At 72.5% G+C, this 57,479-nt stretch carries 47 protein-coding genes (2 of these 47 only partly in view); 23 read left to right on the top strand and 24 right to left on the bottom strand.

Annotated elements, in window-relative coordinates; translation table 11 throughout:
- A protein-coding gene (locus ACF06X_RS31855; RefSeq protein WP_392290779.1) for a fatty acid desaturase family protein crosses the window boundary here: on the bottom strand, positions 1-220 show its 5' portion. The gene continues 860 nt to the left of window position 1, outside the view; 220 of the gene's 1,080 nt are visible here — the first part of the coding sequence; the start codon lies at positions 218-220; the stop codon falls past the left edge of the window.
- A 274-nt stretch (positions 221-494) separates the two neighbouring features.
- Here ACF06X_RS31855 and ACF06X_RS31850 point away from each other — a divergent pair, with 274 nt between their 5' ends.
- Together ACF06X_RS31850 and ACF06X_RS31845 are read left to right on the top strand one after the other, a co-directional pair.
- Positions 495-3,509, top strand: coding sequence for a DEAD/DEAH box helicase (locus tag ACF06X_RS31850; protein WP_392290778.1), 3,015 nt, complete (start codon positions 495-497; stop codon positions 3,507-3,509).
- A complete protein-coding gene (locus ACF06X_RS31845; protein WP_392290777.1) occupies positions 3,506-4,882 on the top strand; it encodes an SWF or SNF family helicase in 1,377 nt (458 codons plus the stop codon). The genes ACF06X_RS31850 and ACF06X_RS31845 overlap by 4 nt, the downstream gene beginning before the upstream one ends.
- Here the strand turns inward: ACF06X_RS31845 and ACF06X_RS31840 are convergent.
- Complete coding sequence (locus ACF06X_RS31840; protein ID WP_392290776.1) at positions 4,863-5,615, bottom strand: hypothetical protein; 753 nt, start codon at positions 5,613-5,615, stop codon at positions 4,863-4,865. The genes ACF06X_RS31845 and ACF06X_RS31840 overlap by 20 nt on opposite strands.
- Positions 5,616-5,748: 133 nt before the next feature.
- Positions 5,749-6,603: a bifunctional 5,10-methylenetetrahydrofolate dehydrogenase/5,10-methenyltetrahydrofolate cyclohydrolase gene (locus tag ACF06X_RS31835; RefSeq protein ID WP_392290775.1), complete on the bottom strand. Its 855-nt coding sequence runs from the start codon at positions 6,601-6,603 to the stop codon at positions 5,749-5,751.
- Between the two features lie 207 nt (positions 6,604-6,810).
- On the opposite strand from ACF06X_RS31835, the gene ACF06X_RS31830 reads away from it, so the two are divergent.
- The 4 genes from ACF06X_RS31830 (at position 6,811) to xdhC (ending at position 12,103) form a co-directional block, all read left to right on the top strand.
- A complete protein-coding gene (locus tag ACF06X_RS31830; RefSeq protein ID WP_392290774.1) occupies positions 6,811-7,038 on the top strand; it encodes a helix-turn-helix domain-containing protein in 228 nt (75 codons plus the stop codon).
- 361 nt (positions 7,039-7,399) lie between these two features.
- Complete coding sequence (locus tag ACF06X_RS31825; protein WP_392290773.1) at positions 7,400-8,917, top strand: xanthine dehydrogenase small subunit; 1,518 nt, start codon at positions 7,400-7,402, stop codon at positions 8,915-8,917.
- The gene (gene xdhB, locus ACF06X_RS31820) at positions 8,914-11,292 is read left to right on the top strand and encodes a xanthine dehydrogenase molybdopterin binding subunit (RefSeq protein WP_392290772.1); all 2,379 of its coding nucleotides are present in this window, start codon (positions 8,914-8,916) and stop codon (positions 11,290-11,292) included. Before ACF06X_RS31825 ends, xdhB begins: the two co-directional genes overlap by 4 nt.
- 1 nt (position 11,293) lies before the next feature.
- Entirely contained in the window at positions 11,294-12,103 is an 810-nt protein-coding gene (gene xdhC / locus ACF06X_RS31815; RefSeq protein WP_392290801.1) for a xanthine dehydrogenase accessory protein XdhC, read from the top strand.
- Between the two features lie 72 nt (positions 12,104-12,175).
- Here xdhC and ACF06X_RS31810 read toward each other — a convergent pair whose 3' ends face one another.
- The 3 genes from ACF06X_RS31810 to ACF06X_RS31800 form a co-directional block, all read right to left on the bottom strand.
- The gene (locus ACF06X_RS31810) at positions 12,176-12,886 is read right to left on the bottom strand and encodes a DUF4232 domain-containing protein (protein ID WP_392290771.1); all 711 of its coding nucleotides are present in this window, start codon (positions 12,884-12,886) and stop codon (positions 12,176-12,178) included.
- 142 nt (positions 12,887-13,028) lie between these two features.
- Positions 13,029-13,517, bottom strand: coding sequence for a DUF3291 domain-containing protein (locus ACF06X_RS31805; protein ID WP_392290770.1), 489 nt, complete (start codon positions 13,515-13,517; stop codon positions 13,029-13,031).
- A 32-nt stretch (positions 13,518-13,549) separates the two neighbouring features.
- Positions 13,550-14,221 (bottom strand): helix-turn-helix transcriptional regulator, encoded by a 672-nt coding sequence (locus ACF06X_RS31800; protein WP_392290769.1) that lies wholly within the window; start codon positions 14,219-14,221, stop codon positions 13,550-13,552.
- A gap of 242 nt (positions 14,222-14,463) precedes the next feature.
- Between ACF06X_RS31800 and ACF06X_RS31795 the strand changes: the two genes are divergently transcribed.
- Complete coding sequence (locus ACF06X_RS31795) at positions 14,464-15,261, top strand: VOC family protein (protein WP_392290768.1); 798 nt, start codon at positions 14,464-14,466, stop codon at positions 15,259-15,261.
- A 24-nt stretch (positions 15,262-15,285) separates the two neighbouring features.
- Here the strand turns inward: ACF06X_RS31795 and ACF06X_RS31790 are convergent, their stop codons facing one another.
- Positions 15,286-15,852 (bottom strand): TetR/AcrR family transcriptional regulator, encoded by a 567-nt coding sequence (locus tag ACF06X_RS31790; RefSeq protein WP_392290767.1) that lies wholly within the window; start codon positions 15,850-15,852, stop codon positions 15,286-15,288.
- 102 nt (positions 15,853-15,954) lie between these two features.
- Here ACF06X_RS31790 and ACF06X_RS31785 point away from each other — a divergent pair, with 102 nt between their 5' ends.
- The 5 genes from ACF06X_RS31785 to ACF06X_RS31765 are packed head-to-tail and all read left to right on the top strand — an operon-like array spanning position 15,955 to position 21,250.
- Positions 15,955-17,664, top strand: coding sequence for a CocE/NonD family hydrolase (locus ACF06X_RS31785; protein ID WP_392290766.1), 1,710 nt, complete (start codon positions 15,955-15,957; stop codon positions 17,662-17,664).
- Positions 17,661-18,611 carry an ABC transporter permease gene (locus ACF06X_RS31780; protein WP_392290765.1) on the top strand — a complete coding sequence of 317 codons (951 nt, stop codon included), beginning with the start codon at positions 17,661-17,663 and terminating at the stop codon, positions 18,609-18,611. Before ACF06X_RS31785 ends, ACF06X_RS31780 begins: the two co-directional genes overlap by 4 nt.
- Entirely contained in the window at positions 18,608-19,477 is an 870-nt protein-coding gene (locus ACF06X_RS31775; protein WP_392290764.1) for an ABC transporter permease, read from the top strand. Before ACF06X_RS31780 ends, ACF06X_RS31775 begins: the two co-directional genes overlap by 4 nt.
- A complete protein-coding gene (locus ACF06X_RS31770) occupies positions 19,474-20,469 on the top strand; it encodes an ABC transporter ATP-binding protein (RefSeq protein WP_392290763.1) in 996 nt (331 codons plus the stop codon). The genes ACF06X_RS31775 and ACF06X_RS31770 overlap by 4 nt, the downstream gene beginning before the upstream one ends.
- Entirely contained in the window at positions 20,462-21,250 is a 789-nt protein-coding gene (locus ACF06X_RS31765; protein ID WP_392290762.1) for an ABC transporter ATP-binding protein, read from the top strand. Before ACF06X_RS31770 ends, ACF06X_RS31765 begins: the two co-directional genes overlap by 8 nt.
- A 160-nt stretch (positions 21,251-21,410) precedes the next feature.
- Here ACF06X_RS31765 and ACF06X_RS31760 read toward each other — a convergent pair whose 3' ends face one another.
- Both ACF06X_RS31760 and ACF06X_RS31755 read right to left on the bottom strand, forming a co-directional pair.
- Positions 21,411-22,883 (bottom strand): amidase, encoded by a 1,473-nt coding sequence (locus tag ACF06X_RS31760; RefSeq protein ID WP_392290761.1) that lies wholly within the window; start codon positions 22,881-22,883, stop codon positions 21,411-21,413.
- A 32-nt stretch (positions 22,884-22,915) separates the two neighbouring features.
- Positions 22,916-24,562 carry an ABC transporter substrate-binding protein gene (locus tag ACF06X_RS31755; RefSeq protein ID WP_392290760.1) on the bottom strand — a complete coding sequence of 549 codons (1,647 nt, stop codon included), beginning with the start codon at positions 24,560-24,562 and terminating at the stop codon, positions 22,916-22,918.
- A gap of 483 nt (positions 24,563-25,045) precedes the next feature.
- On the opposite strand from ACF06X_RS31755, the gene ACF06X_RS31750 reads away from it, so the two are divergent.
- A complete protein-coding gene (locus ACF06X_RS31750; protein ID WP_392290759.1) occupies positions 25,046-25,507 on the top strand; it encodes a DUF3237 domain-containing protein in 462 nt (153 codons plus the stop codon).
- Between the two features lie 29 nt (positions 25,508-25,536).
- Here ACF06X_RS31750 and ACF06X_RS31745 read toward each other — a convergent pair whose 3' ends face one another.
- Positions 25,537-25,950: a MarR family winged helix-turn-helix transcriptional regulator gene (locus ACF06X_RS31745; protein WP_392290758.1), complete on the bottom strand. Its 414-nt coding sequence runs from the start codon at positions 25,948-25,950 to the stop codon at positions 25,537-25,539.
- 220 nt (positions 25,951-26,170) lie between these two features.
- Between ACF06X_RS31745 and ACF06X_RS31740 the strand changes: the two genes are divergently transcribed.
- Genes ACF06X_RS31740 through ACF06X_RS31725 form a run of 4 tightly spaced genes read left to right on the top strand, consistent with a single transcriptional unit; the run spans position 26,171 to position 30,070 of the window.
- The gene (locus tag ACF06X_RS31740) at positions 26,171-27,163 is read left to right on the top strand and encodes an SDR family oxidoreductase (RefSeq protein WP_392290757.1); all 993 of its coding nucleotides are present in this window, start codon (positions 26,171-26,173) and stop codon (positions 27,161-27,163) included.
- Position 27,164: 1 nt separating this feature from the next.
- Complete coding sequence (locus ACF06X_RS31735) at positions 27,165-28,052, top strand: amidohydrolase family protein (RefSeq protein ID WP_392290756.1); 888 nt, start codon at positions 27,165-27,167, stop codon at positions 28,050-28,052.
- Between the two features lie 11 nt (positions 28,053-28,063).
- Entirely contained in the window at positions 28,064-29,599 is a 1,536-nt protein-coding gene (locus ACF06X_RS31730; protein WP_392290755.1) for a long-chain fatty acid--CoA ligase, read from the top strand.
- 12 nt (positions 29,600-29,611) lie between these two features.
- Positions 29,612-30,070: a MaoC family dehydratase gene (locus ACF06X_RS31725; protein WP_392290754.1), complete on the top strand. Its 459-nt coding sequence runs from the start codon at positions 29,612-29,614 to the stop codon at positions 30,068-30,070.
- Here ACF06X_RS31725 and ACF06X_RS31720 read toward each other — a convergent pair.
- Positions 30,061-34,746, bottom strand: a complete 4,686-nt coding sequence (locus ACF06X_RS31720; RefSeq protein ID WP_392290753.1) for a cation-translocating P-type ATPase — start codon at positions 34,744-34,746, stop codon at positions 30,061-30,063. The two genes, ACF06X_RS31725 and ACF06X_RS31720, sit on opposite strands and share 10 nt — an antisense overlap.
- Before the next feature lie 585 nt (positions 34,747-35,331).
- Here ACF06X_RS31720 and ACF06X_RS31715 point away from each other — a divergent pair.
- From ACF06X_RS31715 to ACF06X_RS31700, 4 genes are all read left to right on the top strand, one after another.
- On the top strand, positions 35,332-35,754 hold the full coding sequence (locus ACF06X_RS31715) for a CBS domain-containing protein (RefSeq protein ID WP_392290800.1): 423 nt from the start codon (positions 35,332-35,334) through the stop codon (positions 35,752-35,754).
- 247 nt (positions 35,755-36,001) lie between these two features.
- A complete protein-coding gene (locus tag ACF06X_RS31710; RefSeq protein ID WP_392290752.1) occupies positions 36,002-37,228 on the top strand; it encodes a PucR family transcriptional regulator in 1,227 nt (408 codons plus the stop codon).
- A gap of 178 nt (positions 37,229-37,406) precedes the next feature.
- On the top strand, positions 37,407-37,688 hold the full coding sequence (locus ACF06X_RS31705) for a hypothetical protein (protein WP_392290751.1): 282 nt from the start codon (positions 37,407-37,409) through the stop codon (positions 37,686-37,688).
- Positions 37,685-39,322: a cation acetate symporter gene (locus tag ACF06X_RS31700; protein ID WP_392290750.1), complete on the top strand. Its 1,638-nt coding sequence runs from the start codon at positions 37,685-37,687 to the stop codon at positions 39,320-39,322. The genes ACF06X_RS31705 and ACF06X_RS31700 overlap by 4 nt, the downstream gene beginning before the upstream one ends.
- Here ACF06X_RS31700 and ACF06X_RS31695 read toward each other — a convergent pair.
- Together ACF06X_RS31695 and ACF06X_RS31690 are read right to left on the bottom strand one after the other, a co-directional pair.
- The gene (locus ACF06X_RS31695) at positions 39,319-39,993 is read right to left on the bottom strand and encodes a lysophospholipid acyltransferase family protein (RefSeq protein ID WP_392290749.1); all 675 of its coding nucleotides are present in this window, start codon (positions 39,991-39,993) and stop codon (positions 39,319-39,321) included. The genes ACF06X_RS31700 and ACF06X_RS31695 overlap by 4 nt on opposite strands.
- 187 nt (positions 39,994-40,180) lie before the next feature.
- The gene (locus ACF06X_RS31690; protein ID WP_392290748.1) at positions 40,181-41,749 is read right to left on the bottom strand and encodes a polysaccharide lyase family 1 protein; all 1,569 of its coding nucleotides are present in this window, start codon (positions 41,747-41,749) and stop codon (positions 40,181-40,183) included.
- A 357-nt stretch (positions 41,750-42,106) separates the two neighbouring features.
- Here ACF06X_RS31690 and ACF06X_RS31685 point away from each other — a divergent pair, with 357 nt between their 5' ends.
- Positions 42,107-42,910 (top strand): endonuclease I family protein, encoded by an 804-nt coding sequence (locus ACF06X_RS31685; protein ID WP_392290747.1) that lies wholly within the window; start codon positions 42,107-42,109, stop codon positions 42,908-42,910.
- Between the two features lie 56 nt (positions 42,911-42,966).
- Here ACF06X_RS31685 and ACF06X_RS31680 read toward each other — a convergent pair whose 3' ends face one another.
- From ACF06X_RS31680 to ACF06X_RS31630, 11 genes are all read right to left on the bottom strand, one after another.
- Positions 42,967-43,416, bottom strand: a complete 450-nt coding sequence (locus ACF06X_RS31680) for an HD domain-containing protein (RefSeq protein ID WP_392290746.1) — start codon at positions 43,414-43,416, stop codon at positions 42,967-42,969.
- 63 nt (positions 43,417-43,479) lie between these two features.
- The gene (locus ACF06X_RS31675) at positions 43,480-45,093 is read right to left on the bottom strand and encodes a phospholipase D family protein (RefSeq protein WP_392290745.1); all 1,614 of its coding nucleotides are present in this window, start codon (positions 45,091-45,093) and stop codon (positions 43,480-43,482) included.
- 90 nt (positions 45,094-45,183) lie between these two features.
- Entirely contained in the window at positions 45,184-47,019 is a 1,836-nt protein-coding gene (locus ACF06X_RS31670; protein ID WP_392290744.1) for a sigma-70 family RNA polymerase sigma factor, read from the bottom strand.
- 268 nt (positions 47,020-47,287) lie between these two features.
- Positions 47,288-48,850 carry a hypothetical protein gene (locus ACF06X_RS31665; protein ID WP_392290743.1) on the bottom strand — a complete coding sequence of 521 codons (1,563 nt, stop codon included), beginning with the start codon at positions 48,848-48,850 and terminating at the stop codon, positions 47,288-47,290.
- A 209-nt stretch (positions 48,851-49,059) separates the two neighbouring features.
- Positions 49,060-49,542, bottom strand: coding sequence for a hypothetical protein (locus tag ACF06X_RS31660; protein WP_392290742.1), 483 nt, complete (start codon positions 49,540-49,542; stop codon positions 49,060-49,062).
- Between the two features lie 78 nt (positions 49,543-49,620).
- Positions 49,621-50,043, bottom strand: a complete 423-nt coding sequence (locus tag ACF06X_RS31655) for a cupin domain-containing protein (protein ID WP_392290741.1) — start codon at positions 50,041-50,043, stop codon at positions 49,621-49,623.
- Positions 50,044-50,217: 174 nt separating this feature from the next.
- The gene (locus ACF06X_RS31650; protein WP_392290740.1) at positions 50,218-52,392 is read right to left on the bottom strand and encodes a heavy metal translocating P-type ATPase; all 2,175 of its coding nucleotides are present in this window, start codon (positions 52,390-52,392) and stop codon (positions 50,218-50,220) included.
- 71 nt (positions 52,393-52,463) lie between these two features.
- Positions 52,464-52,769: a DUF1490 family protein gene (locus tag ACF06X_RS31645; protein ID WP_392290739.1), complete on the bottom strand. Its 306-nt coding sequence runs from the start codon at positions 52,767-52,769 to the stop codon at positions 52,464-52,466.
- A gap of 63 nt (positions 52,770-52,832) precedes the next feature.
- The gene (locus ACF06X_RS31640; protein WP_392290738.1) at positions 52,833-53,720 is read right to left on the bottom strand and encodes a metal ABC transporter permease; all 888 of its coding nucleotides are present in this window, start codon (positions 53,718-53,720) and stop codon (positions 52,833-52,835) included.
- A complete protein-coding gene (locus ACF06X_RS31635) occupies positions 53,717-54,556 on the bottom strand; it encodes a metal ABC transporter ATP-binding protein (protein WP_392290737.1) in 840 nt (279 codons plus the stop codon). Before ACF06X_RS31635 ends, ACF06X_RS31640 begins: the two co-directional genes overlap by 4 nt.
- Positions 54,557-54,735: 179 nt before the next feature.
- Positions 54,736-55,674, bottom strand: a complete 939-nt coding sequence (locus ACF06X_RS31630) for a metal ABC transporter solute-binding protein, Zn/Mn family (protein ID WP_392290736.1) — start codon at positions 55,672-55,674, stop codon at positions 54,736-54,738.
- 189 nt (positions 55,675-55,863) lie between these two features.
- Here ACF06X_RS31630 and ACF06X_RS31625 point away from each other — a divergent pair, with 189 nt between their 5' ends.
- Positions 55,864-57,479, top strand: partial view of a glycosyl hydrolase family 8 gene (locus ACF06X_RS31625; RefSeq protein ID WP_392290735.1) — the 5' portion only. Its footprint extends 289 nt past the window's final position; the window shows 1,616 of its 1,905 coding nt (coding positions 1-1,616); it begins with the start codon at positions 55,864-55,866; its stop codon lies beyond the right edge, outside the window.

Genomic DNA, 57,479 nt, shown 5'->3' with positions numbered 1-57,479 from the left:
GGAGCGCCCACCAGGACGGGCCGAGCAGGACCAGACCGGCGACGACGGCGGCGAGGCCGAGGAAGTTGACGGCCATCCCGCGTGCGTACCAGCCGGCCCGGCGCTCCAGGAGCCCTTGCTCCTTGACGGTGCGCAGGAGGGGGGCGAAGTCGCTGCCGCCGCCTCTCCTGGCGGGGGTGCTCCGATCGGGCGCCGTGAGCGTGGCGGTGGCCTGGGGCATGGCGGTCTCCGGTGTCCGTGGGTGGGGGTTCGGGCGCGGTCCGCCCGGCTCCCTCGAACCTACGGAGCGGTGATCGTGCGCGGCCATGGCGTCATCCCCCGGGATTCCGGGGGGTCTGCCCGGGCGCGGGGGTGGGGCTGGCTCCACCGGCTCTCCCCCCCGGAGCAGGGGCGCGGGGCGAGGTGATCCAGGTCACGTCGGTTCGATGGGAGGGCATACGGTCCGCTCGGGTACCCTCGGCCGCTCGGTCCGCTAGTCAAATTTGAGGAATGCGTTGTCGTCGTCTTCGAGGCCCGATGAACTCGCCCGCCACTCCGCCGTCTTCCTGCCCTCCGACCCACCCCGCGCCGGCCGGATCGCCTTCTGGCCGGCGGACCGGCGGACGGAGCAACGGACAGAGCAACGGACAGAGCAGTGCACTGAGCCGTGGACGGAGCAGTGGAAGGAGCAGTGGACGGACGAGGTGACCGTGGTGGGCGACGACGTCCGCCCGCACACCGTGCCCGCGCTGCTCCTTCCCGTACGGGAAGCCCTGCCCGCCCTCACCCGTGCCCGCTTCTCCGAGGACTCCTCCCCCGCGAGCGCCTTCTGGGGCGCCGCCACCCTCCTCGCCCTGCACCTGGCGGCGAAGGGCCTGCTCCTGCCCGGCCTCACCGCCACCGACCGCGACGCGTGGCGCGCCGGTCCGCTGGGCCGCGAGGAGCTGGCGGAGCTGCGGGCGCTCGCCGCTTCGATGCCCCCGTCGGCCCACGCCGTACCGCTCGCCGGGGAAGGGGAGTTGCGGCTGCCCGAGCCCGAGGGACTGCTGCGCGCCTTCGTGGACGCCGTCGTGGACGGCCTGCCGCGCACGCCGGCCGCGCCCCTCGCCGCGGGCGGGCCCGCCTTCGCCGCCGACGCACCGCAGGAGCTGCCCGGGCAGCGGGCGTGGGCGGCGGACGTGGCGGCGGGCCACGACGCGGGCGTACGGCTCTCGCTGCGCGTCGAACTCCCGGGGCTGACCGCGCGTCAGGCCCCGGCCTTCCGTGCCGTCCTTCAGATGCACAGCGTCAGCGACCCGGCCCTGGTCGCGGACGCGGCCGACGTGTGGGCCGGATCCGGCCCGGCCGGCGGGGCGTTCGGGCCCCGCGTACGGCTGGACGCACTGCTCGCGCTGCGCCGCGCCGCCCGCGCCTGGGCACCGCTGACCCCGCTCCTCACGGCGGCCGCACCCGACGCCGTCGACCTCGCCGACGACGAGATCACAGACCTGCTCGGCCCGGCGGCCAGGGCCCTGGGCGCGACGGGCATGCAGGTCCACTGGCCGCGTGATCTGGCGCACCGGCTCACGTCCCGCGTGGTGATCGGCCCGGTGGACGAGGAACGGACCCCGGTGGACGAGACCTCCACCGGTGCGCACACGGACGGCGGTCCGTACGAGGGCCCGTACCCGAGCACCGGCACCGGCACCGGCACCGATGGCTACAGCGGTGACGGCGACGGTGGCACACCACCCACCCCCGGTCACCGTTCCTCCGCTCTGCCGTCGTTCCTCTCCGCCGACGCTCTCCTCGCCTTCAACTGGCGTTTCGCCATCGGCGGCCAGGAGCTGACGAGGGCTGAGCTGGACAGGCTCGCCGAGGCCGATCGGCCGGTGGTGCGGCTGCGCGACCAGTGGGTGCTGGTCGACCCGGCCGAGGTCCGCCGCGCCCGCCGGGCCCACGACCGCAAGCTCACTCCGGTCGACGCGCTCGGCGTCGTCCTCACCGGCACCACCGAGGTCGACGGCCGCCAGGTCGAGGTGCAGGCCACGGGCGCGCTCGAACGGCTGCGCGCCCTCCTCGCCGACCCCGAGGGCGGCCCCCAGGACGTCGGCCCGCCCGCCGGACTCGCCGCGACACTCCGCGACTACCAGCTGCGCGGCCTGAACTGGCTCCACCGGATGACCTCCCTCGGCCTCGGCGGCTGCCTCGCCGACGACATGGGTCTCGGCAAGACGATCACGCTCATCGCACTCCATCTGCACCGGCAGAGCGATCCCTCCGCCGCGGGGCCCACCCTCGTCGTCTGCCCCACCTCCCTCATGGGCAACTGGCAGCGGGAGATCGAGAAGTTCGCGCCCGGCACTCCGGTACGCCGCTTCCACGGGCCGTCCCGCGCACTGGAGGACCTGGCGGAAGGAGAGTTCGTCCTCACCACGTACGGCACCATGCGGCTCGACACGGAGAAGCTCGGGCGGGTTCCCTGGGGCATGGTCGTGGCGGACGAGGCCCAGCACGTCAAGAACCCGTACTCGTCCACGGCCCGGCAGCTGCGGACCATCGGCGCCAAGGCGCGCGTGGCCCTGACCGGCACCCCCGTCGAGAACAACCTCTCCGAGCTGTGGGCGATCCTCGACTGGACCACTCCCGGCCTGCTCGGCCGGCTCGGCGCCTTCCGCTCCCGCTACGCCTCGGCCGTCGAGGGCGGCGAGGACCCGGCCGCCGCCGCGCGCCTGTCCGCCCTGGTCCGCCCCTTCCTGCTGCGCCGCCGCAAGTCGGACCCAGGGATCGCACCCGAGCTGCCCCCGAAGACCGAGACCGACCGGGCCGTCTCCCTGACGACGGAACAGACGGCGCTCTACGAAGCGGTGGTACGGGAGACCCTCGCGGCGATCGCCGAGGCCGACGGCATGGAGCGCCGCGGCCTGGTCGTGAAGCTGCTGACCGGCCTCAAGCAGATCTGCAACCACCCCGCCCAGTACCTCAAGGAGGAACGCCCGCGGATCGAGGGCCGCTCGGGGAAGCTGGAACTCCTCGACGAGCTCCTCGACACGATCCTGGCGGAGGACGGCAGCGTGCTGGTCTTCACCCAGTACGTGCGGATGGCGCGGCTGCTCGAACGGCATCTGGCGGCGCGCGGTGTACGGACCCAGTTCCTGCACGGCGGTACGCCGGTCGCCGAGCGGGAGGCGATGGTCGCCCGCTTCCAGGACGGCGACGTGCCGGTCTTCCTGCTCTCGCTCAAGGCGGCGGGCACCGGCCTCAACCTGACCCGGGCCGGGCATGTCGTGCACTACGACCGCTGGTGGAACCCGGCTGTGGAGGCCCAGGCCACCGACCGGGCGTACCGCATCGGGCAGACCCAGCCGGTCCAGGTCCACCGGCTGATCGCCGAGGGCACGATCGAGGACCGGATCGCCGCCATGCTGCTGCGCAAGCGGGAGCTGGCCGACGCCGTGCTCGGCGGGGGCGAGGCGGCACTGACCGAACTGACCGATGCCGAGCTGGCGGATCTGGTCCAGCTGCGAGGGGATGGAGGGGCCCGCCGATGAGCGCGTACGACGGGACGCACGACGACGAGCACGACGAGCGCCATGAGCACGACGACCAGGGGAAGGAGGAGCGGACGTTCGCCGCTCTGCCGCCCGCCGGTGGCGGGGCCTTCGCCCGGACCTGGTGGGGCCGCGCGTGGCTGAAGGCCCTGGAGGACACCGCTCTCGACGGCCGGCAGCTGAAGAAGGGGCGCGGGCACGCGCGCGCGGGCGCGGTGGGCGCGGTGTCGGTACGGCCGGGCCGGATCACGGCGGTCGTCAAGGACCGCGACGGCTCCGCGTACCGCAGCGATGTGCTGCTGCGGGAGCTGTCGGAGGCGGAGTGGGACCGGCTCCTGGACCTGGCGGTGGAGAGTGCGGGGCACATCGCGGCCCTGCTCGACCACGAGATGCCACCGCACCTGGTGGAGGACGCGGCGGCCGCGGGGCTCGAACTGCTGCCGGGCATCGGCGACCTGGAGCCCGAGTGCGGCTGCGAGGCCTGGGACCACTGTCCGCACACGGCGGCGCTCTGCTACCAGGTGGCGCGGCTGCTCGACGAGGACCCGTTCGTGCTGCTGCTGATGCGGGGGCGTGGCGAGCGGGCGCTGCTGGCGGCGGTGCAGGAGCGCGGCGCGGTCGGGGAGCGTGCCGCTCGGGAAGGCGCCGCTCGGGAGGGATCCGTCACCGCGGGAGCCGTCGCCGCGGGGGCCGTCGCGGAGGGGGTGAGCGCCGAGGAGGCGTTCGCCGCGCGGGACATCCTGCCGCCGCTGCCCGTCCCGCCCACGCTGCCCGCCGCCCCGGGTGAGCCGCCGTCCCTCGACACCGAGACGGCTCCGGGGCCCGGCCTCGACCCGAAGGCGCTGGAGTTCCTCGCGGCGGACGCGGCCGCCCGGGCGCACCGGATGCTGGCCGAGGCGCTCGCCCCGGGTCACGCCCCGGCCGAAGCGCCTCTGACGGCAGGTCAGGACGCGGTGCGTCTCGCCGCGGGCGCTCCCCCGCCGGGGATCGCCGACCGGCTGGCCGCCGGTTCCGGGCGGCGTCGGGCGGAGCTGGACCTCGCCACGCGCGCGTGGCGCTTGGGAGGCGCGGCCGCCCTTTCCGTACTGGAGGAGGAGGGGGCGCCCGGCGGCGAGGCGACGGCCCGGGCGAAGGCACGGCTCGCGGAGGCCTGGGAGGAGGGAGAGCGGCCGGTGCTGCGGCCGGCCGGGGCCGGGCGCTGGACGGTGGCCGGCGCGGACGCACAGCTGCGGGTGGGCGAGGACGGCCGCTGGTGGCCCTACCGCAGGGAGCGGGGCGCCTGGGTCCCGGCCGGTCCGGCGGACCAGGACCCGGCGGCCGCGCTGGCGGGTCTGTGGCCGGGTGGGGGGACCGTCACAGAAGCGGGGCCGTGAGCTTCGCCGCGGCGCCGCCCGTCGCGGAGCCGCCGGAGTACGCGGCGAGGCTGCAGGCGACGGCGTCGGAGCCGAGGAGATAGCCGCTGCGGTACGGGTACTGGACGAAGGTGGTCCAGCGCGTACCGCTCGGCTGCTCCGCGGCCTTGGCCCGCAGCGGCGCCCGGCACAGCTCCGCCGCCGCGTCCCGTACGTCCTGGTCGGTGCGGGGGGCGCCGGTGAGCCGCACGACGGCGACGAGCTGGGCGTCGTGCGCGCGGTGGCAGTCGCGGCGGACGACGGTGCCCGGAGCGTCCCGGTCGATGTCGAAGCACTCCCCCACGCGGAGTCGCTGGTAGGGAACTGCCGGTCCGGCGGTGGTCCTTGCGGGCCCGGTGGGCCCGGTGGTCCCGGCGGCGCCGGGGAGCGAGGCGGTGGGGGCGGGCGGGGCGGGAGCGGGTGACGTGGGCCGGGGCGTGGCGGAGTCGTGGACGGACGCGGTGGAGGTGGGGGCCCCGGTGGGGAGGGGCGAGGGCCGGCGCGCGTCGATCCCGCCCTGGGGCCCGGCCTGTTGGCCGCCGGTGGGCTCGGTCCCGGCGCTCGCGGCGGCTTGAGCGGGCTTGGGGCCGTCCGACGCCGGCGGCTTCTCCCCGGCCCCGTGACGGCCGACGATCACGACGGCGGCCACGAGGAGGAGCATCGGCACGACGAAGTACCGGAAGGACGACGACAGGTCGGCGGAGAGCGGGGACATGATGACCAGGGTCACCCGCCGACGGCGGCCCGGACGACCGACCCCGTTGCATTGAGAGCAAGTTGCAGCACGGCCCGTACAGAACTGTGACAATCCCTGTCCTCCCACGGGTCGCACTGGCCCCCGGTCCGTGCTAGAGGCCGAGTTGGCGCTCGGCGCCCTCGACGGTCTGCGCGAGGAGGACGGCGATCGTCATCGGGCCGACACCGCCCGGTACGGGGGTGATCAAGGAGGCCCGCTCCGCGGCCGTCTCGAAGTCGACGTCGCCGACGTTGCCGGGGTTGTAGCCCGCGTCGATCACGACGGCGCCGGGCTTGATGTCCTCGCCCTTGATGAAGCGGGGCTTGCCCACGGCCGCTACGAGGATGTCGGCCTCGCGGACGATCGAGGGGAGTTCGGTGGTGCGGGAGTGGCAGTACGTGACGGTGGCGTCGCGGCCGAGCAGCAGCAGGCCGGCGGGCTTGCCGAGGATCGCGGAGCGGCCGACGACGACGGCCCGCTTGCCGCTGAGCTCGACGCCGTACTCGTCGAGCAGGCGCATGATGCCGCCCGGCGTGCACGAGACGAAGCCGGGCAGCCCGAAGCCCATGGCGGCGAAGGAGGCCATGGTGACCCCGTCGACGTCCTTGGCCGGGGCGATCGCCTCGAAGGCGGCCCGCTCGTCGATGTGCGGCCCGACCGGGTGCTGGAGGAGGATGCCGTGGACGTCGGGGTCCTCGGAGAGCGCGGTGATCGCGGCGACGAGCTCCTCGGTCGTCGTCGAGGCGGGCAGCTCGACGTGCCGGGAGCGGATCCCGGCCTTGGCGCAGCGGTTCTGCTTCATCTTCACGTACGTGACGGAGGCCGGGTCGGCGCCGACGAGGACCGTGGCGAGACAGGGGGTGACACCGGTGCGGCGGGTGATCTCGGCCGCACGGGCGGCGGTCTCCTCGACCGTGCGGCGGGCGAGCGCGGTGCCGTCCATGAGGGAGGCGGTGCTGGTGGACATGGGCCACTCCTGGGCGTCGTGGAGGACAGGGTGATCGCCCAGGCGCACGGCAGCGACGGGTCCGCGCGGTGCGCGGGTCCCGTAGGGCCGCTCCCCGGTGGTGATCCACCTCAAGCGCCAGTCACGGCCCGGGCCCCACTCTACGTGAGGCCGGGGGGGGAGGGCCGGCGGACGGCGGGCCGTGGACGACGCCTGTGGACGACGCCTGTGGACACGGCCGGCCACCGGCTCAGGCGGGCGCTCGACGCGACCGGCGATGTCGGCGAAGCGGCGCGGAGCCTCACCGTCCACCAGAACACCCTCAAGTACCGGCTACGCCGCAGCCGCGAGACCTTCGGACTCGACCTGGACGACCCGGACACGCGGCTCGCCCTATGGCTCCAGCCGCGCGCGGGAACCGGGAGTCGGGGCCGCGGCCGGTCCTCGGCCTCTTGACCTCTGTGGCAACGAGCCACTACTTTGCGGTCGACATCGACCCATTGACGACCGAACCCATTGACGACCGAGAGGAGGCGACCGGCGGATGTACACCAGCTCTGACCTGAGTCGCCTCGCCCACAGCACGGTCTGGGTTCCGGGTCGTATCGCGCACGGCTGCTGACCGCGCCGTTCTGACGTGCCCTTCCGTGGCACGTTTTTCCGGGTTTCTCTTCACCATTTCTGATCTCCTGGCACGTCGCTGACGCGTGCCGTTCTTCGCCCGCCCCTCTCACGTGGCGCGGCTGAACACAGAAAGCTGCCCGACATTGGCGAACATGATCAATCGACCCATCGCGCACCGGAACGAAGGTCTGTCATGGTAGGGGCGCGGATCACGGTCAACGGGAAAGAAGCACCGATTTCACCGGCCGCGCCCCACACCACGACGCTGGATTTCCTGCGCGAACGTGGCCTCACCGGCACCAAGGAGGGCTGTGCCGAGGGTGAGTGCGGCGCCTGTTCGGTCCTGGTGGCCCGTCCGGGCGTGAACAAGCCCACCGACTGGGTGGCGGTCAACGCCTGCCTGGTCCCGGTCGCGGCGCTCGACGGCCAGGAGATCATCACCTCCGAAGGTCTCAGCCCCGCCGGCGAACCCGGCAGGCCGCCCGCCCTGCACCCGGTGCAGGAGGAGATGGCTGTCCGCGGCGGCTCCCAATGCGGTTACTGCACACCGGGTTTCGTCTGCAGCATGGCCGCCGAGTACTACCGCCCCGACCGCTGCGCGCACGCGGACGCGGACCCAGGTCCGGACTCGAACCCGAACCTGGACGCCGGCACCGGCACCGGCACCGGCACGGGCACCGACGCCGAGCACGGTCCGAACGGTTTCGATCTGCACGCGCTGAGCGGGAACCTGTGCCGCTGCACCGGTTACCGCCCGATTCGCGATGCCGCGTTCGCCGTCGGTACGCCCACCGACGAGGACCCGCTGGCCCGCCGGCGCGAGCAGTCCCCGCCCCCACCGGTCGCCACCGAATACACCCGGGACGGCAGCGCGTTCCTGCGGAAGAGCACCCTGGACGAAACGCTGCGGCTGTTGCGCGAGCGGCCCGACGCGGTGGTCGTCGCGGGCTCCACCGACTGGGGCGTGGAGGTGAACATCCGTGCGCGCAGGGCGGATTGCGTGGTCGCGGTCGACCGGCTGCCCGAACTGCGGGAGCTGCGCGTCGAGTCCGACCACATCGAGATCGGGGCGGCGCTGACGCTCACCGAGATCGAACGCCGCCTCGACGGCGCCGTCCCGCTCCTCGCCGAGCTGTTCCCGCAGTTCGCGTCCCGGCTCATCCGCAACGGTGCGACCCTCGGCGGCAACCTGGGCACCGGCTCGCCCATCGGCGACAGCCCACCGGTGCTGCTCGCGCTGGAGGCGTCGGTGGTACTCGCCGACGCCGACGGCGAGCGCGAGGTCCCCCTCTCCGCGTACTTCACCGGCTACCGGCAGAGCGTGCGCCGTCCCGGCGAGCTGATCCGCGCGGTGCGCGTCCCGCTGCCGCTGTCGCCGGTCACGGCCTTCCACAAGATCGCCAAGCGGCGCTTCGACGACATCTCCAGCGTCGCGGTCGCTTTCGCGCTCGACATCGAGGACGGGATCGTCCGCACGGCACGCATCGGCCTGGGCGGCGTGGCCGCCACCCCGATCCGCGCCCTCGCCACCGAGGCGGCCCTGGAGGGCAGGCCGTGGGTGGCGGAGACCGTGGAGGCCGCGGCGTCGGTGCTGCGGGCCGAGGGCACGCCGATGAGCGATCACCGCGCCAGCGCCGAGTACCGCTCCGCGATGCTCGGCCAGAGCCTGTTGAAGCTGTACGCGCAGACCAGCGAGGCGGTGTCGTCATGAGTCAGTTGTCCGAGCGTCCCGAAAAGCCCGTCGTCGGTGTCTCGATGCCGCACGAGAGCGCGGTCCTTCACGTCACCGGCGCCGCGCTCTACACCGACGACCTGGTGCACCGCACCAAGGACATCCTGCACGCCTACCCCGTCCAGGTCATGAAGGCCCACGGCAGGATCACCGCGCTGCGCACCGAGCCCGCGCTGGCCGTGCCCGGTGTGGTCCGCGTCCTGACGGGTGCCGACGTTCCCGGCGTCAACGACGCCGGGATGAAGCACGACGAACCGCTCTTCCCCGACGAGGTCATGTTCCACGGCCACGCGGTCGCCTGGGTGCTCGGTGAGACCCTGGAGGCGGCCCGGCTCGGTGCGGCGGCCGTCGAGGTGGAACTCGACGAACTGCCCTCCGTGATCACGCTGCGGGACGCGATCGCGGCGGAAAGCTTCCACGGCGCTCGGCCGGTGATGCTGACCGGCGACGTCGACGCCGGCTTCGCCGACTCCGCGCACGTGTTCACCGGCGAGTTCCACTTCTCCGACCAGGAACACTTCTACCTCGAGACGCACGCGGCGCTGGCGTATGTCGACGAGGCCGAGCAGGTCTTCGTCCAGAGCAGCACCCAGCATCCTTCGGAGACGCAGGAGATCGTCGCGCACGTGCTCGGTCTGCACAGCCACGAGGTGACCGTGCAGTGCCTGCGGATGGGCGGCGGCTTCGGCGGCAAGGAGATGCAGCCGCACGGGTTCGCGGCCGTCGCCGCGCTCGGCGCCAAGCTGACGGGCCGGCCGGTTCGGGTGCGGCTCAACCGCACCCAGGATCTGACCATGTCCGGTAAGCGGCACGGCTTCCACGCCGCGTGGCGGATCGGCTTCGACGCCGACGGCCGTATCCGGGCCCTGGACGCCACCCTGACCGCGGACGGCGGCTGGAGTCTGGACCTGTCCGAGCCGGTGGTGGCCCGCGCGCTCTGCCACATCGACAACACCTACTGGATCCCCAACGCCCGCATCGCCGGTCGCGTCGCCAAGACCAACAAGGTCTCCAACACCGCCTTCCGCGGCTTCGGCGGACCGCAGGGCATGCTGGTGATCGAGGACATCATGGGCCGGTGCGCGCCGCTGCTCGGCCTGGATCCGATGGAGCTGCGGGAGCGCAACTTCTACGGGCCGGGTCAGTCGACGCCGTACGGACAGCCGGTCGTCCAGCCCGAACGGATCTCCGCCGTCTGGGAGCAGGTCAAGGAGAACGCCGGCGTCGCCGACCGCAGGCGCGAGATCGCCGCCTTCAACGCCGCGCACCCGCACACCAAGCGGGCCCTCGCGATCACCGGTCTCAAGTTCGGCATCTCGTTCAACCTCACCGCCTTCAACCAGGGCGGCGCGCTGGTGCTGATCTACAAGGACGGCTCGGTCCTGATCAACCACGGCGGCACCGAGATGGGCCAGGGTCTGCACACCAAGATGCTGCAGGTCGCCGCGACCGCGCTGGGGATCCCGCTCCACAAGGTGCGGCTGGCCCCGACGCGTACCGACAAGGTCCCCAACACCTCCGCCACCGCCGCCAGCGCCGGGGCCGATCTCAACGGCGCCGCGGTGAAGAACGCCTGCGAGCAGTTGCGCGAGCGGCTGCTGCGGGTCGCCGCCACCCAGCTCGGTACGAACGCCTCGGACGTACGCATCGTCGACGGCGTCGCACGCGCGCTGGGCAGCGACAGGGAGCTGGGCTGGGACGACCTGGTGCGCACCGCGTACTTCCAGCGCGTTCAGCTGTCGGCGGCCGGTTTCTACCGGACCGAGGGGCTGCACTGGGACGCGAAGGCGTTCAAGGGGTCGCCGTTCAAGTACTTCGCCCATGGCGCCGCCGCGACCGAGGTGGAGGTGGACGGCTTCACCGGCGCGTACCGCATCCGGCGGGTGGACATCGTGCACGATGTCGGCGACAGCCTGTCCCCGATGATCGACATCGGCCAGGTCGAGGGTGGTTTCGTGCAGGGCGCGGGCTGGCTGACGCTCGAGGACATGCGCTGGGACGCGGGCGACGGGCCGAACCGCGGCCGACTGCTGACCCAGGCGGCGAGCACGTACAAGCTGCCGAGCTTCTCGGAGATGCCCGAGGAGTTCAACGTCACGCTGCTCGAACACGCCGCCGAGGACGGCGCGGTGTACGGCTCCAAGGCGGTGGGTGAGCCTCCGCTGATGCTGGCGTTCTCGGTGCGCGAGGCGTTGCGGCAGGCCGCGGCCGCGTTCGGGCCGGGCGGGGTGAGCGTCGAGTTGGCCTCGCCCGCGACGCCGGAGGCGGTGTACTGGGCGATCCAGGCAGCTCGCCGGGACAATGCCGCCGACGGCACGGTCCGAGCCGACGCGGAAGCGTTGAGCAGTGCCTGACATGACGTGGATCGCCGCGGTCGCGCGGTTGCGGGCACGCCGGGAGCCCGGCGTGCTCGTGACCGTCGCGACCGTGCGCGGCCACGCCCCGCGCGACGCCGGTGCGAAACTCGTCGTGGGGCGGAGCGAGACTTGGGGCTCGATCGGCGGCGGCAATGTCGAGGCCGTCGCGATCGACCGGGCCCGGGAGATGATCGGCGCCTCCGAGCCGGAGCCGGAGCTGATCGATTTCGCCCTGAACGACAAGGTGACCAACCAGCACGGCGTGCAGTGCTGCGGCGGCACCGTCTCGGTGCTGCTCGAACCGCTGCCGGTGGTACGGGCGGTGGCGGTCTTCGGCGTCGGTCACGTCGGGTTGGAGCTGGCGCGCGTCCTGGCGCGCCAGGACCTCGACCTCCACCTGATCGACAGCCGTGCCGGCATGCTCACCGAGGAACGGCTCGACGTGCTGGCGGACGCGGTGGCGCGGGTGCACGTGCATCACACGCCGCTGCTGCCCGAGGAGGTGCTGGCGGAGTTGCCGCCCGGCACCCACGTCCTGATCATGACTCATGATCACGCCGAGGACGCCGCTCTGTGCGACGCCGCCTTGCGTACCCCCCGGCTCGGATCCATCGGGTTGATCGGTTCGGCGGCGAAGTGGGCGCGGTTCCGCAAGCGTCTCGCCACCGAGGGCGGTCACGACGAGGCCACCATCGGTCGGATCAAGACTCCGATCGGGCTGGCCGACATCGCCGGCAAGGAGCCGGCGACCATCGCCGTGAGCGTCGCCGCCGATCTGCTGCGCACCTTCGAGACCGAGGGGTGCTGACTCTCCCCCGTCGGAGCGACGAGGGGTGCCCCGCGCTCGTGCGCACGCGCACGGCGGGGCACCCCTCCGGCCTCACTTGGACATGATGAAGTCCAGGGCCGCGCCCTCGGCGGTCGTCCAGTACGTGACGAGCTGACCGTCGTCCGCGTACAAGGTCGTGACGGGCATGGGGACGTCCATCGGCTTGCTCGCCCTGCTGCCGGGCTTGTGGCCCTGGAGGGTGAGGGAGATGCTCTTCGCCTCGTACTCGTCCCTGGCGCCGCCGCTGACCAGCAGGGCGGCGTAGGCCTCCTCGCCCGGAGCGATGGTGACGGGCTTCCCCGGGTCCGGGTCGCTGTCCTTGATCACGGGGACCGTGGTCCGGGCGTCGGCACCGAGCCGTACGAGCGGATAGTGGTAGAGGTCGCACTTCTCGTCGCCCACGTTCTGGACGGTGATGAGGAGGTGCCTGGCCTCCTTGCTGTCCGCCGGCTCCTTCTCGGCGGAGACCGCGAGGTCGTCGGCGGTGCAGGCGGAGACGGTGCCGCCGTTCCCGCCGGGCTTGCCCGGAGTGCCGCCGGGCTTGGGCGAAGTCGTCCCACTCGGCTTGGCCGAAGCGGTCTCGCCCGGCTTCGCGGAGGTCGTGGCGCTCGGCCGGTCCGAGGGCTTGGCCCCGTCCGCGCCATCGGACGCGGCCGGCTCGCACGCCGTGGACGCGAGCAGCGCGGCGACCACCGCGGCGCCGACGGCGTAGGGCTTCCAGCCCCTGGGACTCTTGCGGTGCTGACAGGCAGGAGTGTTCATGGTGTTCCCCCGTGGTCGGCCGCGGGCGGCCGCTCTCGACTCTCGCTTTCAGCCGGAGTCTGCACACGGTTCGGCCACAACACACGTGCCTGACAGCTCTGTTACGGAGGAGGTACAGGGAAGAGGCGATTCCGTCGGACGGTCACGACGTGGCCGGCTCGTGCGGGGCGGCCTCGGCCGCGGTGTAGGAGGAGGCGAAGGTGAACGCGCGCGGGGACGGGCCCTGTTCCCGCAGGTCCGCCAGCCGCTCCAGGGCCTCGGCGACCGTGGGCAGGTGGCCGGCGGGTACCCACCAGAGCACCAGGTGTGCCTCGACGTGCCGTTCGAACCATTCGCGGCGCCGCCGCATCGCCTCCAGGTGCCCGCTGCGGTAGGCGAAGTCCCACAGAGCCTCCTGGGTCTCCCACACCGACAGGTTGACGATGACGTCCTCACCCGCCGGGCGCAGGCCGGTGGCGTCGGCCGCGCCCTCCTCCACGAGCCGCCACACGAAGCCGGGCGCGGCGTCGGCGGCCGCGTTGACCGGATCGAGCATCTCGACGAACGGCGCCACGCGCGGGTCGTCGAGGGGGTGGCGGAGCGTGGCGACGTTGAGCTGGGCGAGGTGGGCGGCGCGCGTGGGTGAGGTCATGACCTCATCCCAGCACGCCCCGCATTTCTATGTCAATGGTCGTTGTTTTTAGAACGCTCGACCACCACACAGCACTCCCCCGGCCGGGCGTCCATGCGAGCGCGGACCGGGCCGTCGGTGCCGAGCAGCCCCTCCAGCAGCGCGAGATTCATGCCGCAGACGAGCGGCGGGAAACGCTCGGCGACGGCGTGAAAGGGGCAGTTGCGCATACGGACGACCCGCCCGGCATCGTCTTCCGCGCCCTCCACGTGCGGTTCGTAGCCGCGGGCGGCGAGCGTCTCCATGGCCTCTTCGAGCCCGCCACAGGGCGCCGCCGAGCCGCGCAGGGCCTCGCCCCGGCGGCGTGCGGCGGCGCAGAGCCCGGCGTCCAACCCCGCCTGTTCGGCGGCCTCGGCCAGCAACTCGGCGGCCGTACGGTAGTCACGGGCGGGCAGCGACACGGACCGCTCCACCGGCGCACGCGTGTACACCTTGGCGGGGCGGCCCGCACCGGGCCCCGAGCGGCCCGTCAGGCGGCGGCTGCCGCTCTCCAGCAGTCCGGCCTCGGTCAGCCTGTCCAGATGGTGCGCGGCGAGCGTGCGGGCCACGCCGGCCGCCTCGGCGGCCTCGTTGCGGCCGACCTCGCGCCCCTGTGCCGCCACGTACTCGTACAGGCGGCGCCGCACCGGGTCCTGCAACATTGCGATCGCGTCGATGTCCTCCACCTGACCATTCTAGGAACGACACAGGTTGGAGTTAGAAACGCGCCCCCGCGACGGTGTCCGCAGCCGCGGGCCGACGGGGGGACGATGCTTTGGCCGGCGCCAGGACGCTCAGACCGAACGTCAGGATGCCCAGACCGAGCCGGCCCCGGCTCGGCGAGGGGCCGGACCGGGGGCGGTCGACGGGCGGGTGTCAGAGGCCGGTGCCAGGCTGAGTCGTACAGGACCCGCGAAAGGCGACGATCATGATCACCACCGACTTCGTACCCGGCTCCCCCTGTTGGCTCGACCTCGGCGCGCCCGACGTCCGGGCCGCCGCCGCCTTCTACGGCACCGTCCTCGGGTGGGAGTACGAATCCATGGGTGAGGGGCCCGACATGGAAGGCGGGATGTTCCGGAAGGACGGAAAGATCGTCGCCGGGCTCGGCAAGCTCACCGAGGAGGGTGCGCGCTCGGCCTGGATGATCTACTACACCGTCACCGACGCGGACGCCACCACCCGCGCGGTGGAGCTCGGGGGCGGCCGGGTGCGGGTGCCGCCGAGGGACCTCGACGGGTGGGGCCGGATGGCGCAGTACAGCGACCCTCTGGGGGGAGAGTTCGCCGTCTGGCAGCCGGGAACGAACAACGGTGTCGAGTTGGTGGACGAGCCGGGTTCGCTGTCCTGGACCGAGCTGTACACGAGCGACGCCGCGGCCTCGAAGGAGTTCTACGGTTCCGTCCTGGGCTGGCGGTTCAGTGACATGGAGCTGCCCGGCGGCGGGGGCACGTACTCCCTCATCACTCCCGCCGGGCTTCCCGAGGAGCGGATGCACGGCGGTCTGATGGAGCTCCGCAAGGAGGACCTCACGCTGACGAACGGCCGGCCGTACTGGCACCCCGTCTTCGCGGTCGACGACTGCGATGCCGCGGTCGCCGCGGTCACCGGGAACGGCGGCAGCGTGCAGATGGGGCCGGAGGACGCGGAGGGCGTCGGCCGGCTCGCTGTCTGCGTCGACCCGTCGAACGCCGACTTCGTGGTCCTCAAGCCCGTCGGTATGTGACGGCCGTACGGGCGCGGGGGCGCCTCAGCGGCCGACGAGGGTGTCCACGACCGCGCGGGCCACGCGCGTGGCCCGTTCGGTCGTCCAGAAGGAGGGGTCCTCGACGGTGGAGATGAAGTAGCCGCGGGTCAGCAGGAAGAGGACGTCCGCCGCCAGTTCCGGGTCGGGGACGCCCGCCGCCGCGGCCGCGTCGAGGAACTCCTGGCGGGACTCCCGCGGTTCGCGCTGGTCGGCGCCGTTCGGGTCGGTGTGCAGCGAGGAGAGCATCTCGACCCACAGCGTCCGCAGCAGCAGGTCGTCGGGCTCGGTGCTGAGGTTCCACTCGACCGTGGCCAGGAGACGTTCCTTGCCGAGGAGTTCCCCCACGCGGGCTTCCAGGTCGGTGCGCCAGCGCGACTCGGCGGCGCGGACGGCGTTGATGATCAGGGCCATCCGCGTCGGGACGTAGTTGGTGACCATCGCCGTGGATCCGCCCAGCTCCTTGGCCACGGCGCGGATGGTGATCGCGCGCGCGCCGTCGCGGGCGGCGACGGCAAGGGTGGCCTGGGCGATTTCCTTGCGGCGCTGGACTTCGTCGACGTCGATCGGCATGGAAGCAACCTAGCTCAGAGGGGGGTTGACGCTGCTGTCATCGAGATGCAACGCTGTTATATCACATTGTTTTCTCTATGTTCTCTTCTCCGTGGAGGGCCCATGAGCCTTGCCGTCGAGCGCGTCACCCCCCAGCCCGTCCCCCCGGGGGCACGGCAGCACATGGTCCGCATGCGGGACGGCGTCCTGCTGGCGACCGACGTCTACGGCACGGGTACGGGCGCGAGTACGGGCGCGGGTACGGAACCCGCCCCGACCGTGCTGGTGCGTCTGCCGTACGACAAGAACAGCCGTTACGTCTTCTTCGAGAAGATCGCGGCGCGGTTCACGGCGCGCGGTTACGTCATGGTGGTGCAGGACGTCCGGGGCAAGTTCCGCTCCCAGGGCGAGACCCTGGGCTGGACCGGCGAGGTCGACGACGGTTACGACACCATCGAGTGGGTCACGCGCCAGCCGTGGTCCAACGGGATCGTCGGCATGTTCGGCGATTCCTACTACGGCTTCACCCAGTGGTCGGCCGTCGTCGGCCAGCACCCCGCCCTTCGGGCGATCGTCCCCCGGGTGACCTGCACCCACAACGGCCCGGGTGTGGCGAGTTACGACACCGGATCCGGCCGGCAGCCCCTCTGGCTGGAGGGCGCCGACTACCAGGCGCACGTCTGGATCGACAACGACGGCTACGAATTCACCGCCGACCTCACCAAGCGCCCGCTGATCGACGCGTACGAAGAGGCCTTCGCCGCCATCGGGAAGCGCTCGGCCGGTTTCGACCTCGTCGTGGCCGGCATCCCGCTGCCCCCGTACAACGGACCGCATCCGTACGACGCCCGGCCCGTCCCCGTCCTGCACTGCGTCGGCTGGTTCGACAACCTCGGCATCGCCCACATGCGCGACTACACCGAGCTGGCCCGGCGCCCCGGGTGGGCGGCCGTGCAGTATCTGGTCGCCGACACGATCGACCACGAGAACTACTTCCTGGAGAACGCCCCGGTCTCCCCCGGCGCCGACCACCTGGCCGACGAGGCGGCGCTCGACGCCATGCTCGACACGTACACCGGTCCGGCGCTGGAGTTCTTCGACGTCTTCCTGAAAGGCGCCGCCGGACCCGATTCCCTTCCCCGCGTACGGTGGAAGCTCGGCCACGCCGACTGGCGTACGTCGACGGCCTGGCCCCCGCCCGAGGCGAGCGCGCTCGATCTCTTCCTGACCCGGCCGGCGGCCGCGACCGGGCCGGTCCCCGGCGGTCTGCTCGCCGCCGCTCCGGCGTCCGAGCCGGAGGCCGTGGAGTGGCGGTACGACCCCGACGACCTGGTCCCCTCGGCGACGGCGGACACCTTCATGGTGCTGCGCAATCACCCCGACGAGCGGAGCACGGCGGACCGGGACGACGTCCTCGTCTTCACCGGGCCGGCCCGCGACACCCCGCTGGACCTCGCCGGTCCCGTCCACGCGGTGCTGCACGTGGAGAGCACGGCGCCCACGTTCGACGTCTTCGTCCGGCTCCTCGACCTCGCCCCCGACGGCACGGCCCGGCTGATCGTCCGCGGCTGCGCCCAGGCGGACGCCGCGGGCGAGCGGGAGATCGCGCTCGGCCACACCGGTTACCGCCTGCGCCCGGGACACCGGCTCGCGCTGATGATCGCCGGCAGCGACTTCCCCAACCATCTGCCCAACTCCGGTTCGCACGAGAACCCGTGGCTGACGGTCGCCCCCAAAGCGAGTCTCCAGAAGCTCCGGACCGGATCCGTCCACCCCTCGCGCCTGCGCCTCACCGTCCTGCCCGACACCTCTACGGGGGGCGATCCACGATGACGCTCCGGTTCGTCGCCACCCGGCTGGCGACCCTGGTGGTGACCGTCCTCGCCTCCAGTCTCGCCATCTACGGCGCCCTCTTCCTCACCCCCGGCGACCCCGCCACGCTGCTCGTCGGCGGCAGCCGGAACCCCGACCCCGCCGTGCTCGCCGCCATCCACCGCGAGTACCACCTGGACGATCCGTTCCTGGCGGGCTACTGGCACTGGCTGAGCGGCTGCCTCCAGGGGGACTTCGGAAAGTCCCTGGTCTACCGCGACACCGTCGCGAACCTCATCGGCGCCCGCGCCGGCGACACCCTCGCACTGGTCGGCTACGCCGCCGTCCTGGTCCTCGTCACCGGCACCCTCCTCGGCACCGTCGCCGCCCTGCGCGGAGGCCGGACGGAGATGCTCGCCACGACGCTCACGGCGGGCGCGATGGCGGTGCCGACGTTCATCATGTCGGTCCTGCTCATCTGGGTGTTCGGCGTCCAGCTGCCGTGGTTCCCGGTGTACGGATCCGGCGAGGGGTTCACCGGCACGCTCTCCCACCTCACCCTGCCGGCCCTCGCGCTGGCGATGACCTGGATCGGTTACGTCTCGCAGGTCACCCGGACCGCCGTGCGCGCCGAGATGCGCTCGGAGCACGTGGAGACCGCGCGCGCCCGCGGCGTACCCGAACGGACCGTGCTCAGACGGCACGTACTGCACAACGCCTCCGGTCCCGTCTTCGCGGTGTCCGGCGTCGGCCTCGCCGGTCTCATCGCCACCGCCGCCGTCGCCGAGCAGGCGTTCGGGACCGGCGGCCTGGGGGCGCTGATGATCGAGGCGGCGTCCAAGCAGGACATGGCCGTGGTCCAGGCCGTGTCGCTCCTCTTCGTGGTCGCGTTCGTCGTCATCAACACCGCCGTGGACCTCGTCAGTACCGCGCTCGATCCCCGAGCAGCGCAGAAGGGCACCTCATGAGCACCGCCCTGTCCGACCGCGCCACCCTCGCCCTGGAGGCGACGTCCCGTACCGCTCGACCGCGCGACTGGCTGACGCTCGGCGCCGGTTCGGTGGTCGCCCTGTTCGTGCTTCTGGCCGTGCTGGGTCCGGTCGTCGCCCCGTACGACCCGACCGCCGTCGACCCGCTGAACGTCAACGCCGGGTCTTCCGCCGCCCATCTCCTCGGGACCGACGACACCGGCCGCGACATCCTGTCCCGGCTCATCAGCGGGACCCGGTCGAGCCTGGCGGCGCCGGCCGTGGTCATCCTGATCTCCACCACGCTCGGCACCCTGCTCGCGCTGGCCGCCGCCTGGGCGGGCGGATGGCTGGACCGGTGCGTCTCCGGCGCTCTCGACGTCGTCTTCGGCTTCCCCGGCCTGATCATGGCGGTGCTCGCCGCCGCCGTCTTCGGACCGGGTCTCGCCGCGCCGATCGTCGCCCTGTCGATCGCGTACCTGCCTTTGATCACACGGGTCGTGCGGTCCGCCGCACTCAGGGAACGCCATCTGCCGTACGTGTCCGCGCTCCAGCTCCTCGGCGCACCGACTCCTCGCATCTGGATCCGGCACCTGCTGCCGAACCTGCTGCCCCTCGTCCTCGTCCAGGCCACCATCGGCTTCGGGTACGCCCTGCTCGACGTGGCCGCCCTCTCGTTCCTCGGTCTCGGCAGCCAGCCCCCGGAGCCCGAGTGGGGGCTGATGGTGTCCAACGGAGCGCCCTCGATCCTCGCCGGCCAGCCCCAGCAGTCGCTCTACGCGGGCCTCGTCATCCTCGTGGTGGTGGTCGCGTTCAACCTGCTGGGGACGGGGCTGTCCCGACGCCTGCTCGGAGAAGACGCATGACATCGACACAGCTGCTCCAGATCGACGGACTCAGCCTCGCGCTCCCCCTCGACGGAACCATGAGGACCGTCGTCCACCGCGCCGACGTGAGCATCGCCGAGGGCCTCGCCGTGGCCCTGGTCGGCGAGTCGGGGTCGGGCAAGTCGCTGACGGCCCGCTCCGTTCTGCGCCTGCTGCCGCGCGGGGCCCGTACGGACGGCGAGCTGCTGTTCGCGGGTGAGTCCGTGCCGGACATGACACGGGAACGGCTGCGGGAGTTCCGCGCCTCGGACGTCGCCATGGTGTTCCAGGACCCGAGGGCCCACATCAACCCGGCCCGCAGCGTGGGCGACTTCCTGGTGGAGGGCCTGACGCGCGCCCGCTCCGTCCCCACCGCCCAGGCCGTCGCCAAGGTCACGAAGATCCTCCGGGAGGTCGGCATCGGCGATGCCGACCGGCGGATGCGACAGCGGCCCCACGAACTCTCCGGCGGTCTGCTGCAACGCGTGATGATCGCCGCCGCGCTGGCCGCCGAACCGCGCCTGCTGCTCGCCGACGAGCCGACCACCGCCCTCGACGTGACCACGCAGGAGGAGGTGATGGCCATCATCGGCGAGGCCCGGGAAGCCCGCGGTCTCGCCATGCTGTTCATCACCCACGACCTGGAACTGGCCGCCGCCGTGTGCGACCGGGTCCTGGTGATGTACGCCGGCTCGACCGTCGAGGAGCTGCCCTCGGCCTCGCTGCGCGACCGTGCGGCCCACCCGTACACCCGCGCCCTGCTCGCCTCCCGCCCGGCCGTCGGCGACCCCACCGCCGAGCTGCGGGCCATCACCGGCCGTCCCCTGTCCGGCTTCGAGGCGCCGCCGGGGTGCGCCTTCAGCGACCGATGTCCCCGCGTACGGGACCTGTGCCGCCGCGAGTCCCCTCGGCCGCGCTCCACCGGGGACGGCACGGTGGCCTGTCACTTCCCGCACACGCTCTCTCCCGAGGAGGCCGCACGCCATGCTTGAGGCGAGGAATCTGCGCAAGGTCTTCGGCGGCTTCGTCGCCGTGGACGACGTCTCCTTCACCCTTCCCGAGCGGGGATCGCTCGCGGTCGTCGGCGAGTCGGGGTCCGGCAAGACGACCACCGCGCGCCTGATCGCCGGGCTCGACACACCCAGCGGCGGGCGGATCCTCGTCGCGGGCGAGGAGCGCCGGCCCGGGCGGGTCCGGTCGGCCGAGCGACGCGCCCGGGGGCGGGGGATCCAGATGGTCTTCCAGGATCCGTACTCCTCCCTCGACCGGCGCCAGCGTGTGTGCGACGCCGTCGCGGAGGCGGTCCTGCTGCACCGGCGGCTGCCGGCGGACGCGCTCCGGGCCCGGGTCGCGGAGCTGTTCGACATGGTGGGCCTCGACGAGCGGCAGGCGCGCTCGCTGCCGAAGGCGTTGTCCGGCGGGCAGCGTCAGCGCGTCGCCATCGCCCGAGCGCTCGCCGCCGAACCGCGGGTGCTGATCCTGGACGAGGCGATCGCGGCCCTCGACGTGTCGATCCAGGCCCAGGTCCTCGGCCTCCTCGCGGACATCCGGGCGAGCACCGGGACGGCGCTGCTGTTCATCACCCACGACCTCGGCGCCGTCCGGCACATCAGCGAGGAGGTCATGGTGATGCGGGCGGGGCGGGTCGTCGAGTACGGCTCCCTCACGGACGTACTGGAGCGTCCGCGGGACCCGTACACGCGGCGGCTCATCGACTCCATCCCGAAGCCCGGCTGGAAGCCCCGCAGGAGGGCCGTGCGGGAAGCAGCCTGAGCGGCTACCGCACGGAGACAGACGCACAGACAGACGCTTGTCCGGCCTCGGGGGGCCGGACGAGCGTCTTCTTCTTGCCGCCGGAGAAACGACCGCGCCCCCTCGGCGGCCGTTTCCGGCGGCGACCGAGGGGGCGGGCAAGACACCCCCTAGAGGCTGCTCAGGCGGTGGGGAGTCGGTCCAGGGGTGGGCGGGTGCGCTGGGCGCGGGACTCGATCACCGTGGCCGCCTCCAGGATCAGGTGCTCGCGGAAGCGTCCTCCGATGAGCTGGACGCCGGAGGGGAGGCCGTCGGCGAGGCCGGTCGGGACGGACATGGCCGGGAAGCCGAGCACCGGGACCGCCTGCATGGGCCACTGGGCGGCGAGCAGTTCCCGTACCCGGGCGTCGCCGGCCAGGTCCGCGTCCTGCTCGAACGGGGGCTCCGCCGACACGGGTGTCAGGAGGATCCGCTCGTCACCCAGGTACTGCTGGAGGCGGGTGATGAGCGTCCCGCGCCGTGCGTATCCCTTGATGTAGGCGTCCAGCGTGGGCTGTTCGCCCCAGGTCTCGGCGGCGGCGGCGAAGGACGAGGCGAGGGAGATCCGGACCGTGTCGTCACCGAACCGCTCGATCTCCGGCATCATCGTGCGCAGCTCCTCGTAGAGGAGCAGCGACCACAGCCGGGCCGCCTCGCCGAGGAGCGGCAGTTCGACCTCCTCCACTTCGTAGCCGGCTTCGCCCAGCCAGGCGGCGGCGTGGTCCATGGCCGCCTCGACGGCGGGGTGGGGCTTGGCGATTCCGACGTCGCGGACGACGGCGACCTTCATCGGCCGTGCGCCGGGCGCGCCGAGCGGTGGGCGGGCCGGGAGCCCGACGGGGTCGCGGAGGTCGGGTGTGACCATGGCGTCCAGGCCCCGGCGCACGTCGTCGACCGTCCAGCCCAGCGGTCCGTGGACCGCCATGGTCTGGAAGGAGAGCGGGCTGTCGAACTCCATGTCCCCGCCGGGTTCCCATCCGGAGACGAGGCCCATGGTGGGCCGCAGACCGACCGCTCCGCAGCAGTAGGCGGGGAATCTGATGGAGCCGCCGATGTCGTTGCCCTGCGCGATCGGCACCATCCCGGCCGCGACGGCGGCGGCTGCGCCGCCGGACGATCCGCCCGGAGTGTGTCCGGCGTCCCAGGGGTTGAGCGTCCTGCCGTGGAGATCGTTGCCGGTGAACCACCGAACGGCGAACGCCGGGCTGTTGCTGCGGCCCATGAGGTTGGCGCCGGACCGGCGCAGGGCCGCGATACAGGCGGCGTCACCGGCGGCGACGGCGCCGGCCCAGGCCGGGACCCCGTGCGAGCTGGCGTAACCGAGCTGCGAGGTGTTGATCTTGGTGGAGACCGGCACACCCTGCAGGGGCGCCGGTTCCCCGCCGGCGGCGGTCTTCCGGTCCGCCTCCGCCGCCTGGGCCAGGGCCTCCTCGGGGCGGACGTCCACGAGGGCGTTGAGCGCGGGGTTGGTCGCGTCGATCCGCTCGAGGAAGGCCTGGGCGACCTCGGTGGCGGAGAAGACCCTGTCTCGGATCCCGGCTGCCAGCTCAGCGGCCGAGCGGTCCCAGAGCGGTGTGTCGCCGGTGCTGTCGGTCGTCTCGGTCGTCTCGGTCATCGCTGTCTCCTGAGAGGTGAGGTGGCCGCGTGTCACTTCGCCGTACCGCCGAGGTGGGCGGCCCACGGCATGCCCATGTAGGCGAACGAGGTGGGCGCGCCGCTGATGCGCTTGTTCATGAACATCCGTTCGTGCGTGGTGGCGAGGAAGAGCGCCGGGACGGTGGGCGTGAAGAGCGCCTGGGCCTCGGCGTAGGCCTGGGCGGAGGCGGCGGGGTCCGCGGAGGTGCGTGCCGCGGTGAGCAACCGGGTGACCTCGGCGTTGTGGTAGTTCGTCCAGTTGAAGAGTCCGCGCGGGGTGACCATCTCGGCCACGTACGACGCCGGGTCGGGCATGCCGACGTAGCCGAAGGTGAGGACCAGGTCGATGTCCTGCCGCAGGGAGGGGTCGTAGAAGAGGGAGGACATCTCCGTGGGCTGGAGCTGTCTGATGCGGATGTCGACGCCCAGTTTCTCCGCCGCGGCCTGAATGAAGGTGAGCGTCTGGAGTCCCTTCTGGTCGCCGGCCGGAATGGCGGCCACGAGGGGCCGGGACACGGCCTTGACCCCCGCCATGAGCTTCTTCGCCTTCTCGAGGTCCGGCGCGGGCGCTGCGGGCAGCGCCGCGTACGCGGCGTCGAATCGGTCGGCGGCCGGGTCACCGCGCCAGGTGAGCGGTGGGACGAGCGACTTCAACGTCGTAGCGTCGCCACCGAAGACGTTCTTGATCAGCGCGGTACGGTCCACGGCGAGCGACAGGGCGTCCAGGAGCCGGCGGTCGGCGGCGGGCGACGTGGCGTTGCCGGGGATGAGCAGGACGTTCTGGGTGGACGGGCCGAGGTGGGTCGTGCCGTTCTTCGCCCGGGCGAGCGCCGTGGCGCTGGTGGTGGGCAGCTCGTAGGTGCCGTCGACCTCGCCGGAGAGGAGGGCGCTGGTGAGGGTGTTGCTGTTGGTGATGAACCGGAAGTCGATCCGGCCGACCTTGGGTTTGAGCCCGCTGTCCCAGTAGGCGTCGTTACGGGTGAGGCTGATGCTGTCGCCGGACTTCCAGGCGTCGAGCGCGAACGGCCCGGTGCACATGAGCCCGCCGCGCGAGGTGCCGTAGGCGGCGCCGGCCTTCTGGGTGTACGCCTTCTGGCTGACCGCGCCGAAGGAGGTGGCCAGCGCCTTGGGGAGGGTCTGGTCGTACGTCTTGGTGCGCAGCGTCACCTGGTGGGGGCCGGTGACCTTGATCGACGTCACGGCGGCGAGGTAATTGCCGTACAGCGCCTGAGTCTTCGGGTCTCGCTGCCGTTCCAGGCTGTACACCACGTCCTGGGGTGTCATGCGGGAGCCGTCCCAGAAGGTGACGTCGTCCCGGAGGTCGAGCACCAGGGTGCGGCCGTCGGCCCAGGTCGTCTTACGGGCGAGACCGGGGCTCAGGGAGAAGTCCGCGTTCATCCGCGTCAGGGTGTCGCAGAGGTTCGCTTCGACCGTCTGCGGCGAGTAGTCACCGACTTTCGCCGGGTCGAGAGTCGTCGGCTCCCCGTAGGGCAGGGCCCACGTGACGCGGTCGACGGCTTCGGTACCGGGCGGGGTGGTGCTGGTGAGCTGGGAGGGCCGGGGTGTGCCGGTGCCTCCGCCGGGGGCGGACGTGCAGGACGCCGTGGTCAGCAGCCCCACGCTCATGAGCACCGTCAGCACCGGTTTTCTTGCAGCCATGGCTGATGCTCCTTGCCGAGGAGGGAAGGGGAGGAGCGCGCTCACCGTCGAAGGGGATGAGCTGCGGTCGAGCCGTGATAAACGAACGTCATATAACGTTGTTGCATGTCACGTTTCCATCCGGGAGGCAAACGCGTCAAGACCCTGCGGCGTCCTGTGGACAGAGCCGGGCCCGGGGCTGGCGCCGCCACGTCGGGGGCTGTAGCTTCAGCGTCCGAGCCGTCGCACGGCGCATCGGCAGGCAGTTGCGGCACACGTCGCCACGCCCCTCGCGGCGCGCCTTGCCACGCACCTCGCCGCCGCCTCGGCACGGCCCACCGGCCTCCGGCCGGCCTTCCCGCTCACTCCGTGCGCCGCGCGAGCCGCTCGACGCGGCCATGCGGCCGCCGGGCCGCGGCCCGCCCCGCTCCGCCGACTCCCCGGACTCCCCCGTACGAATGCGCTGCGGTCCGCGCACACCCCACCACGAAACGGAGCACCACCATGCCCTTCACTCCCGCTCTCGACTTCGCGTTCGAGATCCGCGCCCACGTCACCACCACGCTCCACATCGGCCACGGCGAAGGGGAGGTCACCGAATTCACCCCCATCGTCGGCGGCACGGTGGAAGGCCCCCGGCTGCGCGGCAAGGTGCTGGCGGGCGGGGGCGACTGGAGCAGCACCCGGGGCGAGGTGTGCGAGCTCGACGCGCGCTACCTCATCCAGGCCGAGGACGGCGCCGTGATCGACATCGTCAACCGCGGCTTCTACCGCCCCTCACCCGACAGCCCCGACCAGTACGACGGCGACCTGAAGGTCTCGGAAGCCGGGCACTACTACCGGACCTCGCCGGCCTTCCGGACGGACGCGCCCGCCCATCGATGGCTCACGGGGACGGTCTTCGTCGGCCTCGCCCGGCCGGAGGGGGATGACGTCGTCGCCATTCGTATGTACGCGGTGCGGTAGGGCGCCCCAGCGCCGGGCGGGAGTCGACGTCACGACAGGGATCGCCACGCGCGGTTGAGGGCGCTGCGGAACTGGTCGACCTCCTCGGCGCCGAGATCGCCGACCATCCGCTCTTCGAGCCTCCTGGCCGGTTCGGCGTACTCGGCCAGCAGCCGGCGGCCCGCCTCGGTGAGCAGGATGAGCCTCTCGCGCCGGTTACGGGGGTTGGGCTCGCGACTGATCAGCCCGCGCTTCTCCAGGGTGCGGACCATGTCGGCCATCGACTGGGCCGTGACGAAGGAGTCGCGGGCCAGCTGCGCGGCCGACACCCCGTCGTGCCGTTCGAGCACGGTGAGGGCGGTGTACTGCAGCGCCGTGATGCCAGCGGGCTTGAGCAGCTCGTCGAGGCGGGCGCGTACCACCAGCTCGGTCCGTTTGACCAGATAGAGCAGGGAGGGGCTCATTCCTCCCCTCCCGCCGCCACGAACCGCACGGATGACGCCATGCCATTGCCTCCACCGGATGTCGCCAGGACTCGACGGCGTCAGCCTAGGCCATTGACAGGAATCCTGAGAATCCACCACACTCGCCACCGCAGGCCATCGACAGGATTCCTGTCAATGGAGAGGCGGGCGGCCCGATCGCCCACCGGCACGTCATGCCCACCCACGAGAGAGGCGCGAGATGGATCTGTACGGGAAGGTGGCCGTCGTCACCGGAAGCGGGCGCGGACTGGGGCTCGGATACGCCCGGGCGCTCGCCGCGGCCGGAGCCGCCGTCGTCGTCAACGACGTCGACGCGGAAGCGGTCGACGCCGCCGTCGCCGCGATCACCTCCACGGGCGGCAGGGCGGCCGGTCTCGTCGCCGCCGTCGGCGACACCGAGGCGGCCGAGCGGCTGGTCGACACGGCGGTCCGGGAGTTCGGACGCATCGACGTGCTGGTCACCAACGCGGGCATCCTGCGCGACCGCGTGCTGTGGAAGATGACCGACGACGACTTCGACGACGTCGTCCGGGTCCATCTGCGCGGCACCTTCACCTGCGCCCGTGCGGCAGCCGTCCGCATGCGGGAGCAGGCGACCGGGGGCCGCCTCATCCTGATCTCCTCGCCGGCCGGCCAGCGGGGAAACTTCGGCCAGACCAACTACGCCGCCGCGAAGGCCGGGATCGTCGCGATGGCGCGGACCTGGGCGATGGAGCTGGCCAGGGCCGGCATCACCGTCAACGCCGTCGTTCCCGTCGCGGCCACCGAGATGACCAGGACCATCCCCGCCTTCGCGCCGGTCATCGAGGAGGCCGAGCGCACCGGGAACCCGCTGCCCGACTGGCTGCGCAAGGACGAAGGCCTCGGGACGGTCGACGATGTCGCCGGCCTGATCACCTTCCTCGCCTCGGACTCCGCCAAGGACGTCACCGGGCAGGCCATCGGTGTCGGCGGCGACCGGCTCGCGCTGTGGGCGCACCCGCGGGAGAAGGCGGTCGCCTTCGCCGACGGCGGCTGGAGCGCCGACGCGATCGCCCAGGAGTGGTACGGAGGTGTCGGCGCCGAACCCGAGACGTACGGCATCCCGGCTCCGAAGGCTCCGGCGACACCAGAGACGCCGGAGACGCCGGAGACGCCGGAGACGCCGGAGACGCCGGAGACGCCGGAGACGCCGAAGGCTCCGGGGGCCTGAGATGAGCGACCTCGCGCTCGACCTCTCCCGGCTGACCGCCATCGACATGCACACCCATGCCGAAGTGTCCCGGGACGGCCACGGCGCGCTGAGCCCGGAGCTGTTCAGCGCCTCGGAGACGTACTTCAAGGCCCATGGGCACCGGCAGCCGACCATCGAGGAGATGGCGGCGTACTACCGGCAGCGCACCATGGCCGCCGTCGTCTTCACCGTCGACGCCGAGCACGCCACCGGGCACCCGCGCATCGCCAACGAGGAGATCGCCGAAAGCTGCGCCGCCCACCCCGACGTGCTCATCCCCTTCGCCAGCGTCGACCCGCACAAGGGCCGGGCCGGGGTCCGCGAAGCCCGCCGCCTGGTGGAGGAGTACGGCGTACGCGGCTTCAAGTTCCACCCCAGCATCCAGGCCTTCTCCCCCGACGACCGTCTCGCCTACCCGCTCTACGAAGCCATCGAGGAGCTCGGCGTACCGGCCCTCTTCCACACCGGTCAGACCGGCATCGGCGCCGGTGTCCCCGGGGGCGGCGGCATCCGGCTGAAGTACTCCAACCCCATGCTGGTCGACGACGTCGCCGTGGACTTCCCGCAGCTCCGGATCATCCTGGCCCACCCGTCGTTCCCCTGGCAGGACGAGGCGCTGGCGGTGGCCACGCACAAGCCGCACGTGTACATCGACCTGTCCGGCTGGTCGCCGAAGTACTTCCCGCCGCAGCTGGTGCGCTACGCCAACACCCTGCTCAAGGAGAAGGTCCTCTTCGGCTCCGACTACCCCGTCATCACACCCGACCGGTGGCTGGCCGACTTCGACGCGCTCGACATCAAACCCGAGGTGCGGCCGAAGATCCTCAAGGACAACGCGGCCCGCCTGCTCGGCCTGATCGAGGACTGAGAGGGATCGCCGTGTTGAACCAAGGCATCGGCTCCTGGCCGGCGCGCCGGGCCCGGAAGACCCCCGACCGGATCGCCGTCGTCCACGAGGAGCGGGAGTGGACGTACGGAGAGCTGTACGCACGCGTCCTGCGCCTGGCCCACGCGCTGCGCGCGCTGGGCGTGGAACGGGGGGACCGCGTCGCCTACCTGGGCCCCAACCACCCGGCCTTCCTGGAGACACTGTTCGCCTCCGGCGCCCTCGGCGCCGTGTTCGTCCCGCTCAACACCCGTCTGACGGCAGGGGAGCTGGCCTACAACCTCACCGACTCGGGCAGCACCGTGCTGGTCCACGCCCCGGAGCTGGACGGACCGGCGGGCGCGGCGGCCGCCGAGGCGGGGGTACGTCACCGGATCACGGTCGGCGAGGGGGACGCCGGCACCCTCGGCTACGAGGGTCTGATCGCCGGCGGCGGTACGGAGCCGCTGGACGAGGCCGTGACCGCGAGCGACCCCTGCATGATCATGTACACCTCCGGGACCACGGGCCGGCCCAAGGGCGCCGTGCTCTCCCACGCCAACATCGTCTGGAACAGCCTCAACGTCCTCGTCGACACCGACCTGGCCGGGGACGAGGTCACCCTGGTCGTGGCCCCGCTGTTCCACACCGCCGGGCTCAACATGACCTGCCTGCCCACCCTCCTCAAGGGCGGGCGCGTGGTGCTCCTGAGCGCGTTCGACCCGGACCGCGTCCTGGAGACCGTGGAACGGCGGCGGGTGACGTACATGTTCGGCGTGCCGACGATGTACGACGCCATGGCGGCCCGGCCCCGCTGGGCGGACGCGGACCTGTCCAGCCTGCGTACGCTCAACTGCGGCGGCGCGCCGGTCCCGGCCCGCACCATCGCCACCTACCTCGCCCGCGGCCTGGCCTTCAGCCAGGGGTACGGCATGACCGAGGCCTCCCCCGGCATCCTCTACCTGGATCGGGAGCAGGCCTCCGCCAAGGCGGGTTCCGCCGGCGTGCCGCACTTCTTCACCGACACGCGCGTGGTCCTTCCCGACGGCCGCGAGGCCGCGCCCGGACAGCGCGGCGAGATCCTCGTCAGCGGGCCGAACGTCATGACGGGCTACTGGCGCCGACCGGAGGACACCGCGGCCGCGTTCACCGACGACGGCTGGCTGCGCACGGGCGACGTCGTCCGGACGGACGGCGACGGGTACGCCTACGTCGTCGACCGGGTCAAGGACATGTTCGTCTCGGGCGGGGAGAACGTGTACCCGGCCGAGGTCGAGGACGCGATCCTGAGTCACCCCGCCGTCGGGGAGTGCGCGGTCATCGGCGTGCCCGACCCGGTCTGGGGCGAGGTCGGTCACGCCGTCGTCGTCCTCGCGCCGGGGGCACACGCCTCCGAGCGGGACGTCCTCGACCACCTCCGGGGCAGGCTCGCCAAGTACAAGATCCCGAAGTCGCTCGCCTTCACCGGCGCCCTCCCCCGTACCGCCTCAGGAAAGATCGTCAAACCCGCCCTACGCTCCGCGGCCACCGGCCGTCCCGCCCTCCCGTAGTAAGGAATCCCCATGCCCACGACAGCGAACGGCCTCGACGAGCTCAAGGCCCTCGGCGGCGCCGACCTCGGCCGCACGGACTGGCGCGAGATCACCCAGCAGCGGGTGAACACCTTCGCCGACGCCACGGACGACCACCAGTGGATCCACACGGACCCGGAGAAGGCCAAGGAGGGCCCCTTCGGCGGCCCCATCGCCCACGGCTACCTGACCCTGTCCCTGATCATCCCGCTCTTCGGCGAGCTGCTGGAGATCACCGGCATCTCCATGAGCGTCAACTACGGCCTGGAGAAGGTCCGTTTCCCGAGCCCCGTACCGGTCGGCGCGAAGCTCCGCCTGCACGGGGTGGTCGACTCCGTGGAGGAGGTCAAGGGCAACGGCGTCCAGATGGAGCTGACCTTCACCGTGGAGGTGGAAGGCAGCCCCAAGCCGGCCTGCGTGGCGAAGGCGGTCTACCGCCACTACGCCTGACGGGCGCCGACGTCGGCGTCCGCGTCCGCGCGGGCGTCGGCATCCGGGCGGGCCTCGGCGCCGGCATCCGGGCGGGCCTCGGCGTCGGCGTCCGGGCGGACCTCGGCGTCTGCGTCCCCCTCGGCATCGGCCTTCACGTCGGCATCCGGCTTCGCCCGGGTGAGCGACGTGATGACAGGTGCCAGGGAGGGTCCGAGGAGGAGGGCGACGGCCATCGCGCCGAGCGTGATGCCCCAGGCCACGGGGCCGAGCGGGGTGCAGCCGAAGAACTGGCTGACGCCGGGCGTCTGGATGATGGCGACGAGGACGGCCGCGGAGCCCAGTCCCGCGATCAGGACGTTGCGGTCGAGGCCGCCGGCGGTCAGCGTCTGGGCGAGCTGGGTGCCGACGACGGCGGCGAGGGCGACCGTGCCGGCCCGGCGTCCGCGACCGGTCAGCCGGGCGGCGGCCCAGGCCAGGGTGGCGCCCAGCGCGGTGATGAGGCCGCGCAGCAACATCTCGTCGGTGAGGGCGGTGCCCAGGGAGCGGTGCGGGCCTTCCTGGAGGAGGCGTTCGCCCGTCTGACTGGAGGGTTCGCGGATGGCGATGGCCAGGGACGGGGCGAGGTCGGTGAGGAGGTTGACGAGCATGATCTGGCGGGCGTTGAGGGGGGTGGTGCCGGTGATGCCGGAGGCCAGGACGCTGAAGGTGACCTCACCGAGGTTGCCGCCGATGAGGATGGCGAGCGCCGCGCGCACGGACGCCCACATGGCGCGGCCCTCCATGAGGGCGGAGACGATCGTCTCCAGCCGGTCGTCGGTGACGACGAGGTCGGCCGCGGCGGTGGCGGCGGGCGTGCCGCGGCGGCCGAGTGCGATGCCGACGTCGGCGAGCCGGATGGCGGGGGCGTCGTTGGCGCCGTCGCCGGTCATGGCGACGACCCGGCCGAGTCGCTGGTAGGCCTGGACGATACGGACCTTGTGGGCGGGGCTGCACCGGGCGATGACGTCGACGGTGGGCAGCAGCTCGTCCAGCGCGTCGTCGTCGAGCTGGTCGAGTTCCGGGCCCGTACAGACCTTGGGGTCTCTGACGTCGCTGATGGTGGAGGCGATGGCGTCGGCCGTGGCGGGGTGATCGCCGGTGAGCATGACGGTCTGCACCCCGGCCTCGTGGAGTTGGGCGGTGGCCGGGGCGGCGCTGGTACGCACCGGGTCGGCGAGCGCGATGAAGCCGAGGAACACCAGATTCTCCACGGCTTCGTCGATGAGCTCGTCGCCCGGTTCCATGCGCCGTTCGGCCACGGCCAGGATCCTCCGTCCGGCCGCCGCGAGCTCCTCGGCGGCCGTGGCGAGGGCCCGCCTGCCCGCGTCGTCGAGAGGCTCGGCGCCGTGCCGCTGCCGGCGCCGGGCGCATCGGCCGATGACGTTCTCCGGTGCCCCCTTGACGCTGAGCAGGACGCCGCCGGCGGTGTGGCCGACGGTCGCGTGGTAGGCGCGCGACGGTTCGAAGGGGAGGGCGTCCGTGCGGCGCCAGCGGGCCGCGCCGGTACGGGTGGTGACGTTCGCGTGGCGGGCGCCCTCGACGATCGCGTGGTCGGTCTGATGGGCCATCGGTTCGGCCTGGCGGGCGGGCGGCGTGGCGCGCAGCGCGGCTCCGAGGATGTCCTTGTGCCGCGCGTCGAGCCGGTCCAGGGGTACGGCGCCGTCGCCGTCGCTGACATCGGCGAGCCGCAGCGTGCCCTCGGTGAGGGTGCCGGTCTTGTCGAAACAGAGGACATCGGCGCGGCCGAGGGCCTCGATGGTGCGCGGGTTGCGGACGAGAGCGCCGATGTCCGCCAGACGGCGCGCGGCGGCCAGTTGGGCGGCGTTGACCAGGAAGGGCAGGCCCTCGGGGACGGACGCGACGGCCAGGTTGACGGCGGAGGCGAGGTTGTCGGTGAGGGGCCGGCCGTGGAGCAGGCCGGAGAGGGCCACGGCGGCGGCGGAGCCCAGGGCGATGGGCATGCTGGACCGGGTGAGCGAGGAGAGCCGGGCCTCCACGCCCGTCTCCGGCGCGGCCTGACGTGCGGTGGCCAGGCTGCGGCCGGCTTCCGTGGCCGCCCCGGTCGCCACGACGACGGCGACGGCGCGCCCGGAGGAGATCATGGTGCCCTCGTAGAGCATGGACCGGCGGCCGGGGATGTCCGGCGCGACCACGGGTGCCGGGTCCTTGCTGACGGCGAGGGATTCGCCGGTGAGGGAGGACTCGTCGACCTCGATGCCCTCGGTCTCCAGCAGACGGCAGTCCGCGGGCACGACGTCCTCGGGCCCGAGGATGACGATGTCGCCGGGAACCAGATCACCGGAGGTGACGAGCCGCTCGCGACCGTCGCGTCGCACGCGCGCCCCGATGGCCGACTGGGCGAAGAGCTCCTCCAGGGCCCGGTCGGTGCGGACCCGCTGGAAGCCGCCGACGAGGGCGGACATGCCGGTGATGGCGGCGACCAGACCCGCGTCCGTCCGGGATCCCACGGCCGCCGCCAGGGCGGCGCCGGCGGCGAGGATCGGGGTGAGCGGATTGGACAGTTCTTCGACGAAGGCGAAGGGCAGGGTGAGCTTCGTCGGCTTGCCGGCCTGCGCCTCCGCGGTGCGGTCGGCGGCTTCCTGGGCGGTGAGCCCCTCCGCCCGCGTCTCCAGTCGCCGCAGCACGCGGTCGGCCGGCATCAGGTGCCAGGGGACGCTGCTCACCGGTGGGGCGAGGGGACGGCTCAGGAGCTGCCGGGCGCGCCAGACGCCCAGGCAGAAGGCCACGGCGCCGGCGGTGTTGCTCACCGCGAGGACCCGGGCGGTCGCCCGCCAGGCCGGTGCCTGCGAGGCGGCGATGGCGCCGATGCCGCTGCCGCCGGCGGCCAGGTGGTGGCTGTCGCGGTCCACCACGGCGGCCGTACCGACCGCGTCGACGATCAGGCCCGCCGCCTCCAGGTCCGTCCCGACCAGGATGTGGGCTCCCCAGGGGGTGTACTCCTCCCGTCTGTGCACGCCGATCGCGCAGTCGGCCACGCCCAGCGCCTGGCGGTTGCCGGAGATCAGCAGGACGACGGCTCCCTCGGCCTGCAGAGCTCGTACCGAATCCGCCAGCCGGTCGCCGCCCGGCACCACCGCGTCGGCGTACGAGGGCTTCCTCACGTCCCGGTCGGCCGCCCGGTCGGACGCCCGCCCGGCCGTCCCGCCAGACGCCTTCCCCGACGCCTTCCCCGACGCCTCGCCCGACGCCTCGCCCGACGCCTCGCCTGACGTCTGATCGGACGCCTGGTCGGACGCCTGGTCGAACGCGGCCTGCTCGGACGCCACGACGACGCGCGCGCCGGCCCGTCGCGCGGCCGCGGCGACCGCTTCGGCGCCGGGGGCCGAGGGAGTGGCGAGGCCGGCCACGGCGTGGAGCCGGCGCCCGTGGGCGAGTCCCAGGATCTTCTCGCTCCCTCGCCGCCGCAGCCGTTTCGCGGCTTTGCGGCCGGCACGTTTCTCCAGATCGAGCTCGTCCAGGGGAGCCAGCGTCCACTTCTCGCCGCGCCTGACGGCCAGGGGCGCGTCGGCGTCGTAGAGCGCGAAAAGACGCTCGACCGTCTGCTCGGGATCGGCGTCCTTGAGCAGCTCCAGATCGACCGGCTCGTAGCGGTCGCCCCGCAGCGCCTTTTCCTCCAGGAGGATGGTGTCGACCTGGCCGAGGTGTCGTAGAGCGGTACGGTCCATGGTCACCGCGCCTCGCAGGGCGAGGTGGCGGCCGAGGCTGGCGGCGAAACCCTCGCGGCCCGCGGCGGGCGCCTTGGGTACGGAGGAGAGGGCGACGGCGATCGCCCGCCGGGGGCCGGCGAACGGCAGCACGGCCAGGGCCGCGGCCAGGCCTGCCGCCATGGACCTTTCCGTGTAGCGGTCGGTGTCGTCCTTGGGCGACGGGCCGGCCCGGCCGACGGTCACCGGGTCGGCGGCGGCTTCCTCCGGGCCGCGTACGAGCCGGGCCTCGCCCTCGCGCCACGCCGTACGTTCCGCGCCGGCCTCCCGCCACAGTGCGAGGCGCTGCAGCACATCGAGGGCGAGCCCTCCGCCGCCCGTGGTCACACCCTGGACCAGGGCGGCGACCACGGGAAGCACCGAGTCGTCCGGCTCGCCGCCGCTCAGGTCCTCGAGCAGATGCCGTAGCCGGGGGTGGCTGCGAAGCCCGTCGAGGACGCCGGCCAGTTCCGGCGGCAGCCCGAACCAGGGGGCCACCTTCCGAAGGGTGACGAGCGTGAGGCCGAGCGTGTCCGCCAGCAGCGCCGGCACCGCGGGGAACGGCGGGCCTTCGGCAGGGTGATGCGGTTCCGGATGCCATTCGTCGAACGCCTCGTCCTCCGCGGCGTGGTCGCCCTCGGCCTGCTCCACGAGCGCCACGAGCTCGCTCTCGGGTGGAGGGGGAGAGCCGACGGCGATGATCACCCGCTCCATGGGCGCGTTGACCCGCGCCCACCGCACGCCCGGATGTCGCTCCAGCGTCCGCTGCACGCGACGGGCCACGGCGGGGCCTTGGGGGCCCTGGACACCGGACAGCGCGATGTAGCAGCGCTCCGGACTCCACCACACCTCGCGGCGCGGCCCCTCCAGCAGCCCTTCGGCCATCCCCCACGCGGCGCGCGCCCCGGCGACCACGCGGGAGGAGACCTCCGAGACGAGGGAACCGAGCAAGGACGTCGTTCCTGTGTCCGAGGCGGGATCCGGTGGCATGAGCCGTGCCTCCCCGATCAGTGCGGCCGATGCGAACTCTGACGTAGTCCGCGAAGTGTGCGAAGTCTGCGGACTCCGCGGACTCCGAGGACTGCGTGACGAACTATTTCAGAAGCAGTCTGATCGAAACCCATGAAAACGGCGATACGGGATAGACCTACTGATAAGTGGACGAATCCTCTTGATCGGACAGGCGAGGCGATAGCCGTGACCTCCACGACCCGAACCCCCCATCAGCGGACGGTCACGTTGACCATCCCGTCAGCCGGCCAGGTGGCGAACGGTGCCCTGAACGCCGCCCTGCTCCCCGTCTCCGCCGCCCGGCGGGTCCTTCCCGCCAAACGAGGACTACCGCTGTACCTCGGGCTGGGCGTCCTGGGAGCCGCGGACGTCATCGAATGGCCGGTCGCCATCGGCCTCGGCGTCGGCTACGCCGCCCTGCGTCACAGCGGGGTCCTCACCGGCAAGCCGCAGCCCGACGGCGCCGCGCACCCGGGGACGATGCCGGCCGCGGAGAGCGAGGACGAGGAGACCGAGAAGGAGACGATGGAGACGATCACGGCGCGGGACATCATGACGCCCGACGCCACCTGCGTCCGCGCCAAGGAGACCATCCTGGACGCGGCCAGGAAGATGACCGAGCTCGGCGTCGGCGCCCTGCCCATCTGCGGCTCCGACGAGCGGCTCAAGGGCATGCTGACCGATCGCGACATCGTGGTGAAGGTCCTCGGCGCGGGGAAGGATCCCGCCCGGGTGAAGGCCGGCGACCTGGCCCAGGGCAAGGCCGTGACGATCGGCGCCGACGACGACGCGGGCGAGATCCTGCGCACCATGGCCGCGCACAAGATCCGGCGGCTGCCGGTGATCGACGGTCACACCCTGGTCGGGATCGTCGCCCTGGCCGACGTGGCCCGGGCCCTGCCCGACACGAGCGTGGGCGACCTCCTGGAGACCCTCTCGACGGACTGAGTACGGACCGATACGGACGGAGTACCGACCGAGTACGGACCGAGTCCGCACGGAGTACGGACCGAGTACGGATGGCCGAGGCCGATGAGGCGGCCCGTTGGCGGTACACCCGCGAGCGGGCCGCCTTCCGTGGTCGTCCCGCGCCACCGGCGTCGCCGCCCTACGGAAACATCACGATCCGGCCGAGACCTCACCCGCTCCTGACCGACCGCTTAGCATGATGCACCCCCGTCCACCAGGAGCGTCCATGCCGTCCACGCACCACGGTCCCGTCCCGGGCAGCGCCACAGACCCCTCCTCCGCCCAGCTCCTCGACCGCGCGTGCCGGCGGCTTCTCGGCCACGGCACGGATTTCACGGACGCCGTCCTGGCGAGAGTCCGCGCGGAGATCCCGTACTACGCCGATCCGGTGCTCGCACCGCCCGACGTGCGCGAGACCGTGGGAACAGGCGTCCGCCACGGGCTGGAGACCGGGGTGGATCCCGGCAGGATCGTGGACGTCGAGCGGTTCACCCGGGAGCTGGGCATACGGCGGGCGGAGCAGGGCCGCCCCCTCGACGAGGTGCTGCACGCCTTCCGTGTCGCCGGTTCCGAAGTCTGGAGCGGGATCATCGGCGTGGTGGAGCGGGACGGCCTGGGCGACATGCGCCGACTGGTGCACGTCGCCGAGCTGGTGTGGAAGAGCAACGACCGCGACGCCGTCCTCGTCGCCGACGCCTACCGGCAGGTCGTCGAGGGTGTGGCCGGCCGGCACGCCGAGCGTGTCCGCCTGATCCTCGCCGCGCTGCTGGAGACGCGCCCCGAACCGGAGTTCGCCCGGAACGCGGCCGGCGTCCTCGATCTGCCGCTCGCCGGACGGTTCGCGGTGGCGGTCGCGGAGGCGACACCGCCGTACGGTCGCGTGCCCCCGGCCACTCCGGAGATCAAGGGGATCCGTGTCCTGCGGCATGCCTGGGGCCGACGGGCCGTCTTCGTCGCCCACCTGGGCGACCGTCCCCTCGACGCGCTCGCCTCCGGACTCGTCGCCGGCCCCGGGCTCCGCATCGGGATCAGCCCGGTCGTCCCCGGCCTGGAGGGTCTGGCCCGCGCGCGGGACATGGCCGGACTCGCCCTGCGCACCTGCCGGGGCGACGGAGAGGTCGTCCGGCTCGACTCCCGTCTGCCCGACGGGCTGCTGGTCTCGCGGCCCGACCTGTCCACCGAACTCGTACAGCAGGTGCTACGGCCCCTGTACGAGCTGGAACCCGCCGACCGCGACCTGCTGTTCGACACCATAGGCGTCTGGATCGAGAGCGGTGGCTCCACCGTCGCGGCGGCCCGGCACATGTTCTGCCATCGCAACACCGTGCTCAACCGCCTGCGCCGTATCGAGCAGATCACCGGCCTCGCGCTCTCCCGCCCCCGCGACCTGGTGCAGCTCACCCTCGCGCTCGACGCGCACCGCCTGCTGGGACCGGCCGCGGCGACCGGCTGAACACTCCCGCCCCTTCCGCCCCTCGTGTCGGCTGGGCACCGGCACAGCCCCACCTGTCGCGTATTGGGAACGGACACCGGTGCGGACGAAGCGCATGGACGAGCCGAGGGACCGGGTGCTGTGGTGAGCCTCGTTCGGAGGCGACCCACCGCGCCCAGGCCCGCCAGGAGAGACGGCTATGACCCACCCGCACGCCCATCGTCCCTCCCGGCCTCGCCGTCCAGGCCTGTCCTTCGCCGTGGTCAACGGAGCGGCCCTCGCCGCGCATCTGGTGCTCGCCTGCTTCGCCGCCGACCTCCTGGCCGCCTCCGCCCGGGGTGGCACCGGCATCGGCCTGCCGGCGCTCCTCCTCCAGGCCGTCCTGCTGGTGTGGACGGCGGCGCGCTTCGACCGCCGTGCGGATGACGAGCCACGTCAGGGCGGGCGCCGTACCGCGCACGAGCAGGGGGAGTACCGATGACCTCCGTGATCCCGCTCGCCGCGCCGGGCGCTCTGGACAGGGACACCCAGGCCCTGGTTCTCGCCGCCTTCGTGGCGTTCATCGTCCCCGTCCTGTTCCTGTGCGTCCTCAGCGGCCCCGAACGGGACCGCGTCAACGACTTCTACACGGCGGGCCGCACCCTGCGACCGCTGCGGGGCGCCCTCGTGCTCTCCGGCGTCTACCTCTCCTCGGCCACCGTGCTCGGCACCACCGGAAGCGTCGCGGTCTTCGGGTACGACGGCCTGTTCATCGCGCTCTGCACGGTGCTCTCCCTCAGTGTCCTGCTCCTGCTCGCCGTGCCCCTGCGCGAACGCGCCGGCTACACGCTGGGCGACACGTTCGCCCTGCGGACCCCGGGGCGCGCGGTGCGGATCGCGGTCGCCGTCGTCACCCTCTGCACGTGTGTCCCCTATCTGGTCGTGCAGCTCTCCGGCGCCGGAGTGACCACCGCGGCGCTCCTCGGTCTGTCCGGTCCGGGCATCGAGAAGACGGCCGTCGTCATGATCGGCGCTCTCGTCGTCTGCACGACGGCCTTCGGCGGCATGCGCGGTACGGTCGTGATCCAGGTGATCAAAACGGTGGTCCTGGTCGGTGTGGCCGTGGCCGTCTCGGCCGTGCTGCTCCACCGCTTCCACTGGAGCACCGACTCCCTGATCGCCGCGGCCGAACAGGGAAGCGGCCGGCCCGCCGCCTACCTGCGTCCCGGCCTCCGCTTCGCCGGCAGCGGCGAGCCGGCGGCCACCCTCGACTTCGTCGGGCTCATGGTCACCATCGTGCTGGGCGTGGCCTGCCTGCCCCATGTCGCCCTGCACGTCGGCACGGCTCCCGACGCCGCCACCGCCCGCCGCACCGTGCGCCACACCCTCACGATCGTCGCGGTGTTCTGCCTCGCCACGGCCCTCATGGGCTTCGCGGCCTCCGCGCTGATCGGCGCACCGGCGATCCTGGCCGCCGATCCGGGCGGCAACGGCGCCCTGGTGATGCTCGCGAGCGAACTGGCGGGCGGTTCGGCCGCCGACACCGGCGGGGCGCTGCTCGTCGTCCTGGTCGCCTCAGGGATCTTTCTCACCACGCTGGCCGTCGTCGCGAGCGTCACCCTGGCAGCCGCGGGGACGATCGCCCACGACCTGTACACCCATGTCCTGCGCCGCGGGCGGACGACCGAGGGCCGCGAAGTGGCCGCCGCACGCCTGGCGTCCGCGGGTGTCGGCGTACTGAGCATCGCCCTGGCGGTCGGGGTCCAGGGGTGGAACGTCCTGTTCCTGACGGCTCTCTCCCTGGCGGTGGCCGCCTCCTCTCTCCTTCCCGCGCTGGTGTACTCCCTCTTCTGGAAGCGCTACACCCGGACCGGGCTGCTCTGGACGCTGTACGGAGGTCTGGGCTGCGCCGTCGGGCTGCAGCTGTCCGGCCCGGTCTTCTCCGGCAACCCCTTGGCTCTCTTCCCCGACTGGCACCTCGACTGGTTCCCGCTCCAGACGGTCGTCCTCGTGTCGATGCCCGTCGCCTTCCTCCTCGGCCGGCTGGGCAGTGTGGGCGCTGCGGGGTCGAGGCGGCGCGGCGCTCCACCCGCTGGTGGTGGGCAGCGTGGACGTACGCCGGCCGACGCGTTCTAGCGTTCTGGTGTTCTCGCGTTCCGGCGCGAGGAACCGAGGCGGTCGGCCGCCGTTCGCCACGCGGCGGTCACCGCGGTGTGGGCCTGCGCCGTGCGCGCCGCGCCGTCCCCGGTCAAGGTGAGGGGTGCGCCCACGTGGACGTGCAGGTCCGGTCGGCGCAGCGGCGCGGTGGCCACGCCGGCGAGTTGTTTCGCCGCGTTGCCCGAGGTGACCCGGCGGGCCCCGGCCTGACCCACCGGAACGACGGGAGCGCCGGTGCGGTCGGCCAGACGAGAGAGGCCGCTGCGGAAGGCGCGGGGAGGTTCTTCGCCGGCGTCGCGGCGGCTGGGGATGCCGCCCTCGGCGTAGATGAGGACGAGGCGGCCCTCTTCCAGTGCCTTCGCGGCGAGGTCGAGGGCGTCCGAGGCCCGTCGATCGTTGCGGATCACGGGGATGTGCCCTTCGCGGGCCAGTGCCCGGCCGAGCAGGGGGATGCGCCACAGGCCCGCGGCGGCCACGACGACGGGCGAGACGCCGAGTCGGCGGAGGGCGGCGAGCACGATGGCGGGGTCGGCGAGCGAGGTGTGGTTCGCGGCGATGATGCTGCCGGGCGCCAGTTCGGCCCGGTCGTCCACGGTCACGGCGAGGCGCCCGACCGCGGGCACCAGGATGTCGGCGATGCGGCTGAGCATCTGGCTCTCCCCCTTGTGTCGACGGTGTCGTTCCTCATCGTCGGCGGCGCGAGGACAGGCGGGGTGAGCTCTCGTACTCAACTTCGCGCGTGCGCCGTACCCAGACCGGACAGGGCCGGCAGGGCCGACAGGCTGGTGCGGCCGCATCGGCACGGCCGCACCCGGACACCGTCCGACGCTTCGCCGGCTAGCTCGCGTAGGTCTCGAACTCGGCGACCTTCGGTGTGCCGGTCGAGCTGGTGATCTCGAAGGTGATCTTGTTCAGCGAGGTCCGGGGGACGGTGATGACGCCCGCCCCGCTGCCGGAGGTCAGGACGGCGCCGGTGTCGGCGTTGACGACCCGCCAGGACCTGATGCCGCCCGCGGAGCCTGCCGCCTCCCGGATGTTGATCTTCGATACGGTGGTGGCGGTGCCCCACTTGATCGAGATCAGGCCGGTCGAACCGGCCGGCGACCAGTAGGTGGCCATGTCTCCGTCGCGCACGTTGCCGTAGCTCGTCCCGTCGGCCTTGCTGGAGCCGTCGGAGCCGGCGCCGATGCTGAGGTTGCTTCCCCCGGGCTGGGTCGGTCCCGGCGTGGGGGTGGTGGGGGACGGCGTCGGGGTGGTCGGTGACGGTGTGGGCGCGGGGGTGGTCGGGGCCGGTGTCTGCGGCGAGCAGGTGCCGTTCGACTCCTGCAGACCCTTGTTGGCACCGGCGATGCGGCTCACGACGTCCGGTACGCAGCCGGCCACGTCGAGGCTGAAGGGGTAGGGGATGCTGACGGTGGTGTTGGACTGCGGGTTCGGGCCGGCCGGGTTGTTGTCGGTGCCGCGGGCGGACCAGGTCACGTTGTCGAAGGTGTTGCCGCTGACCTGCCAGTATCCGGCCGCGTCGGTGTAGAAGGTGCCGAGGACGTCCTTGGAGTCCTTGAAGTAGTTGTTGTCCACCCTGGCCCGGGCCCCGGCGCGGGAGTTGATGCCGGACTCGTTCAGCTTCACGTAGTAGTTGTTGTACATGTGCGCGACACCGCCCCGCAGCAGGGGTGCGCGGGAGTCGATGTTCTCGTACAGGTTGTGGTGGTACGTGATGAAGCTGTTCGAGAGGTCGCTCTCGCTGGACCCGACGAGACCGCCGCGGCCGGAGTTGCGCAGGGTGCTGTAGGACAGGGTGACGTACTGGGTGTTGTCCTTCATGTCGAAGAGGCCGTCGTACCCCTCCGACTCCCCGCCCGACGCCTCCAGGCTGACGTGGTCCACCCACACGTTGCGGACGCCGCTCTCCATGCCGATGGCGTCACCGCCGTTGGACGTGGGCGAGCCCGACTTCTTGACGTTCCGTACCGTCACGTTCTGGATGATGATGTTCCTGGCTTCGCGTATGTGGATGCCCACTTGATCGAAGACGGCTCCGCCGCCGACTCCGACGATCGTGACGTTGCTGATCTGCTTGAGCTCGATCACGCCGTCGGCGGTGTTGCAGCTGGTGCCCGACACCTTGCTGGTATTGCCGTGGTTGATGGTGCCCTCGACCTGGATGGTGATCGGGGTGCTGCTGCCGGCCCGGCCGCACAGGGCCGCGTGGATCGCGGTCCCCGTGGTCGCCCGCACCGTCTGCCCGCCGGCACCGCCGGTGGTTCCTCCGTTCTGCGTCGCGTATCCGGTGGCACCGCCGGTCGCCGCCGACGCCTGGGGCGTCGCCAGAACCACACCGGTCGCGGCCGCGAGGGCCATCGTGCCGAGTGCCACGGAGAGTCGCCGTGCGACTGGTCGCTTCATCTTCGCCTCGCCTCTCGTACCCTGAATGGAAAGCGCTTACTGTCAGGTGACAATAGGGCGGCCCCCACGGAGCCGACAAGGTTCGCGCACGTACGGAAATGAGCAACTGCCAGACGGCACAAGGCAGTTGGTCCGGGTTCCGTCGGCCGACGCGTCGGGCGTACACCCCTGACCTGGGGACGGCCCGAGGTTGCGCCGTATGCGAGAACGTCACGAAAAAGCCTTCTCGCGGTTACACAGCCGGCCCCCACCCCGTGCCACTCTCCCGGTGACGACAGATCAACACGCGTAGAACCCGGTGCCGTTGAGCGGGTGCCGGGAATTCGACGCGTGCCGTCCCCGAGAAAGGGCACCCCCATGTCCGTTGCCCGGACAGGCAGATGGAAGGCGCTGGCGGCAGCCATATCCGCCGTCCTCCTCGGCCTCACCCTTCCCACGGTCGCCGCGACCCCCGCGAGCGCCACGACCACCGCCTACGACAGCACGTACTACAAGAACGCGATCGGCAAGACCGGTACGAGCCTCAAGTCCTCGCTGCACACCATCATCAGCAGCCAGAGCAAGATCTCGTACGACGCGGTCTGGAACGCGCTGAAGGTCACCGACCAGGACCCGAACAACACCAACAACGTGATCCTGCTGTACAGCGGCACCTCGCGCAGCAAGGCCCTGAGCGGCGGCGACGTGGGCGACTGGAACCGCGAGCACGTGTGGGCGCAGTCCCACGGCAGCTTCGGCACCTCGGCGGGGCCGGGCACCGACCTGCACCACCTGCGCCCCGCGGACGTCCAGGTCAACAGCATCCGCGGCAACAAGGACTTCGACAACGGCGGCAGCCCGGTCAGCGGCGCGACCGGCAGCTACACGGACAGCAACTCCTTCGAGCCGCGCAACGCGGACAAGGGCGATGTGGCCCGCATGATCCTTTACATGGCCGTCCGCTACGAGGGCGACGACGCCTGGGCCGACCTGGAGCCCAACGAGTCGACGAGCAACGGCAGCGTGCCGTGGCACGGCCGCCTCTCGATCCTCAAGCAGTGGAACGAGCAGGACCCGCCGAGCGCCTTCGAGGAACGCCGTAACGACATCATCTACGGCACGTACCAGGGCAACCGCAATCCGTTCATCGACCACCCGGAGTGGATCGAGGCGATCTGGTAGCCGGCCTCCGACGACGGCCTCGGCCGACGGCCCGCTGAGCGGTGGGGTTCCGGCGTTCAGGGGGCCGTGAGTCCGAGCAGTGCGCGGACGGAGGCGTACTTGGCGGTCAGGCGGTCCCGGGTCGGCTCGTCGAGGACGGCGAGGCGGGCCGGGTCCGCGTTGTGCGCGAGGTCGGCCTCCTTGACGAGGAGCGCGCCGGGGACGGCGAGGATGCGGCGGGCGTACGACGCCGTCTCCTCGCCCGGTCGCCTGGTGAGCGCGAGGACCATGTCCTTGACCGCACGGGGCAGTTCGGCGTTCTCCAGCCACTCGGCGGTGAGCGCGTCGTCCTCGACGGAGTCGTGCAGCCAGGCGGCGGCGATCTGATCCTCGGTCCCACCCCGCGCCCGTACCCCCTCGGCGACCGCCCGCAGGTGCTCGGCGTACGGGCGGCCCGCCTTGTCGGTCTGGCCCGCGTGGGCGGCGACGGCGAGGGCTTCGACCTGGGCGAGGGTGAGGTGCGGCATGCCTCGACTGTACGGGTCGGGGCGGGGCGCTGGGCGGGGCGGGGCGAGTGGCCGGCCGCGCCGTCAGAACGCGTTGCGGCGGCGCATCATGAACGGACGGCCGTCCGGGTCGACCAGGACGTGGTGCAGCGGGGTGGCGAGGAGCCGCTGGATCCTGGGGAGTTCGGGCGGTGCGTAGCGGCGGAGGCGGCCGGGCGGCCGTGGACCGCGGCGGTCGCCGTCGTGCCACTCCTCCAGGGCCGCGGCCGTCTCCTCGAAGGCGCGGAAGGCGGCCTCGGGATCGCACAGCGCGTCCTGCGACCAGGGGCCGGCGTCCTGGGCGTCCAGGTGCTCGCGCATGAGCTCCAGGCGCAGGTCCCGGGCGAAGGTGCGGGCTCCGTCCCCCAGTCCCGCCGGGTCGAGGGGCGGGCGGGGGTCCGCGCTCCGGTCGAGGACGGCGCAGCTGAGCTCCGAGTCATGGGTCCACGAGCGGAGGTTGACGTTGTCGGAGCCCACGGATGCCCACACGTCGTCGATCACGCACACCTTGGCGTGCACATAGACGAGGTTGCCGGAGTGGTTCTCCAGGCCGTACACCGCGACCCGGTCCCCGCCGGCGCGGCGGAGCTCGTCCAGGGCCGTGATCCTTCCGATCAGGTTCATGGGGCGGGTGAGCCGGCCGTTCTGCTCCGGGACCGGGGGGATGACGGCGATCAGCCGCAGCCCCGGATGTCTGCGCAGCGCCTGGGCGAAACAGGCGATCACACGCGGCGACCACAGGTACTGGTCCTCGAGGTAGATCAGCGACCGGGCCCGCCGCAGCGCCTTCAGGTATCCCCGCGCGATGCTGCGCTCGCCGTCGGGCGCGAAGGGGTAGCCGCCGAGCAGCCGGTTGGGATAGGTCCTCAGCACCTGCACGGTGTGCGTGCCACAGGGCGCCGGATCGGCCGACTGCGGGGGCAGGCCGCCCGCGTCCTCGTCCTCGTGGTGCAGCCGCGCGCGCAGACGGGTGAGGGGGCTGCGGGAGAGCGGCGCCGGGTCCTCCCACCGCTCGCGGAAGACGGCCTCGACATCGCCGACCGCCGGGCCGCGGAGGGCGAGCTGGACGTCGTGCCAGGGCGGATGGGGGCCGTACTCGGGGGCCATGGGAGCCGGCTGGCGGTCGCCCCGGTGGTGGGCGTCGTCGTTGCGGTTGTGGCAGAGGTCGATCCCGCCGATGTAGGCGACGTCGAGCTCCGGCCGGCCGGGATGGCGGAGCACCACCATCTTCTGGTGGTGCGAGCCCCCCGGCCGTACCCGCATGTCCAGCAGGCACTCGCCGCCCGCGTGCTCGATCTCCTCCCCGAGGTGGCGGTTCTCCTCCTCGCTGAAGTGGAGCTTGTCCAGGTGGGAGCGCCAGAGCAGGCCCTTGACGATGACGCCGCGCTCGGCCGCCCGGCCCAGGACCCTGCCGATCTCGGTGCCGGGCCCGTCGAGCCGCTCGTCGGGATCGCCACGCCAGTCGGTGAACAGCAGCAGATCACCCGCGCGCATCGCGTTCACGGCCTTCAGGAGTTCGGCGAAGTACGTGGCGCCGTGGACCAGGGGCCGTGCCAGGTTGCCGTCGGACCAGGCCTGCCCTTGGGGGTGTCGCCGGTCCAGGCGGGTCGCGGTGTTGCCTCGTTCGTCGGCGGCCAGGAGCCAGTCTGCGTACGTCACGGCGCCCTCCTCCGCGTGCGGCTACCCAGGGCGCGTCCCGCCCACGCGTCCGCCGAGGGGTCCCGCCCCGACGCTCGGGGGGTGCGCGGCTCAGCGGGCGCCGAAGACCTGCGTCCAGTAGGGGCCGCCGTCGCGGTGGATACCGATCCCGATCTCCTTGAAGGAGCAGTTCAGGATGTTCGCCCGGTGCCCGGGGCTGTTCATCCAGGACTCCATCACCTGCGCGGCGGTGCGCTGGCCCATCGCGATGTTCTCGCCGTAGGTCGACCAGCGGTAACCGGTGGCCGTGACCCGCTCCCCCGGTCCCTCGCCGTCGGGGTTGGTGTGGTCGAAGAAGTCGCGGGCGGCCATGTCCTCGGAGTGCCCCTGGGCCGCTTCTGCCAGCCGGGCGTTCTCGGTCAGGGCCCCGCAGCCGGCCTCGGCCCGCTCGGAGTTGACGAGGCCGATCACCTGCTGGGCGGCGGTGGCGTTCGCACCGGAGCCCCCGGTCTCGGCGGCGGGCTGCGGCGGCCGGGGCGCGGGCGACGCGGCGCGGGGGGCCGTCGTGCGCGTGGGCGAGGGCTTCGCGGTACGGGTCGGCCGCGGCGAGGGGCTCGCGGTGCGGGTGGGCGGCACGGACGTCGACGGGGCGGCCGTGGGGGTGGGGTCGGCCGTGGTCGGCGTGGCGGGAGAGGCTGTCCGGACGGTCTCGGACGCCGCGGCGCGGGTCGCCTCCCCGGCGTCCACGGTCCCGTCGGGCCCGCTGACCACGGAGTAGGACCCGCCGGTGACCGCCACCACGGCGACGGCCCCGGCGACGACCGCCCGGCGACGCCCGCGCTGCTGCTGCCGCCGCCTCCTGCGAGCGCCGCGAGGGCCGGCGGCGGAGGTGTCGCCCGGGCCCTGGGGCCCGTACGACGCGGTGGGCCGGTGCGATACGGCGGGCTCGTGCGACACGGCGGTCTCGTACACGCCGGTCGGCTCGTACGCTCCGCCCGGCCGGTGCGCTCCGCCTTGCTCGTACGCGGCGCCCGGCTCGTGCGTTCCGGTCGGCCGGTGCGCTCCGCCTTGCTCGTACGCGGCGCCTGCCTGGTGTGCTCCAGCGGGGCCGTACGGCGTCGGCGGCGGGGAGGCTGCCGCGGCGGCGAGTCCGAAGCCCGCGCTGTCCCGGACGCTCGCGAGCAGCAGCGCCGCCGGGGGCACCAGCAGCAGACCCGCGAGCAGGCCTTCGGCGGGGACGAGGCCGCTCCACAGACCCGCGCAGTGAGCGCAGGCGCGGGCGTGCCTGGCTATTCGTTTGCGCCAGAGCGCGGAGGGACGGCCGTCCCAGCCGCCGAGCTCGGAGCGGAGCGTGGGGCACAGCGGGTTCTCCGACAGGGCGCGTACGACGACGCGGGCGGCCTCCAGCTGGGCCTTCATCCGCTGCACCCGCACCGCGGTGTGCTGCGGGGACAGCTCGAGTGCGGCCGCCACCTCGTGGCGGGTCAGCTCGCCCGCGCACTCCAGCCACCACAGGGACAGCAGGGCGCTGTCGTCCGGCTCCATCCAGCGGGTCGCCTCGGCGGTCTCGCGCCGCTGACCGGACAGGTTCAGGCGGACCACGGTCAGGTCCACGAAGTCGGCGCCCGGCTGAGCGAGGTCGCGGGCGTCGTCGAGGACGTCTGTGGGGAAGCCGGACCGCTGCCGGTGCCAGTGACCGCGGATGCTGTTCATGGCGATGGCCACCAGCCAGGACCGGAAGCTGTCCGGGGAGCGCAGGCCGCCGAGCCCGTCGAGCGCTCGCAGCATCGTCTCCTGCACGACGTCGTCGACGTCGTGGTGGCCGTTCATCGCCCGGCCCACGATGTTGTAGACGAGCGGCAGGTAGGCGGCGATCAGCCGGTCCTGCGCCCACAGGTCTCCGCCCTGCGCCGCCCTGACCAGTTCCGTACCGCTCTGTCCGCTCATGCCCTGTTTCATCTGCCTGTCCCGCCTGTTGTCGATGCCCAACACCTGGGAGATGCGCGGGCCGCCACCCGATAACAGGAAACGCCGAGAAATCCGCGTCGCGGCAGCCTACGCGGTGGCCAAAAGGGGACGCGTCGCGGGGGCGGGGACTCTCCTCCGTCCGCCCGGCGCGACGGGCGGAGCACCCGGGCCGGGCCCGAACGCGTCCGCGCGGGCAGCCCGAGGCTGCCCGGCGGAGGGTGGATCATCAGGTCGTGCCCGGCGCGCGTCAGGCGCTGTCCGGGGCGCTGGTCGTTCGGGTGTGACGGACCACGGCCGAGCCGGCCATGACGACCACGGCCACGGCGCTCAGCAGGGCTGTCGCCTTCGCCCAGGCGAACGTGGAGCCGAGGCTGCTGTCCAGGAGATCGACGGTGCGGGCGCTCGCGAGTCCGTGGAGCGCGATGACACCGACGGCGAGCCCCGCCGCGGCGGCCCAGACGATCAGCGTGTCCCGTACCGCCAGCCATACGGCGCAGAGCAGGCAGAGGACGGTGATGACCACGGACAGCATCCCGTTGCCGCCCGAGCGCAGGCCCGCGAGATCCATGGGCACATGGATGAGGCCGCAGGCGAACAGCGCGATCGTCGCCGGCCAGCGCAGGGCCGACCGGAGCGCCGGGGAGGAGGTGTGGCTGCCGGGGCCTGTCGCCAGTGCACCGTCCAGGACCGACTTGGACCGCTTCTCGCCGCCTCGGCGGCGCTTCTGGTCGGCGTCGAGGACGGGGACGGCGTCCTTGTCGGCCTTCGCCCCCTCGTCCTGGCCGGGCCCGGCCTTCCGCTCCTTGCCGTCGCCGCCACCGCTGATGGGGCGCCAGTCGCTGCTGTCGGTGCCCAGGATGTTCACGAGCTGCACCACATCCTCGATCGAGCGTCCCACGGCCGCCGCGCGCAGTGTGGTTTCGGCCTGGTGGAGGTCGTAGCCCGACGCGTTGAGCAGCGCGAGCAGCTGCCGCACCTCGTCCAGGGGACGGGAGACGGCGGCGGCGCGGAGCGCCACGTCGGCGGGACTGGACACCTGTCCGGTCTCCTTGAGCCGGGCGACCAGGGAGGCGACCTCCTCCACCGGACGCTCGGTCGCCGCCGTCCACAGGAGGGTGTGCACCGCCTCGTCGCCGTTCTCGGCCTCGGCCTCGGCTTCGGTGTCGGTCTGGGGCTCGGCCCGGGTCTGGGTCTGGGGCTCGGTCTGTGTCCTGGCCTCGGCCTTGACCTCGGTCCCAGCGACCTCGGCCTTGACCTCAGCCGGGGCCGGGGCGGGGGCCGGAGGGGGTGCCGGGGCCGGCGCTCGGGCTTCGACCTTGTCCTCGGCGGGAACCGGTTCCTCCGCCTTGGCCGGGGCCGGGGGCGGCGCCTCGGCTTCGGCCGGGACCGGCGCCTGGACCTCGACCTTGGTCTCGGCCGGGGCCGGGGGCGGCGCCGCGGCCGGTGCCGGTGCCGGTGCCGGGGCGGCGGGTGGGAACGCCGGGGCCGGGGGCGGCGCCGGTGCTCGGGCCGGGGCCGGTGCGGGAGCCGGAGCCGGCGCCTCCTCGGGGCGCATCGGCTCCACCACGGGCTCGTGCCGCTCGGTCACCGGGCGGGCGGCTTCGTCGGGGTGCTCGGGGCCGGCCAGAGCCGCCGCCACGACCGGGACGCCGGGTACTGCGGGCGGCGTGGTCGGCCGGGCGGGGATGTTCGGCAGGCTGGTCGGAGGGTGGGCGGAGACGGCGAACCGGTGGGCCGGCGTCTTGGCGGGCCCGGCGGTCTGGTCTATGTCGTCTTCCGCCGGATTGCTGTGGGAGAGATCGGGCGTCATGTCGCGGGCTCCGTTCGTGGAACATCCGGTAGGCGTCCACCGTGGCTGTCTCGTGATGTGCCAGAAAGCGCACACTTACCTACAACTAGTACGCAGCTTCTGACACTGCGCCATCCGGGAAAGCCCGTGCTGGGCCGACGGAGCGACAAGGCCGCCCGTGCCGCGCTCTCCGACCTCTGCGCGAGGGGGTTCCGCTCGGAGCCGGCACGTCACCCGACGCTCGACGAGGACTCCGGTGGGCGTGCGCCCGCACGGCTTCCGCGCAGCGCGAAGGCGCACCACAGGAGCGCCGCCGTCAGTGCGGCAGCGGCCATCGCGGCCAGCACCATGGCCTCCGGCCGCCAGCCCAGGGAGAGCCGGGTCCCCAGGGCCGTGAGCACGAGCGCGATCCGCCCCGGGGCGTAGAGGGGCACTCTGGCCGCGGCCGCCCGCAGCGCGACCGCGACGGCGAGGCCGGTCGCGGTCCAGGCGCCCAGATAGGGCCAGAGGTTCCCCGGAGCGGTGGACGGCAGTCCGTACTGCTCAGGGCCTATCCGGAAGAGGCCGGTGGCCCAGCCGAGGGCCACACCGGCGGCGGTGACACCCACCGCCCACAGGGCGTGACGCCACAGCGGACCAGGCCTGACGGCCTCGTCGGGGTCGTTGGAGTCGCCGGGGTCGTCGGAGCCGGAGGGTTCGAGCAATTCGATCATGCCCGTAAAGACGCGGCTCGACGGCCGACCGTTGCCCCGAAGGAACAGGGGGAAGCGGGGCCGAAGCCGGGACGCACGTCAGTGCGCCGCGTGCCCCGTGCCGGCGGAGGCGGGGCGGATCCGCATGCCGGGCCGGCGCCGGTGGACGGTGAGATACGACATGCCCTGCTCGCCCGCCACGAGTGCGCGGGTGGAGCCGTGGGGCAGCCAGGTGAGGGCGCCTTCGCCAAGTGGGACCGGCCCTTCGGCGGTGACCAGGGTGGCGTCTCCCGTGACGACCAGGAGGAGGACGTCGAGATCCGGCTCGGTGTGGGCGTCGACGCGTCGGCCGGGCGGAAGGCGGACGATGTTGGCGTCGAGCTGCCGACCGGGCTCGGACAACCGCCATACCGCGCCCGCGCGTTCCGGGTCGAGCCCCTTCAGCGTTCCCGTACCGAAGAGAATCTTCGGCACCGGTCCGCTGTCGGCCGGGGGCGAGTAGCCGCCGTCTTCGGCTGTCATGCGATCCACCATCCGCTAGGCGTCGTCCACCGCCGACGGGCCACCTCCCCAAAGGCCCGGCGTCGTAAGCGCCCCGCCGACGTCCCGCCGACGCCCCGTCAACACGCCGGTAGCGCGCCCGCGAAGCAACCGACACGATCACGGACGCCAGTTGAAGGGGAATCTAACATCCGCCTACCGCACCCTGCGTTCCTCCAGGGGCGCGAGCGTCGGTGCGCCGTCCGGCCGGCGCGGGAGGTGGGGTGTGTGGTTGACCAGGCGGGCCGAGTTGCCGACGACGGCGATGCTGCTGGTGTTGTGGAGAAGGGCGGCGAGGACGGGGTTCATGGAGCCCCCGGCGCCGGCCAGGAGTCCGACGAGGTTGACGCCGATGGCGAGGCCGTAGTTCTGCCGTACGACCCGGAGGGTGTGCCGGCTGAGTTCGACGACGGCGGCGACCTGGCGCAGGTCGTTGCCCGCGAGGGCGATGTCGGCGGTCTCCAGGGCGACGTGCGACGAGTGTTCGCCCATGGTGATGCCGATGTCGGCCAGCGCGAGGGCGGGGGCGTCGTTGGTGCCGTCGCCGACCATGGCGACCGTGTGCCCCTCAGCCTGGAGGTCCCGGATCAGCTGGAGCTTTCCCTCGGGCAGGGCGTGGGCGTGAACCTCGGTGATACCGAGGGCGTCGGCGACGACCTGGGCGGTCTCCGGCGCGTCGCCGGTGAGCAGGACCAGGCGGGAGACTCCGAGGTCCCGAAGCTGCTGGACGACGGTCTCGGCTCCGGCGCGTACGGCGTCGGAGACACCGAGCATGCCGATCAGGTCCTCGTCATGGGCGAGGCAGATGACGGTCTCGCCGCCGCCGCGAAGGCGTTCGGTCCACCCCTGCGCTTCCTCGGTCAGGTCGACGCCGTGCTGACGCAGCAGGGCCGGGCTGCCGACGAGCAGCCGCGTGCCGTCGAGTTCGGCGCGCATGCCCATGCCGAGGACGACTTCGCAGGCCTGGTGGATCGGCACGTGCAGGTGTCGTTCCTCGGTCTGGGCGACGATGGCCTGGGCGAGCGGGTGGCGGGCGTGGAGTTCACCGGAGGCGGCCAGGCTCAGCACCTGGTCGGCGGTGAAGCGGTCGCTGAGGGTCACCACGCTGGTGACCAGCGGACGGCCGAAGGTGAGGGTTCCGGTCTTGTCGAACACCACGGCGGTGACCCGGCCGACGCCCTCCAGATGGGTGCCGCCCTTGATGAGCGTGCCGCGGCGGGCTCCGTTGCCGATGGCGGCGCTGATGGCGGTGGGCGTGGCGAGGCCGGCCGCGCAGGGGCAGGCGATCAGCAGCATCGTCATGGCCCGCCTGGCGTCACGGGTCGCGGCGTACGTGAGCGCGGCCAGGGCGAAGGAGACGGGGACGAAGCGCTGGGTGAAGCGGGTGGCCACGGTCTGGATGGGGGCCCGGTCGGCCTGGGCCTCCTCGACCCGGCTGACGATCCGGCCGACCGTGGTGTCCCGCCCGACGGACTCCGCCCGGACGGTGAGGGAACCGGAGGTGACGATCGTACCGGCGTAGACGTGTGAGCCCTCCCTGGCGTAGACGGGCAGGGCCTCACCGGTGACCGCGGCCTGGTCGACGAGCGCTTCGCCGGAGAGGGCGTGTCCGTCGACGGGGATGCGGTGGTGCTCGTAGACCACGACCACGTCGCCCGGTTCGACGTCCTCCAGCGCCACCTCGACCTCGACACCGTCCCGTACCAGCCAGACCCGCTCCTCTCCGATGGTGAGCAGTTCCTCGATGGCCCGGCGCGTGCGGCGCAGGGTGACGGTCTGGAGGAACTCGCCGATGTTCAGCAGCCAGAGCACGGTCAGGGCCACGACGTTCTCGCGCAGGACGAGCGAGATGACGGTCGCGGCCGTGACCAGGCTGTCGGTGCCGGGATGGCTGCGGCCGCGAAGGGAGCGCAGAGCGCCCCGGAAGAACGGCAGACCGGTGAAGACGGTGACCGCGCCGAGGAACCCGGACGAGCCGACCGTCATGCGCGGCCGGCCGAGGAGGCGCCGGAACGCCACGATCGCGAGAACGGCCCCTCCGACGACCAGCCGGGCGAGTTCACCGGTGGAGGAGTCGGGTGTGGAGCGGGTGGGCCTGGCGGGCGCGGAAGCGGGCGGGGCCTCTTCGAGGGCGGCGATCAGGGCGTCCGTGTCGAGACGGTCGGGCGCGACCCAGACGATGACGCTTCCGGTGCGGGGGAAGATCCGCAGGGCGCGGAAGCCGTCGATCCCGGTGAGGCGCTCGTCGACCAGTCCGGCGCTGCCGGGGCGGGCCCTCACCCAGGGGACGGTCAGTCTGACCCGGCCCGTGGCGACGGAGCGTACGGTCACGGCGGGGGCGGTCACGGCAGGGGGGGTCACGGCAGGGATGTCCCCGGCGGGGGCGGTCGCGGCGGACATGGTCAGTGCTCGTGGCCGTGGTCGTGGCCGTGGTTGTCGACGTCGACCGCGGAGGGCGGCGGTACCTCTTCGCCGAGCGTGGTCCGGGCCTCGGCGACCACGTCGCCGGCCTTGAGGCGGGCCTCTTCGGCGGCGGAGGCGATCCAGCGGCCGGCGACGATGCCGCCCGCGATGGATCCGACGAGTGCTTTTCGGGCCGCGGGCCTGGCGTCCGGCAGGCGTTTGATGATGAGCCCACCCACCACACCGGAGATCGCGTAGTGAGCCAGCTTGCCGGCGGTGGCACTCGCGAGGGTGAGGGGATGCATGGAGAACTCCTTCCGCCTGTGCCCGGACGGGCTCGACGGACCTCTCTTCAGACGGACCTCTCTTCAAGTGTGCGCCCGTCGGCGGGGGGCGGGCGAGCCCGCGAGCCGGCAGACCAGGTAGATCACGAAGGAGATCGTCGTGACGTAGGGACTGATCGGGACGGAACTCCCCAGTGCCAGCAGGATGCCGCCTTCCATCGAGACGAGGGCGAAGAGGACGCTCAGCGCGGGCAGCAGGACGGGAGACGAGGTGACGCGGGCGGCGGCGGCCGCGGGCGTCACGAGGAGGGAGAGGACCAGGAGCGCTCCGACGATCTGGACGCAGAGGGCGACCGCGAGGCCGAGGACCAGCATGAACGCGAAGGACAGGCCGCGGACGGGGACGCCTCTGGCCTCGGCGACCTGCGGATCGACGCTGGCGAAGGTGAGGGGCCTCCAGACGACGGCGAGCGCGATCAGCACCACGAGGGACGTGCCGACGAGCCATGCCGTACGGGGGGTGTCGACGGCGATGATCTGGCCGGTGAGGATGCCGAACTTGTTGGCCGCCCGGCCTTGGTAGAGGGACAGGAAAAGCACGCCGAGGCCCAGTCCGAACGGCAGAAGGATGCCGATGATCGAATTTCGGTCACGCGCGCGGACGCCGAGGACGCCGATGGCGCCGGCCGCGAGCAGGGAGCCGACGATCGATCCCGCCACGATGTTCAGGCCCAGCAGGAGCGCCGCCGCGCCGCCGGCGAACGACAGTTCGCTGACGCCGTGGACGGCGAACGGCAGGTCGCGCAGGATCACGAACACCCCCACGAGGCCGCCGACCAGGCCCAGGAGAGCGCCGGCCAGGAGGGAGTTCTGGGCCAGGGAGAGCAGTTCGCCGTAGTCGTCGAAGTCGAAGATCCGCCCCCAGACGCCGGGGTCCTCCCCGTCGGCGAGCGGGCGGTACGGCGGCGTCACGGCCCGTCGCCCCCGTGCGGCGGCTCGGACGCGTGGTCGTGGACGGTGGCGGCGTCGGGCGCCCCGACGACGACGATCCGGCCCCGGACACGGAGGACGTCGATCCGTGTCCCGTACAGCTCGGACAGGGTGGACGAGGTCATGACCTCGTCCGGCGGCCCGACCCTGAAGCCGCCCTGGGCGAGGTAGAGGACGCGGTCCACCAGACCGAGCACCGGGTTGATCTCGTGGGTCACGAAGACGACGGCCGTGCCGGCGGACCGCCGCCGCTCGTCCACGAGGCGGGTGACGGTGCGCTGGTGACGCGGGTCGAGGGAGAGCAGGGGCTCGTCGCAGAGCAGGAGGCGCGGATCGCTCGCGAGCGCCTGCGCGACGCGTACGCGCTGCAGCTCGCCGCCGGAGAGGCGGCCGAGGGGGACGTCGGCGTAGGGCGTGGCTCCGACGTGGGCGAGGAGTTCGTCCACCCGGCGGCGGGTCGCGGCGCGCGCGGGTGTCGGGCCCCAGCGGTGCCCGTCCATGCCGAGTCGTACCAGGTCACGGGCGCGGAGTGTGGAGTGGGCGGCGAGGGCCGTGTGCTGGGGGATGTAGCCGATGCGGCGGTTGCCGCGCCGGGGAGCCTGGCCGAGAACGGTCAGCGATCCGCCGGTCGGACTCTGGCCGCCGAGAAGCACCCGCAGGAGGCTGGTCTTGCCTGATCCGTTCGGGCCGAGCACCGCGAGGAACTCCCCCGGCCGGATGTCGAGGTCGAGGTCACGCCAGAGCACCCGGGGTCCGTACGCGAGTGTCGCCTCCCGCAGGCTGACGACCGGCTCACCCGCACCGGCGGGGGCCGTCACGCTCGGGCTCGGACCGGGGCTCGGAGCCGGACCGGGGCCCGCGCTCGGACCGGGGCTCGGAGACGGACCGGGGCTCGGAGTCGTACCGGGGCCCACGCTCGGGCCATGGCTCGGGCCATGGCTCGGACCGGCGACTCTGCCCGGGCCGGAGAGTGGTGCGGTGGCCTCCGTGCGGTCCATCACCTGTCCAGTGCGTTCCCTAGGGAGTCGATGGTGGCGGACATCCAGCCGATGTAGTCCTCGCCCTCCGGGAGGGTCTCGGTCACGGGGACGACCGGGATCGCGTTGTCCTCGGCGGCCTGCCTGACCTTCTCCGTCTGGGGGCCGGAGGTCTGCTCGTTGTAGACGAGCGCCTCGACCTTCCGGTCGGTGAAGAGTGCGAGCGTCGTCCGCAGGCTTCTCGGGGAGACCTCCTCACCCTCCTCGACGGCTTGGCTGAAATCCGCTGGTGTGCTGTTGCGCAGCCCGCACGCCTCGGTCAGGTAGAGCGGGACCGGCTCGGTGACGGCGACGGCGGCGCCGGCGTGGTCGGCCTCTATCCGGGCCGTGTCGCGCTGGAGGCTCGTCAACTCGTCCTTGAACGCCCCGGCGTTCCGCCGGAAGGCGTCGGCGTCCTCGGGGGCGGCCTCGGCCAGGGCGCCGGCGATCCGGTCGGCCAGCCTCCCCATGGTGGGGAAGTCGTACCAGAGGTGTTCGTTGAAGTCCTCGTCGGCGTCGGGGTCCTTGCCCGAGACCTCGACGACGTCGACGACCTCGGCCGAGGTGTTCCGCGCCGCGGCGCGCATCCGGTCGACGAAGTCGTCGTAGCCGCCGCCGTTCTCGACGATCACCTTCGCCTTGGACAGCGCCAACTGGGTCCGGCTGCTCGCCTCGTAGGAGTGGGGATCCTGCGCCGGGTCGCTGATGATCGAGTCGACGCGCACCCTGTCGCCGCCGATCCGCTCGACGATGTCTCCGTACACGTTGGTCGAGGCGACGACCGGGACGACCGTCCCCGCGGCCTCCACGGTCCCGGCGGCGCCCCCTGTCTCGACGGCGGTGACACCGCCGCAGCCGCAGACCAGGAGCAGCGCGACGCCGGAGAGGAGATGCCGGCGGCGGGGCGAGGAAACGCGCATGGGTGCGTCCTTCAAGCCAACCGAAACGGTTATCACTTAGATTGTCGTCCCGGGGCCCGCCGCCGTCCAACGGAGGCCTTGCGCGGAGCCGTACGCCTCTCTACTCTCCCGGCGAATGGATAGGAAGCTTTCCTAACCACGGATCGCTCTGATCGGACGCCACGTCCGGAGACAAGGAACGACCACCCCATGAGCCGAAGAGGCATATCCCTTCTCATCGCGTCGGCACTGCTGCCCCTGCCCCTGCTCGGGCTGCCCCAGGCCGCCTCCGCCGCCGACACCCTGGTGTCGGTCGGCAAGCCGGCGACGACCTCGTCGATCGAGGGGAGCGGGTTCGAAGCGGCTCTCGCGGTCGACGCGAACACGGCCACCCGCTGGGCGAGTGCCGAGGGCGTCGATCCACAGTGGGTCAGGATCGACCTCGGCGCCCCGCACACCATCTCCCGTGTGAAGCTCAACTGGGAGGCCGCGTACGCCAAGACGTACCGGATCCAGACCTCCTCCGACGGTTCGACCTGGACCGATATCCACTCCACGACGGCGGGCGACGGCGCCGTCGACGATCTGACCGTCTCCGGCACCGGGCGCTACGTCCGGATGTACGGGACGAGCCGCGGCACCCCGTACGGCTACTCCCTCTGGGAGTTCGAGGTCTACGGCTCCCCCGCCGGCAGCGGCGACACCGCCGCGCCGAGCGCCCCCGGCAGCCTCCGCTCGACCGCGTCGACGTCGACGAGCGTCTCGCTCGCCTGGAACGCGGCCACCGACAACGTGGGGGTGACGGGCTACAACGTCTACCGCGGCGGCGCACTCGTCGGCTCCACCACCGGCACCACCTACACCAACACCGGCCTCACGGCCCCGACTTCGTACAGCTACACCGTGAAGGCCCGCGACGCGGCCGGGAACCTGTCGGCCGCGAGCAACGCCCTCACCGTCACCACCCCGGCGGTCCCCTTCGGCAGTCACCTCAAGCCCTACGCCTCCGGCATGCTGAAGCCGACCGGCACCCAGTCGGCGATCGACCAGAAGGTCGTCGACCACTACAAGGCCTGGAAGGCCGCCTTCGTCCGCCAGAACTGCGGCAATGGCTGGTACCAGGTGATCTCGCCCGACGCCGACCACCCCTACGTCGCCGAGGCGCAGGGGTACGGGATGGTGATCGCCGCGACCATGGCCGGGGCCGACCCCGACGCCAAGAAGATCTTCGACGGTCTGGTGAAGTGGAAGATCGACCACCCCTCCGCCATCAACCCGAACCTGCTGGCGGCCGAGCAGGACGTCACCTGCGAGAGCGTCAACGGCGGGGACGGCGCGACCGACGGTGATCTGGACGTGGCGTACGGGCTACTGCTCGCCGACAAGCAGTGGGGCAGCGCGGGGACGTACAACTACAAGGATCTCGCGGTCAAGCACATCAACGCGATCAAGCAGGACGAGGTCAACCCGGCCACGAACCTGCTGAAGCTCGGCGACTGGAGCAGCTCCGGCGACCAGTACTACTACATCTCCCGTACGTCGGACTGGATGATCGACCACCTCCGCGCCTTCCGTACGGCGACCGGCGACGCGGCCTGGGACACCATCCGCGCCGCGCACCAGAACCAGATCGCCGGCCTTCAGGCGGCCTACGCGCCCGGCACCGGCCTGCTCCCGGACTTCGTCGTCGACACGAACACCACGCCGAAGCCCGCCGCTGGCCAGGTCCTGGAGGACCCCAACGACGGCGCCTACTGGTGGAACGCCTGCCGTACGCCGTGGCGCATCGCCGACGACGCGGTCACCAGCGGGGACGCGAAGTCGCT

This window comes from Streptomyces sp. NPDC015346 (assembly GCF_043078785.1).
Classification (GTDB): Bacteria; Actinomycetota; Actinomycetes; order Streptomycetales; family Streptomycetaceae; genus Streptomyces.
Note: the sequence above shows the minus strand (reverse complement) of the source record. Positions and strands in the feature narration are given on the sequence as shown.

Coding starts and splice junctions, on each gene's coding strand:
- ACF06X_RS31845 (WP_392290777.1), top strand. CDS start 3,506: ATGAGCGCGTACGACGGGACGCACGACGACGAGCACGACGAGCGCCAT.
- ACF06X_RS31840 (WP_392290776.1), bottom strand. CDS start 5,615: ATGTCCCCGCTCTCCGCCGACCTGTCGTCGTCCTTCCGGTACTTCGTC.
- ACF06X_RS31835 (WP_392290775.1), bottom strand. CDS start 6,603: ATGTCCACCAGCACCGCCTCCCTCATGGACGGCACCGCGCTCGCCCGC.
- ACF06X_RS31825 (WP_392290773.1), top strand. CDS start 7,400: ATGGTAGGGGCGCGGATCACGGTCAACGGGAAAGAAGCACCGATTTCA.
- xdhB (WP_392290772.1), top strand. CDS start 8,914: ATGAGTCAGTTGTCCGAGCGTCCCGAAAAGCCCGTCGTCGGTGTCTCG.
- xdhC (WP_392290801.1), top strand. CDS start 11,294: ATGACGTGGATCGCCGCGGTCGCGCGGTTGCGGGCACGCCGGGAGCCC.
- ACF06X_RS31810 (WP_392290771.1), bottom strand. CDS start 12,886: ATGAACACTCCTGCCTGTCAGCACCGCAAGAGTCCCAGGGGCTGGAAG.
- ACF06X_RS31805 (WP_392290770.1), bottom strand. CDS start 13,517: ATGACCTCACCCACGCGCGCCGCCCACCTCGCCCAGCTCAACGTCGCC.
- ACF06X_RS31795 (WP_392290768.1), top strand. CDS start 14,464: ATGATCACCACCGACTTCGTACCCGGCTCCCCCTGTTGGCTCGACCTC.
- ACF06X_RS31790 (WP_392290767.1), bottom strand. CDS start 15,852: ATGCCGATCGACGTCGACGAAGTCCAGCGCCGCAAGGAAATCGCCCAG.
- ACF06X_RS31785 (WP_392290766.1), top strand. CDS start 15,955: ATGAGCCTTGCCGTCGAGCGCGTCACCCCCCAGCCCGTCCCCCCGGGG.
- ACF06X_RS31780 (WP_392290765.1), top strand. CDS start 17,661: ATGACGCTCCGGTTCGTCGCCACCCGGCTGGCGACCCTGGTGGTGACC.
- ACF06X_RS31775 (WP_392290764.1), top strand. CDS start 18,608: ATGAGCACCGCCCTGTCCGACCGCGCCACCCTCGCCCTGGAGGCGACG.
- ACF06X_RS31770 (WP_392290763.1), top strand. CDS start 19,474: ATGACATCGACACAGCTGCTCCAGATCGACGGACTCAGCCTCGCGCTC.
- ACF06X_RS31765 (WP_392290762.1), top strand. CDS start 20,462: ATGCTTGAGGCGAGGAATCTGCGCAAGGTCTTCGGCGGCTTCGTCGCC.
- ACF06X_RS31760 (WP_392290761.1), bottom strand. CDS start 22,883: ATGACCGAGACGACCGAGACGACCGACAGCACCGGCGACACACCGCTC.
- ACF06X_RS31755 (WP_392290760.1), bottom strand. CDS start 24,562: ATGGCTGCAAGAAAACCGGTGCTGACGGTGCTCATGAGCGTGGGGCTG.
- ACF06X_RS31750 (WP_392290759.1), top strand. CDS start 25,046: ATGCCCTTCACTCCCGCTCTCGACTTCGCGTTCGAGATCCGCGCCCAC.
- ACF06X_RS31745 (WP_392290758.1), bottom strand. CDS start 25,950: ATGAGCCCCTCCCTGCTCTATCTGGTCAAACGGACCGAGCTGGTGGTA.
- ACF06X_RS31740 (WP_392290757.1), top strand. CDS start 26,171: ATGGATCTGTACGGGAAGGTGGCCGTCGTCACCGGAAGCGGGCGCGGA.
- ACF06X_RS31735 (WP_392290756.1), top strand. CDS start 27,165: ATGAGCGACCTCGCGCTCGACCTCTCCCGGCTGACCGCCATCGACATG.
- ACF06X_RS31725 (WP_392290754.1), top strand. CDS start 29,612: ATGCCCACGACAGCGAACGGCCTCGACGAGCTCAAGGCCCTCGGCGGC.
- ACF06X_RS31715 (WP_392290800.1), top strand. CDS start 35,332: ATGGAGACGATCACGGCGCGGGACATCATGACGCCCGACGCCACCTGC.
- ACF06X_RS31710 (WP_392290752.1), top strand. CDS start 36,002: ATGCCGTCCACGCACCACGGTCCCGTCCCGGGCAGCGCCACAGACCCC.
- ACF06X_RS31705 (WP_392290751.1), top strand. CDS start 37,407: ATGACCCACCCGCACGCCCATCGTCCCTCCCGGCCTCGCCGTCCAGGC.
- ACF06X_RS31700 (WP_392290750.1), top strand. CDS start 37,685: ATGACCTCCGTGATCCCGCTCGCCGCGCCGGGCGCTCTGGACAGGGAC.
- ACF06X_RS31695 (WP_392290749.1), bottom strand. CDS start 39,993: ATGCTCAGCCGCATCGCCGACATCCTGGTGCCCGCGGTCGGGCGCCTC.
- ACF06X_RS31690 (WP_392290748.1), bottom strand. CDS start 41,749: ATGAAGCGACCAGTCGCACGGCGACTCTCCGTGGCACTCGGCACGATG.
- ACF06X_RS31685 (WP_392290747.1), top strand. CDS start 42,107: ATGTCCGTTGCCCGGACAGGCAGATGGAAGGCGCTGGCGGCAGCCATA.
- ACF06X_RS31680 (WP_392290746.1), bottom strand. CDS start 43,416: ATGCCGCACCTCACCCTCGCCCAGGTCGAAGCCCTCGCCGTCGCCGCC.
- ACF06X_RS31670 (WP_392290744.1), bottom strand. CDS start 47,019: ATGAGCGGACAGAGCGGTACGGAACTGGTCAGGGCGGCGCAGGGCGGA.
- ACF06X_RS31665 (WP_392290743.1), bottom strand. CDS start 48,850: ATGACGCCCGATCTCTCCCACAGCAATCCGGCGGAAGACGACATAGAC.
- ACF06X_RS31660 (WP_392290742.1), bottom strand. CDS start 49,542: ATGATCGAATTGCTCGAACCCTCCGGCTCCGACGACCCCGGCGACTCC.
- ACF06X_RS31655 (WP_392290741.1), bottom strand. CDS start 50,043: ATGACAGCCGAAGACGGCGGCTACTCGCCCCCGGCCGACAGCGGACCG.
- ACF06X_RS31645 (WP_392290739.1), bottom strand. CDS start 52,769: ATGCATCCCCTCACCCTCGCGAGTGCCACCGCCGGCAAGCTGGCTCAC.
- ACF06X_RS31630 (WP_392290736.1), bottom strand. CDS start 55,674: ATGCGCGTTTCCTCGCCCCGCCGCCGGCATCTCCTCTCCGGCGTCGCG.